The 57671-nt window shown below is 36.7% G+C and carries 45 protein-coding genes and 1 other RNA gene (2 of these 46 only partly in view); 27 read left to right on the forward strand and 19 right to left on the reverse strand.

Annotation, left to right across the window (positions count from 1 at the left end; genetic code table 11):
• The 3 genes from mtaB to ACULEU_RS11230 form a co-directional block, all read right to left on the reverse strand.
• Positions 1-1136, reverse strand: partial view of a tRNA (N(6)-L-threonylcarbamoyladenosine(37)-C(2))-methylthiotransferase MtaB gene (gene mtaB / locus ACULEU_RS11220; protein ID WP_445452680.1) — the 5' portion only. 193 nt of this gene lie to the left of the window's left edge; the window shows 1136 of its 1329 coding nt (coding positions 1-1136); it begins with the start codon at positions 1134-1136; the stop codon falls past the left edge of the window.
• A gap of 145 nt (positions 1137-1281) precedes the next feature.
• Positions 1282-2457, reverse strand: coding sequence for a GlmU family protein (locus tag ACULEU_RS11225; protein ID WP_445452681.1), 1176 nt, complete (start codon positions 2455-2457; stop codon positions 1282-1284).
• 139 nt (positions 2458-2596) lie between these two features.
• Positions 2597-2848, reverse strand: coding sequence for a type B 50S ribosomal protein L31 (locus ACULEU_RS11230; RefSeq protein WP_236464965.1), 252 nt, complete (start codon positions 2846-2848; stop codon positions 2597-2599).
• Between the two features lie 229 nt (positions 2849-3077).
• On the opposite strand from ACULEU_RS11230, the gene ACULEU_RS11235 reads away from it, so the two are divergent.
• The 7 genes from ACULEU_RS11235 to ACULEU_RS11265 all read left to right on the forward strand — a co-directional run bounded on the left by ACULEU_RS11235 (position 3078) and on the right by ACULEU_RS11265 (position 10887).
• Positions 3078-3614 carry a DUF4199 domain-containing protein gene (locus tag ACULEU_RS11235; RefSeq protein ID WP_445452682.1) on the forward strand — a complete coding sequence of 179 codons (537 nt, stop codon included), beginning with the start codon at positions 3078-3080 and terminating at the stop codon, positions 3612-3614.
• Positions 3615-4574 carry a glycosyltransferase family 2 protein gene (locus ACULEU_RS11240; protein WP_445452683.1) on the forward strand — a complete coding sequence of 320 codons (960 nt, stop codon included), beginning with the start codon at positions 3615-3617 and terminating at the stop codon, positions 4572-4574.
• Positions 4575-4605: 31 nt separating this feature from the next.
• Positions 4606-6333, forward strand: coding sequence for a phospho-sugar mutase (locus ACULEU_RS11245; RefSeq protein ID WP_445452684.1), 1728 nt, complete (start codon positions 4606-4608; stop codon positions 6331-6333).
• On the forward strand, positions 6333-8162 hold the full coding sequence (locus tag ACULEU_RS11250; protein ID WP_445452685.1) for an ABC transporter ATP-binding protein: 1830 nt from the start codon (positions 6333-6335) through the stop codon (positions 8160-8162). The genes ACULEU_RS11245 and ACULEU_RS11250 overlap by 1 nt, the downstream gene beginning before the upstream one ends.
• 38 nt (positions 8163-8200) lie before the next feature.
• A complete protein-coding gene (locus ACULEU_RS11255) occupies positions 8201-9034 on the forward strand; it encodes a helix-turn-helix domain-containing protein (protein ID WP_445452686.1) in 834 nt (277 codons plus the stop codon).
• A 260-nt stretch (positions 9035-9294) separates the two neighbouring features.
• The gene (locus ACULEU_RS11260; protein ID WP_445452687.1) at positions 9295-10098 is read left to right on the forward strand and encodes a DUF5694 domain-containing protein; all 804 of its coding nucleotides are present in this window, start codon (positions 9295-9297) and stop codon (positions 10096-10098) included.
• Between the two features lie 3 nt (positions 10099-10101).
• A complete protein-coding gene (locus tag ACULEU_RS11265; RefSeq protein WP_445452688.1) occupies positions 10102-10887 on the forward strand; it encodes a DUF3667 domain-containing protein in 786 nt (261 codons plus the stop codon).
• On the opposite strand, the gene ACULEU_RS11270 is transcribed toward ACULEU_RS11265, so the two are convergent.
• From ACULEU_RS11270 to ACULEU_RS11280, 3 genes are read right to left on the reverse strand one after another with little or no spacing between them, the layout of a single operon-like run.
• Positions 10888-11598, reverse strand: a complete 711-nt coding sequence (locus ACULEU_RS11270; protein ID WP_445452689.1) for a hypothetical protein — start codon at positions 11596-11598, stop codon at positions 10888-10890.
• 36 nt (positions 11599-11634) lie between these two features.
• A complete protein-coding gene (locus ACULEU_RS11275) occupies positions 11635-14106 on the reverse strand; it encodes a TonB-dependent receptor (RefSeq protein WP_445452690.1) in 2472 nt (823 codons plus the stop codon).
• A 9-nt stretch (positions 14107-14115) separates the two neighbouring features.
• Positions 14116-15813, reverse strand: a complete 1698-nt coding sequence (locus ACULEU_RS11280) for a M23 family metallopeptidase (protein ID WP_445452691.1) — start codon at positions 15811-15813, stop codon at positions 14116-14118.
• Positions 15814-15999: 186 nt separating this feature from the next.
• Here ACULEU_RS11280 and ACULEU_RS11285 point away from each other — a divergent pair, with 186 nt between their 5' ends.
• The 4 genes from ACULEU_RS11285 (at position 16000) to rny (ending at position 18361) form a co-directional block, all read left to right on the forward strand.
• A complete protein-coding gene (locus ACULEU_RS11285; RefSeq protein WP_445452692.1) occupies positions 16000-16290 on the forward strand; it encodes a hypothetical protein in 291 nt (96 codons plus the stop codon).
• A gap of 4 nt (positions 16291-16294) precedes the next feature.
• Positions 16295-16588, forward strand: coding sequence for a cell division protein ZapA (locus ACULEU_RS11290; protein ID WP_445452693.1), 294 nt, complete (start codon positions 16295-16297; stop codon positions 16586-16588).
• Positions 16589-16641: 53 nt separating this feature from the next.
• Positions 16642-16749: non-coding RNA, 6S RNA (gene ssrS / locus ACULEU_RS11295), on the forward strand.
• 49 nt (positions 16750-16798) lie between these two features.
• Positions 16799-18361, forward strand: a complete 1563-nt coding sequence (rny, locus tag ACULEU_RS11300; RefSeq protein ID WP_445452694.1) for a ribonuclease Y — start codon at positions 16799-16801, stop codon at positions 18359-18361.
• A gap of 52 nt (positions 18362-18413) precedes the next feature.
• Here the strand turns inward: rny and ACULEU_RS11305 are convergent, their stop codons facing one another.
• The 4 genes from ACULEU_RS11305 to ACULEU_RS11320 all read right to left on the reverse strand — a co-directional run bounded on the left by ACULEU_RS11305 (position 18414) and on the right by ACULEU_RS11320 (position 21104).
• Positions 18414-18809, reverse strand: coding sequence for a response regulator (locus ACULEU_RS11305; protein ID WP_445452695.1), 396 nt, complete (start codon positions 18807-18809; stop codon positions 18414-18416).
• Between the two features lie 71 nt (positions 18810-18880).
• On the reverse strand, positions 18881-19780 hold the full coding sequence (xerD, locus tag ACULEU_RS11310) for a site-specific tyrosine recombinase XerD (RefSeq protein ID WP_445452696.1): 900 nt from the start codon (positions 19778-19780) through the stop codon (positions 18881-18883).
• 75 nt (positions 19781-19855) lie between these two features.
• Positions 19856-20443, reverse strand: coding sequence for a porin family protein (locus tag ACULEU_RS11315; protein WP_445452697.1), 588 nt, complete (start codon positions 20441-20443; stop codon positions 19856-19858).
• Positions 20444-20570: 127 nt separating this feature from the next.
• Positions 20571-21104 (reverse strand): hypothetical protein, encoded by a 534-nt coding sequence (locus tag ACULEU_RS11320; protein WP_445452698.1) that lies wholly within the window; start codon positions 21102-21104, stop codon positions 20571-20573.
• A 317-nt stretch (positions 21105-21421) separates the two neighbouring features.
• On the opposite strand from ACULEU_RS11320, the gene aroQ reads away from it, so the two are divergent.
• The 4 genes from aroQ (at position 21422) to ACULEU_RS11340 (ending at position 25565) form a co-directional block, all read left to right on the forward strand.
• Positions 21422-21835: a type II 3-dehydroquinate dehydratase gene (gene aroQ, locus ACULEU_RS11325; protein ID WP_445454850.1), complete on the forward strand. Its 414-nt coding sequence runs from the start codon at positions 21422-21424 to the stop codon at positions 21833-21835.
• 17 nt (positions 21836-21852) lie between these two features.
• Positions 21853-24339, forward strand: a complete 2487-nt coding sequence (locus ACULEU_RS11330; RefSeq protein ID WP_445452699.1) for a DUF5686 and carboxypeptidase regulatory-like domain-containing protein — start codon at positions 21853-21855, stop codon at positions 24337-24339.
• A gap of 35 nt (positions 24340-24374) precedes the next feature.
• On the forward strand, positions 24375-25097 hold the full coding sequence (locus ACULEU_RS11335) for a YoaK family protein (protein ID WP_445452700.1): 723 nt from the start codon (positions 24375-24377) through the stop codon (positions 25095-25097).
• 111 nt (positions 25098-25208) lie between these two features.
• Positions 25209-25565 carry a hypothetical protein gene (locus ACULEU_RS11340; protein WP_445452701.1) on the forward strand — a complete coding sequence of 119 codons (357 nt, stop codon included), beginning with the start codon at positions 25209-25211 and terminating at the stop codon, positions 25563-25565.
• A 31-nt stretch (positions 25566-25596) separates the two neighbouring features.
• Here the strand turns inward: ACULEU_RS11340 and ACULEU_RS11345 are convergent, their stop codons facing one another.
• From ACULEU_RS11345 to glmM, 5 genes are all read right to left on the reverse strand, one after another.
• The gene (locus ACULEU_RS11345; RefSeq protein ID WP_445452702.1) at positions 25597-26364 is read right to left on the reverse strand and encodes a sulfite exporter TauE/SafE family protein; all 768 of its coding nucleotides are present in this window, start codon (positions 26362-26364) and stop codon (positions 25597-25599) included.
• A gap of 65 nt (positions 26365-26429) precedes the next feature.
• On the reverse strand, positions 26430-27740 hold the full coding sequence (gene murA, locus ACULEU_RS11350; protein ID WP_445452703.1) for a UDP-N-acetylglucosamine 1-carboxyvinyltransferase: 1311 nt from the start codon (positions 27738-27740) through the stop codon (positions 26430-26432).
• Between the two features lie 81 nt (positions 27741-27821).
• Positions 27822-28532 (reverse strand): DUF4290 domain-containing protein, encoded by a 711-nt coding sequence (locus ACULEU_RS11355; protein ID WP_445452704.1) that lies wholly within the window; start codon positions 28530-28532, stop codon positions 27822-27824.
• Complete coding sequence (locus tag ACULEU_RS11360) at positions 28532-28816, reverse strand: DUF493 family protein (RefSeq protein WP_445452705.1); 285 nt, start codon at positions 28814-28816, stop codon at positions 28532-28534. Before ACULEU_RS11360 ends, ACULEU_RS11355 begins: the two co-directional genes overlap by 1 nt.
• A gap of 42 nt (positions 28817-28858) precedes the next feature.
• Positions 28859-30259: a phosphoglucosamine mutase gene (gene glmM / locus ACULEU_RS11365; protein ID WP_445452706.1), complete on the reverse strand. Its 1401-nt coding sequence runs from the start codon at positions 30257-30259 to the stop codon at positions 28859-28861.
• A 119-nt stretch (positions 30260-30378) separates the two neighbouring features.
• On the opposite strand from glmM, the gene ACULEU_RS11370 reads away from it, so the two are divergent.
• From ACULEU_RS11370 to ACULEU_RS11425, 12 genes are all read left to right on the forward strand, one after another.
• Positions 30379-30969: an acyl carrier protein phosphodiesterase gene (locus ACULEU_RS11370; protein ID WP_445452707.1), complete on the forward strand. Its 591-nt coding sequence runs from the start codon at positions 30379-30381 to the stop codon at positions 30967-30969.
• A gap of 33 nt (positions 30970-31002) precedes the next feature.
• The gene (ggt, locus tag ACULEU_RS11375; protein ID WP_445452708.1) at positions 31003-32670 is read left to right on the forward strand and encodes a gamma-glutamyltransferase; all 1668 of its coding nucleotides are present in this window, start codon (positions 31003-31005) and stop codon (positions 32668-32670) included.
• Positions 32671-32739: 69 nt separating this feature from the next.
• Positions 32740-34557, forward strand: a complete 1818-nt coding sequence (locus tag ACULEU_RS11380) for a chloride channel protein (RefSeq protein ID WP_445452709.1) — start codon at positions 32740-32742, stop codon at positions 34555-34557.
• A gap of 79 nt (positions 34558-34636) precedes the next feature.
• Entirely contained in the window at positions 34637-37468 is a 2832-nt protein-coding gene (gene uvrA, locus ACULEU_RS11385) for an excinuclease ABC subunit UvrA (protein WP_445452710.1), read from the forward strand.
• A gap of 89 nt (positions 37469-37557) precedes the next feature.
• Entirely contained in the window at positions 37558-38109 is a 552-nt protein-coding gene (locus tag ACULEU_RS11390; protein WP_445452711.1) for a GNAT family N-acetyltransferase, read from the forward strand.
• A 95-nt stretch (positions 38110-38204) separates the two neighbouring features.
• Positions 38205-38930, forward strand: a complete 726-nt coding sequence (locus tag ACULEU_RS11395; RefSeq protein ID WP_445452712.1) for an LOG family protein — start codon at positions 38205-38207, stop codon at positions 38928-38930.
• A 96-nt stretch (positions 38931-39026) separates the two neighbouring features.
• A complete protein-coding gene (locus ACULEU_RS11400; protein WP_445452713.1) occupies positions 39027-40460 on the forward strand; it encodes an MBOAT family O-acyltransferase in 1434 nt (477 codons plus the stop codon).
• Positions 40461-40492: 32 nt separating this feature from the next.
• Positions 40493-41350 carry a hypothetical protein gene (locus tag ACULEU_RS11405; protein ID WP_445452714.1) on the forward strand — a complete coding sequence of 286 codons (858 nt, stop codon included), beginning with the start codon at positions 40493-40495 and terminating at the stop codon, positions 41348-41350.
• A complete protein-coding gene (locus tag ACULEU_RS11410; RefSeq protein ID WP_445452715.1) occupies positions 41347-44154 on the forward strand; it encodes an aminopeptidase in 2808 nt (935 codons plus the stop codon). Before ACULEU_RS11405 ends, ACULEU_RS11410 begins: the two co-directional genes overlap by 4 nt.
• Before the next feature lie 187 nt (positions 44155-44341).
• The gene (locus ACULEU_RS11415) at positions 44342-46777 is read left to right on the forward strand and encodes an alpha-ketoacid dehydrogenase subunit alpha/beta (RefSeq protein ID WP_445452716.1); all 2436 of its coding nucleotides are present in this window, start codon (positions 44342-44344) and stop codon (positions 46775-46777) included.
• 12 nt (positions 46778-46789) lie between these two features.
• Positions 46790-47995 (forward strand): diaminopimelate decarboxylase, encoded by a 1206-nt coding sequence (gene lysA / locus ACULEU_RS11420; RefSeq protein ID WP_445452717.1) that lies wholly within the window; start codon positions 46790-46792, stop codon positions 47993-47995.
• Between the two features lie 96 nt (positions 47996-48091).
• The gene (locus tag ACULEU_RS11425; RefSeq protein ID WP_445452718.1) at positions 48092-49180 is read left to right on the forward strand and encodes an acyltransferase family protein; all 1089 of its coding nucleotides are present in this window, start codon (positions 48092-48094) and stop codon (positions 49178-49180) included.
• Positions 49181-49197: 17 nt separating this feature from the next.
• On the opposite strand, the gene pafA is transcribed toward ACULEU_RS11425, so the two are convergent.
• The 4 genes from pafA to ACULEU_RS11445 all read right to left on the reverse strand — a co-directional run.
• On the reverse strand, positions 49198-50808 hold the full coding sequence (gene pafA / locus ACULEU_RS11430; RefSeq protein ID WP_445452719.1) for an alkaline phosphatase PafA: 1611 nt from the start codon (positions 50806-50808) through the stop codon (positions 49198-49200).
• A gap of 128 nt (positions 50809-50936) precedes the next feature.
• A complete protein-coding gene (locus ACULEU_RS11435) occupies positions 50937-52817 on the reverse strand; it encodes an OmpA family protein (protein WP_445452720.1) in 1881 nt (626 codons plus the stop codon).
• Positions 52818-52827: 10 nt separating this feature from the next.
• Entirely contained in the window at positions 52828-53787 is a 960-nt protein-coding gene (locus tag ACULEU_RS11440; RefSeq protein WP_445452721.1) for a PorP/SprF family type IX secretion system membrane protein, read from the reverse strand.
• Between the two features lie 14 nt (positions 53788-53801).
• A protein-coding gene (locus tag ACULEU_RS11445) for a T9SS type B sorting domain-containing protein (RefSeq protein WP_445452722.1) crosses the window boundary here: on the reverse strand, positions 53802-57671 show its 3' portion. The gene runs 6705 nt beyond the window's last position; only the last 3870 of its 10575 coding nucleotides appear in the window; the start codon falls outside the window, past its right edge; the stop codon is at positions 53802-53804.

A 57671-nucleotide genomic window follows, 5' to 3' on the forward strand; every position in this document is an offset into this window, starting at 1 on the left:
TGACTTTCATAAAAGGCTCGACGCTTTTTTACCGATAAACCACGGAGCATTTTGCTTCTCTTGTTACGAACGTTCATCGGAACAACATCGGTCATTGTGGCTGCTTCAGTATTATCTCTTTCAGAATAGGTAAAAACGTGTAAATACGAAATATCCATCTCGTTTAGGAAATTATAAGTCTCCAGAAAATTTTCATCGGTTTCACCAGGAAAACCTACAATTACATCAACACCAATACAGGCATGTGGCATGACTTGGCGGATATTGTTCACTCTATCGGAATACACTTCGCGCAAATAACGACGCTTCATTTTCTTCAGAATTTCATTGCTACCACTTTGCAACGGAATATGAAAATGCGGCACAAAGGTTCTGCTTTTAGAGACAAACTCAATCGTTTCGTTTTTCAAAAGATTGGGTTCAATTGATGATATTCGTAGTCTTTCAATGCCATCGACTTTATCCAAGGCCTGCACTAAATCTAAAAAAGTATGCTCGTGTTTTTTGTTTCCGAATTCGCCTTTCCCATAATCCCCAATATTTACTCCGGTTAATACAATTTCTTTGATTCCTTGTTTCGAAATATCCGAAGCATTTTTCAATACATTTTCTAAAGCATCACTTCTTGATATTCCACGTGCCAACGGTATTGTACAGTAGGTACATTTATAATCACAGCCATCCTGCACTTTGAGAAAAGCTCGAGTTCTGTCACCTATAGAATAACTTCCGACATAAAAATCGGCTTCTTCAATTTCACAGGAATGTACTTCACCCATATCATTTTTGGACAAATCATTGATATAATCGGTGATTTTGAATTTTTCGGTAGCACCTAAAACCAAATCGACACCATCCACAGCAGCTAAATCTTCAGGCTTTAATTGCGCATAACAACCCACAGCAGCAACGAAAGCTTTGTCGTTAAGCTTCATGGCTTTTTTTACAATCTGTTTGAATTGTTTATCGGCGTTTTCGGTAACCGAACACGTATTAATTACATAGATATCGGCTACTTCTTCAAAATCGACACGATCAAAACCTTCGTCCTGAAAATTTCTCGCAATGGTTGAGGTTTCTGAGAAATTGAGTTTGCACCCTAAAGTATAAAAGGCGACTTTTTTCTTGTTTTCCATAAGCTACTTCAATTGATGAAATCGTTGTCAAAAATTGAGAGCGCAAAGATAATCTAATTTGAAGAGTAAACAATTTGAAGATTTGAAAATTAATAGTTTAAAGAACATTTTCAAATTGACACATCTTCAAATTTTCAAATTAAATCTATTCTTTTCTATATTTTTTTGTTTCTTCAAAAACGTGTTCTAAGATTTTTGCATCTTCTTCTGTAAAATCTACTTGACGACGTGCCATTACTATTTTGGCTGTCTGAAAAGCTTTTGAAGTTAAATAGGTGGTGAATCCAGAAGCGCCACCCCAAGAGAAACTCGGCACAAAATTACGTGGAAAACCCGAACCGAAAATATTCGTTGAAACTCCCACTACAGTTCCTGTATTGAACATCGTATTAATTCCACACTTACTATGATCTCCCATCATTAATCCACAAAACTGCAGCCCTGTTTTGGCAAATCCTTCGGTTTCATAACTCCACAAACGCACTTCTTCATAATTATTTTTCAAATTAGAATTGTTACTATCGGCACCAATGTTGCACCATTCCCCTAAAACAGCATTCCCTAAAAATCCGTCATGTCCTTTATTGGAGTAGCCCATTAAAACCGAGTTGCTAACCTCACCACCAATAACCGAATGTGGTCCAACAGTCGTTGCGCCATAGACTTTTGAAGCCAATTTTACTCTTCCTGATTCGCATAACGCAAAGGGTCCACGAATAACAGAACCTTCCATGATTTCGGAATTTTTTCCAATGTAGATAGGTCCGGTTGAAGCATTCAAAGTCACAAATTCGAGCTTAGCACCTTCTTCTATAAATATGCTTTCGGGTGAAAGCACATTAACACTTTTCGGAATCGGTTGCGAATGTCTTCCTTCGGTGATTAAGTCAAAATCTTCGCGTAAAGCTGCATCATTTTTTGCAAATATGTCCCATGTATGTTCAACTTTAAGGCAGTCTTCACTGAATTCAATGATTTCATAACTATCAAAATCAACTTCTTCTTGTGTATCATTAGTATAGAAAGCGATTACCTCATCTCCTTGAAAAATAGCTTGATTTTTCTCTAAACTTTTTACCATTTCCGAAAGGATATCATTGGGTAAAAAAGAAGCGTTTATCATGATGTTATCTTCCATTTCGACCATTGGAAACTTTTCAGAAAGGTATTCCTCAGTAAGTGTTGTGGTAGTATAGCCTAAATATTTTTCCCATTTTTCGCGAATGGTTAAAATTCCGATACGGATGTCGGCAACTGGTCTGGTAAAGGTAAATGGCAAAAGGGCATTTCGAACAGTTCCGTCAAAAAGTATATAGTTCATTTGAGAAGTTTATGAAGTTTATGAAGTTTAAAAGTTTATAAAAAAACCGTAAACACAAGTCAAAAGTACAAAGATTTAGCCAATAAAAAAACCACTCACGTTTGTGAATGGTTTTAATAAAATTGAAACACTATAAGTATTACTTAGCGTGTTTAGCGTATTTAGTTTTGAATTTATCAATACGTCCTGCAGTATCGATAAGTTTAGATTTACCTGTGTAAAAAGGGTGAGACGTTCTAGAAATCTCCATTTTGTACACTGGATATTCAACACCTTCGTGAGTGATAGTTTCTTTTGTTTCTACTGTTGACTTAGTAATAAAAACATCGTCATTTGACATGTCTTTAAAAGCAACTAATCTGTAATTTTCCGGGTGAAGTCCTTTTTTCATGATAAATCTTTTTTATGTTTTGAAGTAGTTTCGTTTTGAAGCTTTCCTATTGAAAGGTATAAACTTGCTACAACTTTTATTATTCTTTATTTTATTTTGAGAGTGCAAAAATACACCTTTTTTATAATAAACAAAGTCTTCTGTAACTTTTTTTAAATAAACCGAACATACATATAGTAATAATGGAATTACTATATTTGTTTTCTAATTAAAAACCAACACTCAGATTATGGAAAAAACTATCTCTCCTTCAAAATCAGCTTTACAATTCGGCGTACTTTATGGAATCATCATGATACTTGAACTTGTAATCTCCTTTTCATTTAGTATTGACCCTACAAGTAACCAAAGTTATGGAATAATAATCAATCTTTTAAACTTTGTGATTCTACCTATAACCTTTATACTGTTGGCTTGTAATAATTACAAAAACAAATTAAATGCTGGTTTTATAACACTAAGTGAATCTCTTAAAATTGGAGTAACGGTATGCATTATTGCAGCGTTGCTTTATGCTATATTCTCCTCTATTTTTAACATGCTTTTCCCTGAATTTGTGGAACAAATTTTGAGCAGCACCAAAAAAGCGATGTTAGAGCAAAACCCTGATATGCCAAAAGAACAAATGGATATGGCATTATCATGGACAGAAAAAATAATGAGCCCAGTTTTTGCTATTCCAATTACACTAGTGATGTATGCCTTTATCGGGCTTATTTATTCCTTGATAATAGGCGCAATCATAAAAAAAGAAAGAACATTCTAAATGAATTTATCCATAGTTATTCCGCTTCTAAACGAGCAGGAATCCTTACCCGAATTACATCAGTGGATTGTCAGAATAATGACAGCCAACAATTATTCCTATGAAGTTATTTTTATAGATGATGGAAGTACTGATGGTTCGTGGAAAATTATTGAACAATTATCTAATGAGAATCCAAATGTAAAAGGAATCCGTTTTCTTAGAAACTTTGGAAAATCACAAGCATTACACGCGGGTTTTGCAAAAGCCAATGGCGATGTTATCATAACTATGGATGCCGATTTACAAGACAGCCCGGAAGAAATTCCAGGTTTGTATAACATGATATTAAATCAAGATTACGATTTGGTTTCGGGTTGGAAAAAAAAGCGATACGACTCGGTAGTCGGAAAAAATCTACCTTCAAAATTATTCAATTGGGCAGCGCGAAAAACATCAGGCGTACAATTGAATGATTTTAACTGCGGATTAAAAGCCTATAAAAATATTGTCATCAAAAATATCGAAGTTTCTGGAGAAATGCATCGCTATATTCCGGTGTTGGCTAAGAATGCTGGTTTCTTCAACATTGGAGAAAAAGTCGTTATTCATCAGGCGCGAAAATACGGCGAATCAAAATTTGGTATGAACCGCTTTATCAATGGTTTTCTTGATTTGATCACTATTTGGTTTTTATCCAAATACGGAAAAAGACCGATGCATCTTTTTGGTGCACTTGGCGTGGTGATGTTTATTATTGGATTTTTATCCACTTTTTTAATCATTGGCATCAAACTTCTGAAACTATTCGTATTTGACGAACCTACCATTTTGGTCACTTCAAATCCGCTTTTTTACATAGCCTTGACAGCTATGGTTATTGGCTCCCAGCTATTCTTAGCAGGATTTTTGGGTGAGATTATTTTAAGAACAAAGAACAACGAAGAACGTTATAAAATTGCTAAAGAAGTGAATCTGTAAATTCCTTCTACACAAGAATAAAATTAAGATCATGCACATCGAACAAACTATATTAGACAAGGTAAACGAATGGCTTACTCCAACGTTTGACCAAAAAACACAGGACGAAATCACCGAAATGATGACTTCATCTCCAAAAAATCTAGAAGAAAGTTTTTACAAAAACTTAGAGTTTGGAACTGGAGGAATGCGCGGAGTAATGGGTGTTGGCACCAATCGCATCAACAAATATACACTAGGAAAAAACACTCAAGGTTTATCCGATTATTTAAAAAAATCATTCGCAGGCGAACAACTAAAAGTAGCAATTGCCTATGATTGTCGTCATAACAGCGACACTTTGGCCAAAGTTGTGGCAGATGTTTTTTCAGCTAATGGAATTCAGGTTTATTTGTTTTCAGACATGCGTCCAACTCCAGAACTGTCTTTTGCTGTACGTTATTTGAATTGCCATGCTGGAATCGTTTTGACCGCATCTCACAATCCACCGGAATATAACGGATACAAAGTGTATTGGCAAGATGGGGGACAGTTAGTACCACCCAATGATGCCGAAATTGTTCAGGTCATTGAAAACCTGAAGTATGACGAAATAAAGTTTACGGCAAATGAAAGCCTCATACAATACATTGACGTCGATGTTGATAATGCTTTCATCGCATCAACAGTTGAAAATGCCAGCTTTAACACATCGGCACAAGCTCGACAACATTTAAAAATCGCATACACTTCTTTACACGGAACCTCTATAAAAATGGTGCCGAAAGTATTGGAAAAAGCCGGGTATACCGATGTCAATATCGTTCCGGAACAAGCAGAACCGAATGGTGATTTTCCAACCGTAATTTCGCCAAACCCGGAAGAACCGGAAGCACTGACCATGGCTATCGCTATGGCTAATAAAATTAATGCCGATATTGTATTTGGAACCGACCCCGACAGCGACCGCTTGGGTGTTGCCGTTAGAAATAACAAAGGAGAAATGCAGTTACTGAACGGAAACCAAACTATGGTTGTCATGACGCAGTATCTTTTGGAACAATGGAAAAAAGCAGGAAAAATAGATGGTAAACAATTTATCGGTTCCACTATAGTTTCTACTCCAATGATGCTCGAATTAGCATCGGCTTATGATGTAGAATGCAAAGTGGGATTAACTGGATTTAAATGGATTGCCAAATTCATTCGTGATTTTCCAGAGCTGAAATTTATTGGTGGTGGTGAAGAAAGTTTCGGATTTATGGTAGGCGACGCCGTGCGTGATAAAGATGCCGTTGGAGCCATTTTGCTTATGTGTGAAATTGCAGCTCAAGCTAAAGAAAAAGGAAGTTCAGTCTACAAAGAATTACAGCAAATGTACGTTGACTTTGGTTTCTATAAAGAACACCTGATTTCCATTACCAAGAAAGGCATCGAAGGCGCTAACGAAATCAAGCAGATGATGGTGGATATGCGCGAAAATCCTGTTGCTGAAATCAATGGGCAACGCGTCATTATGGTAGAAGATTATCAAAATTCAACTGCTAAAAATTTGTTGACCGATGAAGTAGAAACGTTACACATCCCAAAATCAGATGTGTTGATTTACTATCTGGAAGATGGTTCAAAAATTTGTGCCCGACCAAGCGGAACTGAACCTAAAATAAAATTCTATTTTAGCGTAAACACTGCTATTGATGGTTTAGAGGAGCTTCAAACCGCGGAATCTTTTTTAGATACTAAAATCAAAAACATAATATCGGAAATGCAGTTACACTAATGGATGCCAATTTAAAAAAGCTTTTTCCGTTTGCTCTGAAATACAAGAAACATATTTATCTGAATATTTTCTTCAACATTTTTTATGCCCTGTTTTCAACCTTGCTGATGGTGTCTATGATACCAACGCTTAAAGTTCTTTTTGGTGACACTGAAAAGGTCTATACGAAACCAAAATACGGGGGAATTGCAAAAAGTAAAGCTTATGCTGAAGATTTTCTAAATTACAAAATAACAACATTAACGGATGAAAATGGGCTTAAATGGACACTCCTTTTTGTAATTTCAATCATCATCATAACGGCGCTTTTAAAAAATATTACTAATTATTTTGCCTCCTTTCACGTTACCCGATTAAGAACTGGAGTGCTTAGAGATATTCGTGAAAAATTATACAACAAAATCATCCATCTTCCGGTTTCCTATTATTCTGAAAGAAGAAAAGGTGATGTTATGGCAAGAATGCTGGGCGATATCAATGAGGTTCAAAATTCATTTTTTCAGATTTTAGAACTTGTAGTGCGGGAACCGCTAACCATTCTTTTTTCTATCATTACGATGTTTATCATTAGTCCGAAACTAACGCTTTTTGTCTTTGCTTTTATTCCTATTTCCGGATTTATAATCTCTCGTGTTGGTAAGAATCTGAAAGCAAAATCGGTTAGTGCTCAACATGAAAATGGTGTCTTTATATCTATTTTAGATGAAACTTTAGGGGGACTTAAAGTCGTTAAAGGGTATAACGCTGAAAATTCTTTTATTTCCAAATTCAATGACTCCATTAATCGATTGTTGCGTTTGAGTAATAGCATCGGAAACAAAAACAATCTGGCTTCGCCTTTAAGCGAATTTTTGGGAATTGTTACTATTGCAACATTATTATGGTTTGGTGCACAGATGGTTGTAGAAGAACAATCGATTACCTCAGCAACATTCATTACTTATATAGCACTCGCCTACACTATTCTGACACCGGCAAAAGCTATATCAAAAGCATCCTATCAGGTTAAAACAGGTTTGGCTGCAGCGGATAGAGTTTTTACATTGATGGAACAGGAAAACACCATTACAGATCAAGTAAATGCTATCGATAAACAAACATTTGAAGATAAAATCACGCTAGAAAATATCAACTTCCGATATGAAAACGAAAATGTCTTAAAAGAGTTTTCGCTCGAAATTCCGAAAGGCAAAACAGTGGCTTTAGTAGGTCAATCCGGCTCCGGAAAAAGTACAATTGCCAATTTACTCACCCGATTTTATGATGTCAACGAAGGAGTAGTGCGCATCGATGGTACTGATATAAAAGACATCAAATTAGAATCACTTCGCAATTTAATGGGATTGGTAACACAAGATTCTATTTTGTTTAATGATACCATTAAAGGCAATATTGCTTTGGGCAAAGCGGATGCAACCGATGAAGAAATCATTGAAGCTTTGAAAATTGCCAATGCATACGAATTCGTAAAAGATTTACCCGAAGGCATTTATACTAATGTAGGCGACAGTGGTAACAAACTTTCAGGCGGACAAAAACAACGGCTGTCCATCGCAAGAGCTGTATTGAAAAATCCACCAATCATGATTTTGGATGAAGCTACCTCTGCCTTAGATACTGAAAGTGAACGATTGGTGCAAGTAGCATTAGAAAATATGATGCAAAACCGAACTTCTATAGTAATTGCGCACCGTCTTTCGACCATTCAAAAAGCAGACACTATAGTAGTAATGCACAAAGGTAAAATTGTGGAGCAGGGAAATCACGAAGAACTATTAGCCAAAAACGGAACCTATTCCAAGCTGGTTTCTATGCAGTCGTTTGAGTAATTTATTAGGTGTAAATCTTTACATAATCTCTACTAAAATTGGAATTAAAATTCTTGAAACCTAAGTCTAAAATTCTTCAAAAACATATTGAAGGGTATTATTTCCTTGTCCAGAGAAGTGATGAACCTGCCATAGAATATCTTACTTTTCCAAACAATTACAGCATTCTTTCCGTTTATGAAAAAACAAAATGTGAATTCTCAGAAAACAAGGCAGTTCTTTCAGAAGATATCAGCAGTCCATTTTGTTCCGATTTAATTTGCCATTATAAAAAACCCATCCATCTCTCCTACTCCGGATATATTAATGAACTTACCTTTTATTTCAAACCTTTGGGTTTAAACGCATTCATAGACGATAATTTGAGTAATTATACCTCTTCTTTTTTTTCAAAATTTATTCCTTTTGATGATTATCAAGAAGTAATGCTACGTATTTTGAGAGAAGAAAATATGGAAGTAAAGATTGGTTTAATTGAGAACTATTGGTTATCAAAACTTAACGGATTTCAACATCCGTTCTTAAATGAAATCATTATGGATCTATTGCATACACAAAATGATTATACTGTAGCCGAGCTTGCAAAAAAATATAAAATTTCGAGGCAAAACCTTTGCAAACATTTTGAAATGCATTTATGTAAATCACCCTCAGATTTTAAAAAAATTCAACGCTTTCGTGATGCTTTGAAATCAAAAACAAGTACAAAAACCTCCACAAATCTGACTTCTTTGAGTTATGATATGTTTTTTTATGATCAATCTCATTTGATTAAAGATTTTAAGTCGCTGACAGGATTATCCCCAAAAAAATTCTTCAAAAATCTGTCTTCTCATGAAGATGGAGAAATAAATTGGTTATTCTTACAATAGGATTCCATTTTTACAATTTTATGAAGTAAAACGCTCCTACTTTTATAAGGATTTATAATTAAAAACATTAGAGTATGATTAGCGTTACTGTAAAATTTATTTTGAGTGCACTATTGTATATTCTTTAAAAAAAATTCAAAAGGATATTTACAAATAGTGTATAATCATCAATCAAAGTATGAACAATCCTATTTTGCTAATTTGAGTTAGTTACAAAAATGCAAAATTGAAGTTGATATCCTTTTGAATTATCTTAATATATGAAAAAAATATTACTATTATTACTCGTAACAAGTGTTGCCTTTTCTCAAACGCAAAACAAAAAAGTAAAAGTGATTCTATTGGGAACTTTTCATTTTGGGGCAACTTCTGATAGAAATTCGACAAAATTTGAGGACCTATTTTCTGAAAAACGGCAAAATGAATTAGCATTAATTGCGCAAAAGCTAAAGGATTTTGGTACCGATAAAATTTTTGTAGAAAATGAAACCAATAATCAAAAAGAGCTGGATCAACAATTAGCTTTATACCAATCGAAGCAGATTAAGGATGAAAAAATCTTAAAAGACGAGATCGTTCAAATTGCATTTAGAACATCGGTTTTAAATAATGCTAAAGTAGTTTCCGTTGATTATAAACAAGAACTACCCTACGACCGGATCAATGAGTATGAAAAAATCCATGAAAAAGACGTTAATCCCTATTCGTTTTTTGATGTAGAATATCCCTTTAAGGAAAAAAGAAAAAAACTGGCAGAAACACCATTAGCAGAATACTACGTCCAGCTTAATAATCTATACAGTCGTCAGGCTTTGTTGTATGATTACTTGCATTATGCCTTAGCCTACGGAATTGGTGACGATTATACCGGAGAGAATTTTACAACTGTGTATTATGACAGAAACTTAAAGATATTTACTAACATTCTTCGTAATATTGATTTGAAAACGGACAAAACTGTAGTGGTTTTATTTGGAGCGAGTCACACCGCTTTTTTAAGACAGTTTTTTGAAAATCATCCGTATTTCGAGATTGTAGAATTAGAAACTGTTTTTTTTAATTAATCCATGAACCAACATCTTTGTAAAAACTGTGAACATAGTTTTGCAGGTAACTTCTGTTCCAATTGCGGGCAAAAAACCAATACGGTTCGACTCAATTGGACTTATTTAAAAGACGAAGCCAATTACACCATTTTACATTTCAATAAAGGATTCCTATATACCATAAGAGAATTGTTTACAAGACCCGGCGATACCATTCGAGAATTTCTAGAAGGTAAAAGAGTAAAACATTACAAACCCATTTTATTGGTATTTGTGCTTGCTGGGATTAATGGTTATTTAGCATCTCAACTCGATATTAAAGAGACTTTTAAAGAGTTCGATTATAGCAATAACATGAATAAAAGGGAACAAGCAGCTTTCATGACCGAATATATGAAATGTGTAAAATGGGCTTTTGGTCATTGGTCATTAATGGAAATTTTTGCACTTCCAATTGTGTCATTAGTTTCTTGGATTTCCTTCAGAAAATGGGGCTATAACTTTATAGAAAATGTTATAATCAATTCTTTTGCATCGGGGCAACGATTAATTTTCAGCATTTTTACTTCGATTACTTATCTTATTCTGCCCTCAGGTTATATGGGCAAATTTTCAGTATTCGCGACTATTATAACTTTTGGATTAACCATTTGGACATATGCCAGTTTATATAAACAAAAAGAAGGAAGTGCTTTGATGTTCCGAATTGCACTTTTTATTTTATTACTATTTGTGATGGCAATTATTCTGATTATTATTTTTTCAATACTATTTGTTATTTATTTGAAAAATAGCGGTAAGATTTAATTATTGTAACGGGAAAAACTCTACGGGTTTCCATTCTTTGTCGGAAAGCGAAACATAGAAATAATGAACGATATCATTACGTCCGAAGGCACCATTTTTACTGGCATCCTGAACCGTTCTGAAATACAAAAGATTTTTAGACTCGATGATTTTCCAATCGATTAATTCTTGTAAATCTGGTGAAAGCTTCGTAAACTTATTTCCGGCAATGGTGCTGATGTACAAAGACTTTATGTCGCTGTTATCCAACTTTCCGTCTTTGTTAGTATCCATATCCGCTAGAGAATATACTAGTAACTGTTGATTGGTTTTATCGGCAACACTCTTTAGATACGTAGCCGTTTCAATTAAAACTTGTTTATCGGTTAAGGCATAAATAGTATCCTTGCCTATTTCTTGAAACTTGAGGTTTTTGAGATAACCTGTAATTTGAAATTCTCCATAATTCGAAACGGTAAAACTCGGCTCAGAATCCGATTTGATGCTTTTTGCATTTCCGGACATTACACCAATGGGATAAATCATAAAATTAGTGCCCTCCATAGTAATAGGTAAATCAGCTACTTCAATTTGAGTCGTGTCGGCTACCATTACCGTTTTTGATTTAGCATTATTTTCGTAAATCACTTTAGGTTTGGTTGCTTCTTCTTTTTTACAACTAGACAAAACCAAAACAACAAATAGCGCAATGTAGGAAGGATACTTTTTCATTGGAATAAATTTGACTCTAAAATTAGTAAATTATTGCTACAATTTTGCTGTTAGTTTGATATTGAAAACACGCGTAGTCATATAATTCGGAATTCCGTATTGGTTTTTAGTGTAAACATCGCGTACCCAGGTATTCGTAATGGCATTTTGATTGTTGAATAAATTGAATATTTCAAAACCAAAAGATAAATCTTGGAATTTCTTTAACCAATGACCCACTGGTCTTTCGTTGTTTCTTTCGGTCAATACATAAGAAAACCCAACATCAGCACGACGGTAATCACGCAAACGACTTTGATACGTATAAACATCGGCGTACGAAGGCGAACCACCTGGCAATCCCGTATTGTACACTAAATTCAAGTATAACTTCATATTCGGAATATTCGGCATATAATCTTGGAAAAGGATTCCGAATTTCAATCTTTGGTCTGTTGGACGGGCAATAAAACCTCTACCGTCTTGATTTTCTTCGGTTTTCATATAACCAAAACTCAACCAGGATTCCGTTCCCGGAACAAATTCACCATTCAAACGGGTTTCAAAACCATAAGCATAGGCTTCAGCATCATTATTAGCTCGATAACGAATTCTGACATTCTCTAAAGTGTAGGTATTAACATCGCTCATCGATTTATAATAGGCTTCGGTAACCAATTTGAACTTCCGATTATACATCAGGAAATTATAGTCATTGCTCAACACAAAATGAATGGATTGCTGTGCTTTTACATTAGGATTAACAACACCATTATTATCTCTTAACTCTCTGTAAAACGGTGGCTGATGATAATAGCCTAAAGCAAATTTAAAAATCATGTCTCTGTCCCAATCCGGTTTTAATGAAAATTGAGCACGTGGACTAAAAACTGTTTGGCTTTTCGCATTAGATATTGCATCTCCCGAGACCATCCAATTGTGCGCTCTAACTCCGGCCGTCATCCAAAGTTGGCTATTTCCTAGCGTCGTTTTTGTATTCCACTGTGCATACCCTGAAAACCGATTGATATCAATAAAATTAGTCGCTCTAATGTTTTGGTACGGTACTAAAGGTCCGGTGTAAGGATTATAAGGTTGATCATTTGGAAGGTCAAAATCGGGTGGATTAATATGGAACCCAGCAGAATCAATTACTTCCCATTCGACAATTCTATCGCGAAAGTTTTCTCGAGTATATTTAAAACCCCAATCAATTTGATGTTTTTTGTTATTGATTAAATGCGTTCCTTTAACTTCTGCATTGAAAATTAGAGCATCCAAATCGTTTCGGGCGTGATTCAATTGTGTTCCGATACCACGATCTAAAGCCACTTCTACAGCTCCTTCGGTATTTGTTGAAACTTCACCTAAAAAATAGGCCGCATAAATATCGAAATACTCTTGTTCCTGAGTGTGGTAAAGCGATGTGATTAGCTTATATGTATTATGGTCATTGGCCGCATAAGTAGTCTTGAAAGCACCAAAAAGCGTTTGGTATTTATCTTTCTCTTGTCCTTCATAAAACACCAATAATGCAATGGGTTCGTCGATTGTTCCAAAATTAGTCTGTCTGGTCAACGGCTGATAGCTGTATTTATTTTGGGAAGCATTTCCTAAGAAACTAAACTGCCATTTTTCATTGGGATTGAAATTTACATTGGTCTGAACGTCCATGTAAGTTGGTCTGTAGTTGGTTTGGGTTTCCTGACTGTTTACTAGAAGTGAGTTATCTCGGTAACGAATTCCGGTAATGGCTGACCATTTTTTGTTTTTCGAAATGCCTTCTCCGGTCAAACTTCCACCGAGGAAACTGGCTTCTGCTGCTAAACCAAATTTGGTTGGTTTTCTGTAGGTAATATCTAAAACGGAAGATAATTTATCTCCATATTTTGCTTGAAATCCACCTGCGGAAAAATCTACATTCTGCACCATATCCGTATTGGTAAAACTCAATCCTTCCTGTTGCCCTGAACGAATTAAGAACGGACGATAGACTTCAATCTCATTAACATATACTAAATTTTCATCATAATTTCCGCCACGTACATTGTATCCTGAACTTAATTCACTATTGCCACTCGCACTTGGTAAAGATTTCAAAACACTTTCCACGCCAGGCATTGCACTCGGATTTGTTCGGATGGTTTCCGGGTCAATAGAAGTTATGCCTTGGACTCTTCTCTTACTACTAGTAATGACTACATCGCTCAATTGCTCCGCTTTTTCATTCATCATTACGTGATACTCAAATTCTTCTCCAGGTTTTAATTGAATGGGCACCGTAATACTTTTCAGAGAAGTATGTGTAAACACTAAAATGATTTTTTGATTGGCGGGAACCGTGATGGTGTAGAATCCATTGGCGTCAGTATTGACTGTTTTGGTTTGGTAGCTTATGTTTACACCTTCGACGGGTTTGTTATTGTCATCGAGTACAACTCCGGCTACTTTAGCGGTTTGATTTTGCGCAAAAGCAATGATACTGATGGTGAAAAATAGGAGCGTAAAAAGGAATTTATTTGTTTTCAAATTGTATCGTTATGGTTTTTGACTTCTAAAAAAATGTGTTTCAAAGATAGTAGAATTTCCAACATTATCAGTCACTACTACTTTTAAATCGTTTTTACCTTCGGCTACAATTCCGTCCGTAAAACGATGGGTTAACTTTTTGGTTTTGGGTTCATATTCTAATAAAATCCATTTCCCATTCAAATACCCATCATAACTTTTGATGCCGGATAAATTATCTGAAATACTGAATTTCAATTCATTAAGATTACTAATCCATTTACCTCCTACTGATTTGTCTGCTTTTATTTTGGGCGGCGTTCCATCTGTAAACAGTCTATAATCTCCAAAATATTTTGTGTAAATGGTAAACGAATTTTTATAACGTTTAGTATTGTAGTAGCTTATTTTTTTTCCGTGAACCAAACCTATAAACATTATTTCTCTGTCTTTTTGTGAGCTAATACTATCTTCAAAGGTGATGGAGAAATTGGTGTGTGCCGGAACACTGTCTTCATGAAGTTTAAGTATTCCGTTATCTACATTAAAATTCATATAAAAATCATCGTAAAAGGTATTTGGCGGAAAAGTAACGGTTACATTATCTAATGAAAAAATATTTTCCTTTTTTGACTTTACAAAATACTTTGTAGTAATAGGAACCTCTGAAACCTTTGCTGGTGTATCAGAATATTGAATGGGTAGGTACACTTTGGTCGTGTTTTCACTAAAATCAGCCACTTCAATTCGGTAAGCCTGAGTAATGTTGTTTGCAATCGTAATAATCCCATTGTTATCGCTCGATTTTATGATACTTAAAGGAAACGGATTTTTCATAAACAACCTTTGTACTCTTTGACCTAATTTTTTGTAGCGTTCATAATCAATCAAAGCATTGACATATCGGGACTCGTCAAAAGCAAAAGTATCAAACTGATAGCCAAAATCCGGTTTACCATTCAAGTAAGTCTGAACTTTAAACGGCCCATTAGTATTCCAGGAAACATCATCAAAATCAATAGCTGTCAGTCCAAAGCCTATTTTTCCAGTCGCCAACACTTTTTCTGCCAAATAACTGCCATCTTCCTGCAACGATAAGTTGACAGAAATTGGTCTTCTGGATTGATTTACAATGGAATTTTCATCTATGGGATAGACCCACAAACTATTAATCACGGGGCGTTTTGTATCGGGTATCACGTCACTAAACCCGAAGTACATCGGATTGATAATTTTTTCTGATGCTGTATCCCGTATTTCAAAATGCAAATGTGGTCCATCAGAACCACCCGTATTTCCGGAAATGGCAATGACTTGATCTTTTTTAACTTGTAAATCATTTGGAAATAATGCAACATCAATCTCATACGATTGGGCTTTATATTGTTCTTTTTTGATGTATTCTTCCACTGCCCCAAAACCAGATTGCAAATGACCATAAACTGTGGTAAAACCGTTGGGATGTGTTATATAAATTGCTTTCCCGTAACCAATCTCAGAAATTTTAATACGAGAAACATAACCCTCAGCTGAAGCATAGACATTGAAACCTTCTTTCTTTTGTGTTTTAAAATCAAAACCCGAATGGAAATGATTGGGTCTTAATTCCCCAAAATTTCCCGATAACTGTAACGGAATATCTAAGGGAGAACGAAAATAATCTCTCGGATAGTGATTTTGTCCAAAACCGGCAATAGAAAACAGCAAAAATAACCCAAGGATTTTCATGAAAACTCGTTTTAGCTAAAGTAATAAAAAGGGTGTGTAAAAAATTACAATAAAAGTGTATTTTATAACTCGTTAAAAAACAAAATATTATAATTTAAGTTTCTAATGGACAGAAATAATTGTCAAAACTATTGTACAACCGAAATAGAATCCTAACTTTGTGAAGTAAGTAATGAATAAAAATTCATGAGTGAAATTGCAGAAATAATCGATGCTCTCGAGGCTAGAATTGGCAAACTTTTTACGAAAATAGAAAGTTTAGAACGCAATGCTGGTGCTGTAAAAGGAGAATTAGATACTTCTGCTGCTTTGATAAAAAAACAATCTGATGAAATTGAACAATTAAAATCAGAATGCGAATCACTCCGAATGGCGAATTCATTATTAGGCGGTGAAGAAAACAAACGAGATACAAAGCTTAAAATAAATTCATTAATCCGAGAGATAGATTACTGTATAGCGCAGTTATCAGACTAATAGCATGAATGAAAAGCTTAAAATAAAAATATCAATTGCTGACCGGGTTTATCCGCTAACGGTGGACTTGTCACAAGAGGAAGGATTGCGAAGTGCTTCCAAAAAAATTGATGCTATGATTAAGCAATTCGAAGAAAACTATGCTGTTCGCGACAAGCAAGATGTATTGGCGATGTGCGCCCTGCAATTTGCCTCACAAGTAGAACAAAAGCAGGTTGATAGTTCTATAGACAGTAAGGATTTGGAAAGATTGAAAAAGATTAATGATTTAGTATTAGATTATCTCGAAAAAAAATAACGTTCTTATCACATAGAATTACAATACCGCCTACATTAGATTTTAATTGGTAAACTCAACACTAACAATTTAGAATGAGCAAATCATCGTTACTAAAGCATGCCACTTTTATCGTGGATCCTTGACCAACGAGTTAGCTCAAAACTTGTCCTTACGAGTTTATGCATTCACCTAATGTAGGCTTTTTTTATATATAAACACAAACAAACCATGGGAACAACATTTATTATAATTGCACTTATTGCGGGAATTGCCGGAGGTTTTGGAATTGCAAAATTCCTTGAAAAAAGCAACATCTCCAATATGGTTAAAAATGCTAAGAAAGAAGCTGCTTCTATTCTAAAAGACGCGAATCTAGAAGCGGAAAACATCAAGAAAGACAAATTATTACAGGCAAAAGAAAAATTTTTAGAACTAAAATCAGAGCACGAACAAGAGATTTTAGGTAAGGATAAAAGAATCGCAGAAATAGAAAAAAGAACGCGTGACAAAGAATCTCAAGTATCTAGCGAATTGGCAAAAGCCAAAAAAATAAACGATGATTTTGAAGCCAAAACAACAGAATACACTTCAAAAATTGAAATTCTAGACAAGAAACAACAGGAACTTGAACGATTACATAAAAGTCAAGTAGAGCAATTAGAAGTTATCTCAGGATTATCTGCTGAAGACGCCAGAGAACAATTAGTAGAGAGCTTAAAGGCGGAAGCCAAAACTAAAGCAATGTCGCACATTCAGGACACTATTGAAGAAGCGAAACTAACTGCACAACAAGAAGCTAAAAAAGTCATCATCAATACCATCCAACGTGTTGGAACAGAAGAAGCCGTTGAGAATTGCGTTTCTGTTTTCAATATTGAATCAGATGACGTCAAAGGTAGAATTATTGGTCGTGAAGGAAGAAATATACGAGCGCTTGAAGCGGCAACGGGAGTTGAAATTATTGTTGATGATACGCCAGAAGCAATCATTCTTTCGTGCTTTGACCCAGTAAGAAGAGAGATTGCTCGTCTTTCGTTACACAAATTAGTAACCGACGGAAGAATTCACCCAGCTCGAATTGAGGAAGTAGTGGCTAAAACGACGAAACAAATTGATGATGAAATCATCGAAGTGGGAAAACGTACTGTAATCGATTTGGGAATTCACGGTTTGCATCCTGAACTAATTAAGGTTGTGGGTAGAATGAAATACCGTTCGTCTTACGGACAAAATTTATTACAACACTCGCGTGAAGTTTCTAAGCTTTGCGGAATCATGGCAGCCGAATTAGGACTGAATGTTAAATTAGCCAAACGTGCCGGTTTACTTCACGATATCGGTAAAGTGCCTGATGCAGAAAGTGATTTACCACACGCTTTATTAGGAATGCAATGGGCTGAGAAATTTGGCGAAAAAGAAGAAGTTTGTAATGCCATCGGAGCACACCACGACGAGATTGAAATGAAATATTTGATTTCTCCAATTATTCAGGTTTGTGATGCTATTTCGGGCGCAAGACCAGGCGCAAGACGTCAAGTATTGGATTCTTACATCCAAAGATTAAAAGATCTTGAAAACATTGCTTTCGGATTTAATGGTGTTAAAAATGCCTATGCCATCCAAGCAGGACGTGAGCTTCGTGTTATTGTAGAAAGTGAGAAAGTAAGCGATGAAAACGCTGCCAACCTATCTTTTGAGATTTCGCAAAAAATCCAAACCGAAATGACCTATCCTGGTCAAGTAAAAATAACGGTGATTCGAGAAACCCGAGCTGTTAATATTGCTAAATAATACACCTATTTATAAAGTAAAAGGCGATGTCATTTAAATGACATCGCCTTTTTTATGCAGAAAAGATAGATTTTAAACCATCAAGAGTGATAGGCTTTAAATAGTAATCTTTAATTTCATCCTTAAAATCATTAGCTCTGTTGCGGTCAACAGTATTGTCGGAAGAACTAATAATATAAATAGCTATCTCTTTCTGAATTCTTTCTTTCAGGGTTTTAAATTCTTCTAAAAACTGCCATCCATCTAAAATAGGCATGTTGATATCCAATAAAATTAAATCGGGTGGCGATTCCTGTTTGTCAAGTTTACTTTTGATTCCTTCAATAGCCAGAAGACCATTTTCAAAAAATTCGGGTTCAACATTGATGTTATTGCTAACTAATAATTTCTTGATGATAAAATGAAAAATCTTATCATCGTCTACAACAAAAACGTCGTTAAATTTCATTCGTTTAAAAACAAGGGGTTGTGGTATTTGCTTTGTTTAATCTGTGCTAAAATAACTAAAAAATCAACACTTTACCTTTTTCTAGGATGAAATGTATTGATGACTTGCGTTAAATGTTTGCGATCCAAATGCACATAGATTTCGGTGGTCGTAATCGACTCATGTCCAAGCATCATTTGAATGGAACGCAAATCGGCTCCATTCTCTAAAAGATGGGTCGCAAACGAGTGACGCAGCGTGTGTGGACTGATATTTTTCTGCAAATTAATCTTTACCGCTAGTGTCTTTATTATGGTAAAAATCATCGCACGAGTCAGCTGCTTTCCTCTTCTGTTTAAAAATAAGGTATCTTCAAAACCTTTCAAGATTTCCATATGGTTTCGGATGGTATTTTTGTAAAGCTCAATAAATTTTTGTGTCGATGAAGCTATTGGTACAAAACGCTGCTTATTCCCTTTTCCGGTAATCTTTATAAAACCCTCCTCAAAAAACAAATCCGATATTTTTAAGGTTGTGATTTCTGAAACTCTTAGTCCACAACCGTAAAGCGTTTCCAATATCGCCCTATTTCTTTCACCTTCAGGAGTAGATAAATCAATAGCAGCTATAAGATTATCAACCTCTTCAAGTGAAAGCGTATCGGGAAGTTTACGGCCGATTCTGGGTGCTTCAATCAATTCCATCGGATTGTCTGTGCGGTAATCTTCAAAGATAAGATAAGAAAAGAAGCTTTTGAGGCCAGAAATAATCCGCGCCTGAGAACGCACGTTTACTTCTTTTGAAACGGCATAGATAAACTGCTGAATGGTTTCCTCACTTATTTTTTCGGGTGAAACTGTAATATTATTTTCAAGCATGAAACTGCATAACCGTTCTAAATCGAATGTATAATTAGCTACTGTGTTCTTGGACAAGCCACGCTCAATTTTAAGATACGATTGAAAACTTTTAATATAATTTTTCCAGTTCATAAGACAAAGTAACGAAATGTATCGACATAAAAAAACCTCCCGAAAGAGAGGTTTCTATATAAATTAGAAGTTGGTTTATATTTTAAAAACGCCGCCAACATTAAAGGAACCAAAATTGTTACTAGTTGAAAACTCAGAATCTTTAATAATATCAGTAAGCCCTGAAACACCCTGATAATCGATTAAAACACTAAAGTTTTTAGCAACTTCAATTTTATACCCAATTCCAACATTTAACCCAATTTGAGTGGTCTTAAAAAAATCTTTTATATTATCACCGTTTTCATTTTTTGCTGAAGTTAAAATGCTAAGACTTGGTCCAAAATTTAAATACCATTTTCTGGTGCTTCCAAAATGCCAATTAGCGTTTACTGGAATAGTAACATAACTTAAATTATCTTCAAAACCAGCAACTTCAGTACCCATTTTCTGCAGCAATAGTCCTGATCTAATACTCCAACGGTTATTAAAAAAATAATCTCCTGTTATTCCAAAAGCAACCCCAGCAACTGGGTTATTTAAAGAGCCCGCATCGCCCCCAAAATAATTAGAACTAGAATAACCGATTTGCGGAGCTAATTCTATTGCTCCTTTCACTCTTAATTGGGCATTTGCAATTGTTGCCGTCAATACAACAGCAATAACTAAAATAACTTTTTTCATGTTTTGTTTTTATTGATTTGAGGGCAAATATATTCAAATTAATTTCAAAACAAATCTTACAACCCAAATTATTAGAATAAAAAAAACCGCGCCAATGGCGCGGTTTTCTTAAATATTTTTTCAAATATTAGAAGTGTAAAGCAAATCCAACACATAATTGGATAGCGTTGTCTTCAGTGTATTTGTCATTCATTGTTAAGTTGTAACGTAAACCTGGCTCGATAGAAACATTTTCTCCCAAGAATACTGCATAACCAGCTTGTAATCCTAAGTAAGATGGAGTCTCATCAGCTACTTTGTATGCATCCCCAGAAGCTCCAGAGTAATCAACTTGTACTGGAATGTTACCCATGATGTAATACTTAGCACCTACTTTATAAGCAAATCCTCCAACATTACCTGTTCCATCATCTTCAGAATTATAACCAATTCCAAGTTTGATAGCTAAGTTATCCATTACGAAATAACCTCCTTCAGCACCTAAAGACATTCTTTTAACATCTCCTTGAGAGTAGTAACCAAAACTTGTATCAGCACCAGTTACAGCACCAAAACCAGTATTAGCTTCGATTAACCATTTTCCTTTAGAAGTTTGAGAACCACTTGCTTTTTCTTTCTTGTCTTGTGCATTTGCAAAAGTCACAGCAAATACAGCAGCCATTGTTAAAATAATTTTTTTCATGTTTGTTAATTTTAAAATTAATATGAACAAATTTAGAAGTAATCCTTTTCTATCATCCAAAAACACCATTTCACTTATTAACAATGTTATTAACAAAATGTTGATAACAACAAACTACATATCAGACAATTAAAAGAGATATCAACGAAAAACCGTTTATTCTAAATAATCAAAAAGTCAGACAACTAGCTGCAAATAGCGCAATTAACACCTAAAAGACCACGAAAAACACTATTAAATTAGACTTTCAAATATTACAAAGTTTGTCTACATTTACTGAAAACATAACGTATTCCATGAAAATCATCATCATCAATGGTCCCAATCTAAACCTATTAGGAAAAAGGGAACCCGAAGTTTACGGCAACAAAACATTCTCCGACTACTTTCAGGAACTGAAAGATAAATATCCAAACATAGCTTTAGACTATTTTCAAAGCAATATAGAAGGGGAAATTATCGACAAAATTCAGGAAACCGGATTTAGTTATGACGGCATCATTTTGAATGCTGCAGCGTACACGCACACTTCCGTTGGTATAGGCGACGCTGTTAAAGCAATCACAACGCCGGTTATTGAAGTCCATATTTCGAATACATTTGCTCGAGAAACGTTCCGTCATCAATCCTTTATATCAGCGAATGCTAAAGGAATTATCATTGGTTTCGGATTAAAAAGCTACGAACTAGCACTGCAGTCCTTTTTGTAACCTTTATAAACAATTATATGCCTCTGAAAAAATTACTATCGTTTGCATTGTTTTTAGTAACACTAACTTCCTTTGGGCAAATAAAAGGAACCATCGTTGACGATAAAGGAAATCCGTTGCCGTTCGTAAACATCTTCGAAGAAAACACCTATATCGGAACAACTTCAAACGAACAAGGCAAGTATGAACTCAATGTGAGAATTCCGGGAAATCATACCATTCTGTTTCAATACTTAGGATTCAAAACCAATAAGCAAATAGTAATGCTTCAAAACAATGCTCCAACAGCAATTGTAGATGTCATCATGATTGAGGAGAATTTCACGCTAAAAGAAGTAGTCATCAATACTGCCGAAAATCCGGCTAATGAAATCATCCGAAACGCCATAAAAAATAAGAGAGACAACGCCGAAAAAACCGCTCGTTTCAAAGCTGAATTTTATTCTCGTGGTATCATTCGGCTAAAAGATGCTCCTAAAACCATCATGGGACAAAAGTTTGATTTTTTTGATGAAATACTCGACTCCACAAGAAGCGGAATCATTTATCTGTCGGAAACGGTTTCGAAAATCACATTCCAAAAGCCTGACAAAATGAAGGAAGTTATTGTAGCTTCTAAAGTAAGTGGTAAGGACAATGGTTTTAGCTTTAACAACGCAGCATCGGTAAATTTTGATTTTTATGAAAATTATTTGCCATTCGAAATCAATGTGGTCTCTCCTATTGCTGACAATGCATTCAATTATTACAAATACAAATTTGAAGGCTCGTTTTTTAACGAAAACAAGCAGCAAATCAATAAAATTAAAGTAATTCCCCGTCGTGATAACGAACCTGTCATGGAAGGATACATTTATATAGTAGATGATTCTTATGCCATTTATGCCACCGATTTATCTATTAAAGGAAATCAAATGCAATCGCCGGCCATTGATAAGTTGACCTTAAAACAGAGCTACAGCTATAATTCGAATAATAAAATCTGGATACAAAACACACAAACCATCGACTTTGTCGCCGGAATGCTGAGCATCAAGCTCAACGGTAGGTTTACTTATGTTTATTCTAACTTCGAGTTTGAGAAGAGATTCGACAAAAAGACTTTTACCAACGAAATTCTGTCCTTTGAAGAAAATGCCAATAAAAAAGAAGATTCGTTTTGGAATACTATTCGACCTGTTCCTTTGACTGAAGAAGAAGCTACTGATTATGTCAAAAAAGACATTTTACAAACTAAAAAGAAATCTAAAGTCTATCTGGATTCCATCGATAAAAAACGAAATAAATTTAAAATTACCGACATCCTCTATGGTTACAGCTACAATAATTCGTATAAAAAATGGTCACTCAATTATGACGGGCCACTCTTTTCGACTTCGTTTAATACCGTTCAAGGTTGGCGAACTAGTGTTGGCCTTTCTTACACCAAACGCGATGAAGAAAAGAGAACCTTTACCCGAATTGGCTCTAAATTTGACTACGGCTTTTCAGAAGAAAAACTTAGAGCAACTGCCAGTTATGTTCAAAAATTCAACAATACGAACAACAGCACATTATACCTCAACGGTGGAAGTTCGGTGAATCAGTTTAATCAAAGTAATCCGATTTCAAATGTGGTTAACACCGTGAGCACTTTATTTTTCAAAAATAATTTTATGAAAGTGTATGAAAAGAATTTTGTGGCCGCCACTTTTGCTCGAGAAATAGTGAATGGTATTTATCTGAATGCCGGAGTGGAATATGCAGAAAGAAAACCGCTCTTCAATACTACGGATTATACGGTTATTAAAAATGACGATTTATATACTTCTAATAATCCGTTAGCTCCAACCGACGAGACTACTGCTGCTATAACGAAACATAATTTGGTCAAAACTAATGTGGCTATGCGATTCAATTTTGGTCAAAAATACCTCACGCGTCCTGACGGAAAATTCAATATCCCAAATGATGATTATCCAGCACTAACATTGGGTTATGAAAAAGCAATGGCGGCCACTGATAAAAATTATGAATACGATTTTTTGGCCGCAAAAGTGAATTATGATGTTACGCTGGGAAATAAAGGAATTATGCAAATGGTATTCAAAGGTGGGAAATTCTTTAATGCCGACAATATTTCTTTTGTAGATTACAGACATTTCAACGGAAACCAAACGCATATCGGTCAAGCAGAAAACTACACAAACGTATTTAATTTATTGCCTTATTATAGCGCCAGCACTAACGACAGTTATTTTGAAACCCATCTAGAACACAACGACAAAGGGTATTTTATGAATAAAATTCCGTTGCTGAAATACCTGAAATCGCAATTGGTTTTAGGCTTCCACAACTTAGCCATACCGGAAAGAAAACCCTATCAGGAATTCTCAGTTGGTTTGGACAATCTTGGCTTCGGGAAATTGAAATTCCTAAGAGTCGATTATGTGCGTTCTTATCAAAATGGTTATCAGGGCGACGGTGTGATTTTTGGCTTGAAATTTTTAAATGTATTGGAATAAACCACAAATAATGCAACTCTAAGAACAAAACGCAAATGTTTACTCATCAAGGAAAATCCAGAACCTTAAGTCATAATTTGCGCATTGCATCGTTGCTGTCTTTTGTGGCCGGAATTGTAAATGTGGCCGGATTTCTTGCTGTTGCTAAACTCACTACCAATGTCACCGGACATTTTGCTTTTTTTGTAGACGAAGTCTTTAAATTGAATTTTTGGGAAGGCTTTGTGTATTTCCTCTATATCTTTTTCTTTTTTATGGGCTCTTTTGTTTCGAGTTATTTGGTGGAATTAATCTCGCAAAAAACCGAAAGAAACATTTATGTATTTCCGACTTCAATAGAAATCCTAATCCTTTTGTTACTAGGGATTTTTGGTGGAAGTCTGCTTACTAAAAATCCAAATGTTATTGCTTGCAGCCTATTGTTTGCGATGGGATTGCAAAACTCTTTGGTGACTAAAATATCAAACGCGACGGTGAGAACAACGCATTTGACCGGACTTTTCACCGATCTCGGCATAGAATTATCACAGCTTTTTTTCTTCAAAGAACTTCAAATGAAACAAAAACTGTATGCTTCCATTAAATTGAGATTAATCATCATCAGCTTCTTTTTTATCGGTGGCATTATAGGTGGGATATTTTATGTGAAAATAAAATTGAAAGTACTCATCATCGCTGCTGTGGCTTTGGCAATCGGATTAATTTACGATAATATCAAGCTCAAAATTCTGTTGCTCAACCGAAAGTATAATCATTAATATCAAATCCAATCTTGGTATTTTTAACACTGTATTCTGAATCGTCAATGGCATTTAAAGCAATAAAAGATGGTTTTATTCGTTTCCTTTTGAAACCTTCAAACTAAAATCATGAAGAAAGTAATTTACATTATAGTCGTGCTCTTTGTAGCCTTTTTGTTTTTTGCCCTTATACCCATTAATAACTCCAAGGAAAATAGTATTGAAGTAACTGGAACTATAAAATCTGTACAGGAAGGTGGCGTTAAAGATGTCGTTTTTGAGTTGGAAAACAATCCGATAAAGTATTACATCAATCGTGGGTTTGAAAACGGATTTGAACTAACGAAAACCAAAAAAGATCTTGAAGGAAAGAAAATCAAATTGTTTTATGCTGATAGCTGGACTCCTTTGGCACCATTTGGACTCCAATACAAACATATCTCACATTTAGTTGTTCATGATTCTGTGGTTTATAACGAATGGTAAGTGCCATTCTAAAATACTTTAAGACGAAAATTCACGTAAGAAAAACATCATACGCAAATCGAATCAGCGTTCCGATGACGACGATAAGAAAGAAAACACGAATAAATCCGTTTCCTTTTTTGAGGGCAATTTTGGCGCCAACCCAGCCACCAAAAGCATTACAGATAGCCATCGGAATAGCAATGGCCCATATAATTTTTCCCTTAAAAACAAAAAGACAAATCGAACCAAAATTGGTCGCAAGGTTCACCATTTTAGCATTGGTAGAAGCCTGAAGAAAATCAAAGCCTAAAATGGCCACAAAAGCCAACACCAAAAAGCTTCCCGTTCCCGGACCAATAAATCCATCATAAAACCCAATGATAAAACTGATAAAGACTGCATATAAAAGCTGTTTCCTAGAGGAATGCTCTTTTATCTGATGACTCCCAAAATCTTTTTTGACAAACGTATAAATTGCAATTAGTGTTAAAACCACCAATAACAAAGGCTTCATAAAATCGTTAGACACTTTCGTTAGCAAAATCGACCCTAAAAATGCCGAAACAAAAGCTACAACAGCCATTATCGAAAGTAATTTCCAATTCATTTCCACTTTTTTCAGGTATTGTCGTGCCGCCAAAGCTGTACCGCTAAACGATGGAATTTTCAACGAACCAATAACCGAAGAAACCGCAAGATCAGGCAACAATATCAAGGCAACCGGAGTTTGGATTAATCCACCACCGCCTACAACAGCATCTACAAATCCGGCCAAGAAAGCTGCAAGACAGAGAAGAGGAATAAGGTAGGTTTCCATAAATTTAAAATGAAAAGAGGCACAATTTGCGCCTCTATCTTGTATCTATTTGTCTATTATCTATATTAAACGCGAACAATGTTGGCGCCAAGTGCACGAAGTCTCTCATCAATACGTTCGTAACCTCTATCAATTTGCTCGATATTTTGAATGGTAGAAGTTCCTTTAGCAGATAAGGCTGCAATCAATAAAGAAATTCCCGCACGAATATCTGGCGAAGACATGGTAGTCGCTTTCAACTGTGATTGAAAATTGTGCCCCATAACTACTGCTCTGTGTGGATCACAAAGCATAATTTTAGCGCCCATATCGATCAGTTTATCTACGAAGAATAATCGGCTTTCAAACATTTTCTGATGAATCAATACATCGCCATTTGCCTGAGTAGCTACAACCAAAACAATACTTAATAAATCTGGTGTAAATCCTGGCCATGGTGCATCGGCAATGGTTAATATAGAACCATCGATATCCGTCTTAACAGTATAACCTTTGGTGTGAGATGGAATATAAATATCATCTCCCTTTTTCTCTAAAGTGATTCCCAATTTTCGGAATACACTTGGAATAACACCTAGGTTTTCCCAGGAAACATTTTTTATAGTGATTTCGCTTCTAGTCATTGCTGCAAGACCAATCCAAGAACCTATTTCAATCATGTCCGGAAGGATTCTGTGTTCACAACCTCCAAGATTTTCAACGCCTTCAATAGTCAGTAAATTAGAACCAACTCCGGTAATTTTGGCTCCCATCGAGTTAAGCATTTTACAAAGCTGTTGCAAATAAGGCTCACAAGCGGCATTGTAAACGGTCGTAGTACCTTCAGCTAAAACTGCCGCCATCACGATATTGGCAGTACCGGTTACTGAAGCTTCATCAAGCAACATGTGAGCTCCTTTCAAACGCGTTTTGGTTTCTACTCCATAAAAATGATCTTCTCTTTCGTATCTGAATTTAGCTCCTAAATTGATAAATCCTTCAAAATGCGTATCCAAACGACGTCGACCAATTTTATCTCCACCCGGTTTTGGAATATACCCTTTTCCGAAACGAGCTAATAAAGGACCAACAATCATAATAGAACCTCTCAAACTGCCGCCTTCTTTTTTAAAAGCCTCGGTTTCAAGATAACCCACGTTCACTTCATCTGCCTGAAAGGTGATGGAACCCGGACCGTTTTTTTGAATTTTAACGCCTAAGTTGCCTAAAAGGGTGATTAATTTATTAACATCGATGATGTCAGGAATATTGCTGATTGTTACTTTTTCCGGAGTCAATAGCACAGCACATAAGATTTGCAATGCTTCATTTTTAGCTCCTTGTGGGGTTACATCTCCCTTAAGTTGAATTCCTCCTTCTATTTTAAAAGTTCCCATTTTTTATAATTATGAATTACAAGTCATAATTTATGAGTTACATGAGAAAACAACTCATAACTCATAATTCATAACTCTTAACTATTTTGGATTATTGTTATTTTTCTTTACAAATGGCTTTTTGCCGTTTTTATTGATTTTTATCTTATTGTTCAGCGGCATGCTTTTGTTGGACATTTTTTTATTGGTACGCATCAAATCGTTGGTAGTCAACAATTCTTCGGTGCTTTGCAATAAATTTAATTTTCCGGCTGACAATTCATAAAGATGCTCAAAGATAACGGTATCGGTAACCGTGTCTTTATTCCAACTCAAATACGATTTTTTCATGTGGTTGGCAATCACTTTTACCAAGGCACTTTTCATTTCTCCTTCTTCCCAACTGTTGGCAACATCAATCATGTATTTGATATTGTTACCATAAAAACGGTATTTCGGATTTTTTTGTGGATACGCCAATCGTTCCGGTTTCAGATGAATTACATCTCGGGTCGGAATCGGATACGGTGAATCAACATCCAATTTAAAATCGGACATAATAAAAATCTGATCCCACAATTTATGCTGAAAATCGAGCACATCACGTAAATGCGGATTCAGACTACCCATCACCTGAATGATGTATTTGGCAGCTTTATTACGCGTTTCTCTGTCTTCAATAATCGTTGCCTGATCGATCAGTTTTTGCAAATGGCGACCGTACTCCGGAATGATTAAATGCGGACGTTCGGCATTGTATTCTAAATGATATACAACATCGTTGGCATTTTCTTTTATATATTTTTCAGGCATTATAATGATATTATTCCTTCTATTGTAGAAACTTCAATGTACTTTTCAATAACGCTTTCCGGACTTTCCATCATAACATTTATTGATATACTGGTATATTTTGCGGTTTTTGACTGGGTGGTTTGAATCACGGCGCCTAAATTATCAAAAGCATTTTCTACGGCTTCTATTTTCTTAGCATCAGTAGGCACTATGAATTTGTATAAATACTCACTCGGCCAAGTTGAAGTGCTGTCCAATTCTTCGCGCAATCTAATATAAAACTCTTCTGTTTTCTTATCCATTCTTTAAAAAATAAAAGCAAATATACAGTATTGATTTTAGATTTAGATTCCAGCCACAGTTTTTATCTCATCAATGATTTTCAAAGCCAAATCATCAGCCAACTGTTGTGTCTGGGCTTCGGTATAAATTCGGATAATTGGTTCCGTATTGGATTTTCTTAAATGCACCCAATTTTCGGCAAAGTCGATTTTCACTCCGTCAATGGTAGTGATGTCTTCATTTTTATACTTTTCGGTCATCGCAACCAAAATTGCATCCACATCAATTTGCGGTGTCAGTTCAATTTTGTTTTTGCTCATATAATACTGAGGATAAGACGCTCTTAACTCGGCAACTGTCATATCAAGGCTTGCCAAATGGGTTAAAAACAACGCTACCCCAACCAAGCTATCGCGACCATAATGCGATTCCGGATAAATGATTCCACCATTCCCTTCTCCTCCAATAATAGCATTGGTTTGCTTCATCATCTCAACCACATTTACTTCTCCGACGGCACTTGCCTGATAGGTTCCGTTATGTTTGTTGGTAATGTCCCGCAAAGCACGTGAGGAACTCATATTGGAAACTGTATTTCCCGGAGTTTTGCTCAATACATAATCGGCACAAGCCACCAAAGTATATTCTTCACCAAACATTTCACCATCATTCGAAATGAAAGCCAAGCGATCCACATCGGGATCTACAACAATTCCGAAATCCGCTTTTTCTTCGACTACTAGTTTACAAATATCTCCTAAATGCTCTTTTAACGGTTCCGGATTATGCGGAAAATGTCCGTTAGGTTCGCAGTATAATTTGACGCACTCTACGCCCATTTGCTCCAATAATTTCGGAATGATAATGCCTCCAGAAGAATTTACTCCGTCCACGACAACCTTGAATTTTCTTTTAGCAACTGCTTCTGCATCTACTAAAGGTAAATCCAAAACCTCATCAATATGAATATCCATATAAGCATCATTGACGGTAATTTCGCCCAACGAATCGACATCTGAAAAATCAAATCGTTCCGCTTCGGCTATTTCCAAAATCATTTCGCCTTCTTTTCCGCTTAAAAACTCGCCTTTAGCATTTAATAACTTTAATGCATTCCATTGTTTCGGGTTGTGTGACGCTGTCAGAATGATACCACCATCAGCTTTTTCTAAAGGCACAGCAATTTCGACAGTTGGCGTCGTGGACAATCCCAAATCAATTACATCAATGCCCAAACCGATTAAGGTATTCACGACCAAATTATGAATCATTGGTCCCGAAATACGCGCATCTCTTCCAATAACTACTTTTAGCTTTCTTCCCGCTTCCAACGTTCCGCTTCCAGTTTTTAGAAACGTTCCGTATGCCGAAGCAAACTTTACGGCATCAACCGGAGTTAAATTATCGCCTACTTTCCCGCCAATAGTACCACGTATTCCTGATATCGATTTGATTAAAGTCATCTTTATTATTTTGAATTTTGAAATGTTAAATTTTAAATGTTTACAAATATAAAGAATGGCATTTTTCAATTCTAATTTAAAATTCAAAATTTATAATTTAAAATTCCTAAATTAGGCACATGAACTTCCTAGCCCACATTTATCTTTCCGGCAACAACGATTTGTTAAAAATCGGAAATTTTATGGCGGATAGTATTCGAGGGCATAGTTATGATGTGTATCCGATGGAAATCCAAAAGGGAATTCTACTTCATCGTTTTATTGACAGTTTCACTGATATGCATCCGGTTTATAGACAAAGTAAGCATCGGTTACACGAAAAATACGGACATTATTCAGGAGTGATTATGGATATTTTTTATGATCATTTTTTGGCCAAAAACTGGAAAACCTATTCCGATGTTACGTTAGAAGAATACGCTCAAACCTTCTACAAATTGCTACAAGATAATTATGATATCTTAACGGAAAAAGCGCAGGGAATGTTGCCCTATATGATGGGAAGAAACTGGCTGGTCAGCTATGCCTCCATTGCGGGTTTGGAAATGATTATGTTTCAAATGGATCACCGAACCAAAAACCGGGTTGCCATGCACGAATCTATAGTCGAGCTTCATCAATATTACACCGAATTTGAAAACGAATTCACTATTTTTTTCGAGGAACTACAACAGCAATGCGCTGAAAAAATGAGAGAATTAAATGGGTAAAACCACAAATGCACAATTGATTTTTTAAGATTTATGAAAAAGATTGCACTATTGTTTTTATTCATTGCTTCATCGCTTTATGGCCAAAAAGGACTCGTTGCCGATAAAGCTATGGTGGTTTCTGCTCGTGAAGAAGCTTCTAAAATTGGTTTTGAAATGATCAAAAAAGGCGGCAATGCCTTCGATGCGATGATTGCAACTCAATTAGCACTTGCTGTCGCCTATCCTTATGCCGGAAATATTAGCGGCGGTGGATTTATGGTATACCGAAAAGCAAATGGCGACATTGGCTCTCTAGATTTTCGCGAAAAAGCGCCCTACAAAGCGACGAAAAACATGTATCAAGACAAAAAAGGGAATGTGATTCCAAACCTAAGCACCGATGGCGCTTTATCTGTAGGCGTTCCGGGAAGCGTGGCCGGGATTTTCGAAGTGCATCAAAAGTTCGGAAAACTACCTTTGAAAGATTTGTTCGAACCAGCAATCGATTTGGCAGAAAAAGGCATTGTCGTAACTGAAAAAGAAAAAGCCAAGCTTGATGAATATCGAGAGATCATTGTAAAAATAAGCGGAGACAAAACCTTATATAACAAGACTTATAATGTAGGTGACACCATTAAATATTCGGCTTTAGCCAATACCTTGAAGCAAATCCTAAAAAACGGAAAAGACGAATTCTACAAAGGAAAAACAGCAAAAAAACTGGTAAAATTTCTCCAACAAAAAGGAGGCCTTATTTCGATGAAAGATTTAGCCGATTATAAAGCCATTTGGCGTCAGCCGATAACGTTCCAATACAAAGAACTAAACCTTATTTCAATGGCTCCTCCTTCGAGCGGTGGCATCACCTTGGCGCAAATCATGAAGATGATTGCCTCGCATGATGTCAAAAAATTGGGACATAATTCTACTGAATACATTCAGCTTTTAACTGAGGCCGAACGCAGGGCTTATGCCGACAGAAATTACTTTTTGGGCGATCCCGATTTTGTAAAGATTCCGCAAAAAAAATTGTTAGACGATGCCTATCTCAAAAACCGAATGGCAAGTTTTTCATTTGAAAAAGCAACACCATCAACCGAAGTCAGCCACGGAAATATCAGTGTATACGAAAGCGATGAAACCACCCATTATTCGATTGTAGATTCCGAAGGTACTGCCGTTTCAGTAACTACAACCCTCAATGGCGCTTATGGTTCTAAACTCTATTGCGACGCATTGGGTTTCTTTTTAAACAATGAAATGGATGACTTTTCCTCAAAACCCGGAGTTCCCAATTACTACGGATTAGTGGGTGCCGAAGCCAATAGTATAGCGCCACAAAAAAGAATGCTTAGCTCGATGACACCCACGATAGTTGAGAAAAATGGTAAACTCCTAATGCTTTTAGGTTCACCTGGCGGTTCCATGATTATTACTTCGGTTTTACAGACCATTTTGAATGTATATGAATTCGATATGGGGATGCAACAAGCGGTAAACGCCCCAAGATTTCACCACCAATGGCTTCCGGAAGATGTGATGGTAGAGCCCGGGAAATTTGATGCAATCACCCTAGAAAAACTTTCGACTAAAGGCTATAAAATCAATGAAAAAACAGCGCCCATTCTCGGTAAAGTAGATGCTATCCTAGTGCTTCCCGATGGAAAACTCGAAGGCGGTGCAGATTTTCGAGGCGATGATAAGGCAGTTGGATTTTAGATTACCGAATTTAGTTTTCAAAATTCATAATTTAAAATAGTATTTTAGCAGATTCAAAGATTTGAAAAAATGCCAAGCAGTAAAGCCTCTAATTTTAAAATTGTTTTCAGAAGTATTTTCAGAAGAATCGAAAACCTGATTTTCCTTTTGAAAGACCGAGTAAGTGAAAGGAATTTTATTTACATAGCAGCTGTTTTGGTGGCCATCACTTGCTCCTTTGCCGTAATTATTCTGAAAAGTTTTGCCCACAATATCTTTCTTTGGGCTAATGACATCAACAGCTTCTTAAAATTACCATACATCAACAGTTTACTGCCTATTGCAGGTATTTTATTGACCGTATTCGTAATTCGAAATTTTCTAGGCAATAACCTTGAAAAAGGTAGTTCTAAAATACTTTACGCCGTGGCCCGAAAAGGAGGTATCGTTCCTAAAAAGCAAATGTATGCCCAAATCGTAACAAGCTCTCTTACAGTAGGCTTAGGAGGTTCAGCCGGATTAGAAAGCCCCATTGTGATTACCGGAGCGGCATTTGGCTCCAACTTTGCTCAAAAATACCATCTATCTCAAAAAGATCGAATTCTGCTCTTGGCCTGTGGTGTTTCGGCTGGAATCGGAGCGGCGTTTAATGCACCTATTGCCGGAGTTTTGTTTGCTATCGAAGTGGTTCTGACGGATGTTTCTATTTCTGCATTTATTCCGATTATGATATCGGCAGCAACCGGAACGTTAGTGTCTAAAATCTCCCTAAGCAACGATGTTATCCTGAATTTTGAGCAAACGCTTAAATTTGATTATCACAACACCCCTTTTTATATTTTACTCGGATTACTCGCGGGTTTTGCTTCGCTATATCATGCGCGTAATTTTCAAAAAACAGAAAAATTTTTCGGCACTTTTAAGAATAAAGGCTATCGCAGAGCCTTATTTGGTTCGGTCATTCTGGCAATTCTGATTTTCTTTTTCCCAACGCTGTTTGGTGAAGGGTATGAAAGCATTAAAATATTAGCCTCGAAAAATCCGGGCATTTTATTAGACAATACCATGCTCGAGCAATTCAAAAGCGAATGGGTTTTGTTGGCTTTTGTTGGCGTAACCATGATGTTAAAAGCCTTTGCTACGGGATTAACCTTAGGAAGTGGTGGTAACGGAGGTAACTTTGCTCCATCGCTTTTTGTAGGTTCGTATCTTGGTTTTTTTGTAGCCAAAACAGTAAATCTATTAAACTTCACAAATCCGCTTCCAATAGCCAATTTTACCATTGTAGGTATGGCTGGAATTTTGAGTGGCTTATTTCACGCACCTTTAACCGCGATATTTCTGATTGGGGAAATTACCGGAGGCTATGATTTAATGGTGCCGTTGATGATTGTATCGTCCATAAGCTACGCTGTTTCCAAACAGTTCGAAAAACATTCCATGGATGTCAAAGCCCTAGCCGATAAGGGCGATGTTTATACCAGTGACAAAGACAAGAACATTCTGCAAAGCATCGATGTTTCTAAACTCGTTCAGCAGCATTACAAAACGGTTACTCTTGAAAATACTGTTGAAGACGTTGTAGCCATTTTTGCTACTTCGGAACAAAAAAATATTCCTGTGATTGATGCTGAAAAAAAACTCGTTGGCATTATCGATTTTGAAGTGGTAAAGGCTACCATTTTTAATCCGTATCGGGTAAAATTTATGCTGATTACCGAAATCATGAATCAGCCCGATGCCCTAGTCCTACTCGAAGACAAAGTAGAAAAAGTGATGAAGCAGTTTGAGGCTTCCAACAGTACAATTCTTCCGGTAATTCAAAAAGGAAAATACTTCGGTTTTTTATCTAAAATTGATATTCTAGAAAACTACCGCCAGCGACTAAAAGAGATGGTAATAGATTAATTTCTTTTAACAATAACTTCTTAACTGTCTCTCCAAAATTTCTTTGTAAAACAGTATCTTTGCGTTTTGCAAAAATGCTATGATAGATACCGAAAATACAATTGAAGTTCTTGGTGCCCGAGTCCACAATCTTAAAAATATTGACATTACCATTCCCAGAGAAAAACTGGTCGTTATCACCGGACTTTCAGGCTCGGGAAAATCATCCTTAGCTTTTGATACCATTTATGCCGAAGGACAGCGTCGCTACATCGAAACTTTTTCGGCGTATGCACGACAATTCCTTGGCGGATTGGAACGTCCCGATGTGGATAAAATAGACGGATTGTCTCCCGTAATCGCCATCGAACAGAAAACTACGAGCAAAAGTCCGCGTTCCACCGTTGGAACCATTACCGAAATCTACGATTTCCTTCGTCTACTGTATGCCCGTGGTGGAGAAGCTTATAGCTATGTCACCAACGAAAAAATGGTTTCCTACTCCGACGACCAAATAAAAGAATTGATTGTCCAAAATTTTACCGGAAAACGCATCAATATCTTAGCGCCTATCATCAGAGCCCGAAAAGGACATTACGCCGAGTTATTCCAGCAAATTACCAAACAAGGCTTTCTGAAAGTACGCGTTAATGGCGAAGTGCAGGATTTGCTTCCCGGAATGAAATTAGACCGCTATAAAACCCACGATATCGAAATTGTTATTGACCGAATAGTCATTGAGAATACGGAAGACAACGAAAAACGACTGACTGAAAGCATCAAAACAGCGATGTATCACGGCGAAGACGTACTGATGATTTTGGATCAGGACACTAACGAAGTACGCTATTTCAGTAGAAATCTGATGTGCCCCACGTCTGGAATATCCTATCAAAATCCGGAACCAAATTTGTTTTCATTCAACTCTCCTAAAGGCGCCTGTGAAACCTGTAAAGGCTTGGGAACGGTTCACGAAATCAATTTAAAAAAAATCATTCCCAACCCAAAGCAATCCATCAAAAATGGCGGTTTTGCACCGTTGGGCGAGTATAAAAGTTCTTGGATTTTCAAACAATTGGAAATCATCGGAGAGAAGTTTGGCTTTGCCTTGATCGATCCTATCGAAAAAATTTCTGAAGAAGCCATGCAGGTCATTTTGTTTGGTGGAAAAGAGAAATTCTCCATCGAATCCAAAACCTTAGGCATCACCAAAGAATACAAAATCGAATTTGAAGGCATTTCGCATTTCATCAAAAACCAATTCGATGAAAGTCCGTCCACTTCTATAAAACGCTGGGCAAAAGAATTTATGGACGAAGTAAACTGTCCTGAATGTCATGGTTCCCGTTTGAAAAAAGAGGCCATGTATTTCCGAATTTATGAGAAAAACATCTTCGAATTATCGACCATGGATATCTCAGAATTATCAGCTTGGTTTGACGATTTAGACCAACATCTTAATGAAAAACAACGAATAATTGCTACTGAAATCGTCAAAGAAATCAAAGACCGACTGCGCTTTTTAGTCAATGTGGGCTTAAATTATTTATCGATAAACCGCAGTTCCAAATCGCTTTCGGGCGGCGAAGCGCAGCGTATTCGTTTAGCAACGCAGATTGGTTCGCAATTGGTAGGGGTTTTGTATATTTTGGATGAACCCAGCATCGGTTTACACCAAAGAGACAATGAAAAATTAATCCATTCACTCGAACAACTTCGCGATATTGGGAATTCAGTTTTGGTCGTAGAACACGACAAAGACATGATTGAACGTGCCGATTATGTAATCGACATTGGACCAAAAGCCGGAAAATTTGGCGGAGAAATCATCAGTAAAGGAACTCCGAAGGAATTGCTCAACGAAAACACCATTACGGCGCAATATCTGAATGGAAAAATGAAAATTGAAGTTCCGAAAAAACGTCGGGAAGGCAATGGGAAATTTCTAAAGCTGACCGGAGCAAGCGGTAACAATCTGAAAAATGTTTCCATCGAATTGCCTTTAGGAAAACTTATATGCGTCACCGGAGTTTCAGGAAGCGGCAAATCAACACTGATTAATGAAACGCTCTACCCTATTTTGAATGCCTATTATTTCAACGGCGTCAAAAAACCGCAGCCTTATAAAAAAATGGAAGGCTTGGAACATATTGATAAAGTAATTGATATTGATCAGAGTCCGATTGGAAGAACCCCACGTTCGAATCCGGCCACGTATACCGATGTCTTTTCGGAAATCAGAAGCTTGTATACGCAAACGCCGGAAGCTATGATTCGAGGGTACAAAGCCGGAAGATTTAGCTTTAACGTTTCGGGCGGAAGATGCGAAACCTGCGAAGGTTCGGGCGTACGAACGATTGAAATGAGCTTTCTTCCTGATGTTTATGTAGAATGTGAAACCTGTCAGGGCAAACGATTTAATAGAGAAACTTTGGAAATTCGGTACAAAGGAAAATCCATTTCAGATGTCTTGAACATGACGGTGGATGAAGCCGTTCCCTTCTTTGAGAACATTCCGAAAATCTATCGTAAAGTCAAAACCATCCAGGATGTTGGATTGGGTTATATCACTTTGGGACAACAGAGCACCACGCTTTCGGGCGGCGAAGCGCAACGGATTAAATTGGCTACCGAACTGTCTAAAAAAGATACCGGAAACACCTTCTACATCATGGACGAACCCACAACAGGACTGCATTTTGAAGATATTCGCGTGTTGATGGATGTCATCAACAAACTGGTTGACAAAGGCAATTCGGTTTTGATCATCGAACACAATATGGATGTTATCAAACTAGCGGATTATATCATCGATATTGGACCTGAAGGCGGTAAAGGCGGTGGAGAAATCGTAGCAAAAGGCACTCCAGAAGACATCATCAAAAGCAAAAAAAGCTATACGGCTCCGTTTTTGAAAAAAGAACTGGAATAAATTATTTTAAATTTTAAATTTTGAATGAAATCATAGCTGTGAATCAAATAATTTAAAATTTATAATTCAAAATTCAAAATAGTAAAAAAATGACTAACCAAATTGAAATCACTACACCACGATTGATTCTAAAAAGCATCACGCCTGCTATCATTCATGAGCTATTCAATACCAAATCAGAAGAGGAAATTAAGTCTTATTTTGGTTATGCCGAAGCTTATGATTATTATAAAATCATGCACGAAAAAGGTATGGAAACACATCGAATTTCTATGTTTTACTTTTTGTTAATTGATAAAGAAAGTGGCTCACCTATTGGCGAATGTGGTTTTCATTCCTGGAATACAACCCATAATCGTTCGGAAGTATTTTACTATATGAAAGATGAAAATAGCAAGCAAAAAGGCTATATGACAGAAGCTTTGAAAGCTGTTTTGAAATTTGGATTTACAACCTTAGGCTTACACCGAATTGAAGCTTTAATTGCCGCAGAAAATGAAGCTTCCTTACGATTATTACTCCGATACGGATTTTCAAAAGAGGGAACCATGCGCGAAGATTATGTGGTCAACGGAAAAAATGAAGACTCCGACTGTTATTCCTTACTAAAATGGGAATGGGAAAGAAACTATTCTGAATGAAACCGCACAGAAAACCAAATAATTCAAAATTTAAAATAAAAAAAAGTATTTTCGCAGGCTCGAAATAGCATAAATAACAGCATAAAACAAATACCATGAGGAATGAAGAGTTTCTAGATGAAGATGATAAAATTCAGGATAAATTAAAGCAAAAACCTTGGAACGAAATACGAACCAACGATTCTTGGGCGATTTTTAAAATCATGTCGGAATTCGTCAACGGTTACGAATCGATGGCGCGTATCGGACCTTGCGTTTCTATATTTGGATCTGCCCGAACCAAACCCGATACCAAATACTATTTGTTGGCGGAGAAAATTGCTTATAAAATCAGCAAAGCCGGATACGGAGTCATCACAGGTGGTGGTCCCGGAATCATGGAAGCCGGAAACAAAGGAGCACACAATGGCGGTGGAACTTCGGTAGGTTTGAATATCGAACTGCCTTTTGAACAGCACTATAACCCGTATATTGACAAAGATAAGAACCTTAATTTTGACTACTTCTTTGTTCGAAAAGTAATGTTTGTCAAATATTCCCAAGGATTTGTGGTGATGCCGGGCGGATTTGGAACTTTAGACGAATTTTTTGAAGCCGTTACCTTAATCCAAACCAAGAAAATTGGAAAATTCCCTATTATTTTAGTCGGAACCGAATTTTGGTCTGGCTTATTAGAATGGATTAAAACGGTAATGATCGAAAAGGAACACAATGCCAATCCGATGGATATGGACTTAATCAAAGTGGTGGATACAGAAGATGAAGTAGTAGAAGTTTTGGATAATTTCTACAAAAAATACAATCTGAGTCCGAACTTTTAATAAAGCAGTTAACCACAAAGAATTCTGAGAAATAACGTGCTGCCCATCGTGAAAATCTTGGTGTTCCTGGTGGTTAATTTTATACTATTTTAGAGGATGTTTTTCAACTCGCCACATTTTGCCATTTTCTTACCAATAGTATTTCTGTTGTATTGGTTTGTGGGCAACAAATCTAAAATCAATCAGAATTACATTTTGATTCTGGCGAGTTATTACTTCTATTCTTGTTGGGATTATCGGTTTTTATTTCTGCTGATTTTTTCCACCTTACTCGATTACTTTTCTGCCATCCAAATTGAAAAAAGCACAACTCAGAACAGCCGAAAGTTTTGGCTCTGGCTCTGCATTTCCATCAACATCGGCTTTCTAGGAATCTTTAAATACTATAACTTTTTCGTAGCCTCGTTCACCGATTTGCTCAATTCCGTCGGATTCCAAGCCAATCCGTTATTGCTGAAAGTGATTCTTCCTGTTGGGATTTCGTTTTACACGTTTCATGGTTTGTCGTACATCATCGATATTTATTATGGCCGAATCAAATCGGAGAAAAACTTCGTCGATTATTCGCTGTTCGTCAGCTACTTTCCCCTTTTAGTAGCCGGACCAATAGAAAGAGCCACGCATCTTTTACCACAATTAAAAGTCAGAAGAAAATTCGACTTCGAAAAAGCTAAAGAAGGCATCTATCAAATCGTTTGGGGTTTGGTCAAAAAGGTCGTTATTGCCGATACGTGCGCTAATTATGCTAACGAGATTTTTAATCACTCCAACTCGATGAATTCGCTTTCTCTGATGTTAGGCGCCGTGTATTTTGCGTTCCAGATTTACGGCGACTTTTCCGGTTATTCCGATATTGCTTTGGGAACATCCAAACTGTTCGGAATCGATTTGCTGAAAAACTTTAATTATCCTTATTTTTCAAGAGATATTGCTGAATTCTGGCGACGCTGGCACATCTCGTTAACGACATGGTTTCGGGATTATTTATACATTCCTCTTGGCGGAAGCAAAGGGTCTAAAGGACTCAAAATCAGAAATACATTCATTATTTTTTTGGTAAGCGGATTTTGGCATGGCGCCAATTGGACGTTCATTGCTTGGGGCTTTATCAATGCTTTATATTTCCTTCCGCTATTGCTCTTAAACCGAAACCGGAATAATATGGAGGATTTCAAAATAGGTTTCAATATTTCTTCTTTACAGATTCTTTTCAATATTGTTATCACCTTCGCTCTTACCTGTTTTGCCTGGATCTTTTTCAGAGCCAAAACCATACAGGATGCTGTTGATTATATCAAACGTATGTTTACCAATCTTAATTTTTCAGAACAATATTTTACCATAGAACGCTATAATTATGAAATCGTTTTGATGCTACTTTTGTTTGTCATCATCGAGTGGAACAACCGAACCAAAATAGAACCAGTTTCGGGGAAAAACAGTTGGCTGAAATTGAGTTTATGTCTTGCTGCCATCGTCGCTTTGGGCGTATTTTCGGATTATAAAGAGTTTATTTATTTTCAATTTTGATGCAAAAGTTTTTTCAATTTATACTAAAAAGTATGGCCTTGCTCATCCTCGTGATGATACTGCTCGACATAGCCTATACTTTGGTATATCAACAAACCGATGACCGCAATAAAATCAGCTATTTATATCATTCGAAAGACCAAAACTACGATGTGGTTTTCTTAGGTTCCTCCCGAGTAAACAATCATTTTGTTCCCGAAATTTTCAACAAAAAAGGCTATAAGACGTTCAATTTTGGCGTCACACGTTCCCGATTAGAAGAATCGGCTTTAATGTTAAAATTGATGATCGAACGCAACTACAAGATCAAAAATCTCATCCTTCAGGTAGATTTGAATATTAACACCAATGATCATTCCGAAGCCATTCGCTCCTTGTTTATGCCTTATCTGCATCAATCGGAAATTATCAGAGACCATTACAGAGTGATTCCCGAATATAATAAACTACTTTATATCCCGTTTTACAGATATTTGCACTATGATGCTCGAGTTGGATTTAGGGAAATGTACTTCTCACTTGTTCATAAGAAAACAAATGCGCTCGAAAATGACGGATTTAATCCGTTGAAATCAAATTCAGGTAAAATGGTTCCGGCCGATTTATCTAAATATTACCCGAAACGAAATGTAGGTTATGAAGAAATTAAGGCCATTTGTAAAAAGAATAACATTAATTTAATTGCCATTACGACGCCTATGTGCATGAGTACCATCAACAGAGATTATTTTAATCATATACAATCGGTTTACCCGGAAATCCATCGAATGGAAAATGCCGTAACTGAAGATAAATACTTCTCCACTTGTGGTCACATGAACAAAGCCGGAGCCGTTGCTTTTACCAAGGTAGTTTTTGACGCCTTTTTTAAACCCAAAACCAATCCTTGAAAAAACTAAACTACATACTGTTGCTTTTTTGTTGTATCGCCTCAGCGCAGCATCATTCTAAAATGACAGCTATCATTGACACAGACCAAAAAACAATCAATGTTACCCAAGAATTAACGTATTTCAACCAAAGCAACGACACCTTGAGTAGTATCGTTTTAAACGATTGGATGCATGGTTATAGTTCGAAAAACACGCCGTTGGCGGCACGTTTCTCGGACGAATTTGAAAGAGCGTTCCATTTGGCCAAAGAAAAAGAACGCGGTAGCACCAGCTCAATTACTATTTCAGATGAAAAGCAAGCGTTGTCTTGGCAAAGAGATGAAAAGGTTCCTGACGTCATCACTATTTCACTCAACGAAAAGGTACTTCCGAACCAAAAAGTAACATTCACATTAACCTATTCCGTAAAAATTCCGAGTGACCGCTTTACAAAATATGGCTATAATGAAACCGGAAAAATGTACCTTAAAAATTGGTTTTTGGTTCCGGCACGCTATGAAAATAACGCTTTTGTAAAATACAACAACCTAAATCTGGACGACAGTGCCAATGCGCTTTCAGATTATCAGGTGACGGTTCAGGTGCCGCAAAATTTCGACATTCATTGTGACCTAAATGAAACTGGAAAAGAGGTCATTAATGGTTTCCATCAGTACCAACTTAGTGGAAAAAACCGTTTGGATTTTAATCTTTTTCTAGACAACAAAAAAGATTTTGAAATATATAAAAGCGGCAATTTTGAAGTCGTTTCCAATCTGAAAGACAATAGACTAAACGACATTCAAAGAGCGCTGATTGTGGATCGCATTGTAACGTATGTTAGTGAACATTTGGGCAAAAGTCCCCATCAAAAAATTACAGTTTCGCAAACAGATTATGATAAAAATCCGTTTTACGGTTTGAACCAATTGCCACTATTTATTAGTCCGTTTCCCGATGAATTCTTATATGAAATCAAGTTTCTGAAAACCTATTTGCACAATTATCTGCATAGCACTTTACAACTCAATCAGCGAGAAGAAGCTTGGATTTATGACGGAATTCAGGTGTACATTATGATGAATTATATTAACGAATTTCATCCCGATGCCAAAATGATGGGTAATGTAGCCCGATTTAAATTAGTAAAAGGTTACAATCTGGTTTCGCAGGATTTTAACGGTCAATACAGCTATTTGTATATGCTGATGGCCCGAAAAAACTTGGATCAACCGCTGTCCAATTCGAAAAACACCTTGATTCGTTTTAATGAAAAAATTGCCTCGAAATACAAGGCTGGACTTTGTTTCAAATACTTAGACAGTTATCTCGAAAATAATGTAGTGCCAAACAGCATCAAAGAATTCTATACGCTGAATACAAACCAACAAACCGACAGCTCGGATTTTGAAAAGATACTGACGGCCAATGCACCTAAAAATATTGATTGGTTTTTCAAAACGATGATTGGTTCGCGAGACATCATCGATTATAAATTTGAAAACGTCAGTAAGACCAAAGAAAGCATCAGCTTTTCTATAAAAAACAAAACCGAAACGAAGGTTCCGATTTCTGTATACGGTATAAAAAACAAAGCTATAGTCTTCAAAAAATGGTTCGATGTTCTCGATAAAGACAGTATTTATTCGCTTCCGAGAAATAATGCTGACAAAATCGTTATCAATTATGAGAATGAAGTTCCGGAGTTTAACCGAAGAAACAATTGGTACTCGTTGCGCAGTTTCCATTTCAATCGTCCTATAAAGTTCAATTTCTTCAAGGATTTGGAAGATCCGTATTACAATCAGATTATTTACATTCCAACGCTGGAATACAATTTATACGATGGCTTTTTACCCGGAATCCGTTTTCACAACAAAACAATTTTGGACAAACCGTTCATCTTCGATTTAAATCCGACCATTTCCACCAAAACCCAAAGCCTTTCCGGAAAAGGATATTTGTATGTGAACCAGTTTAACAGAGATAGCAATCTGTACTACATTCGTTATATGATTAGCGGAAATTATCTGCATTATGCTCCGGATGCTTCGTATACCAAATTGGCGCCGACTGTTTTTCTGAACTTTAGACCCAAAAATTTAAGAGACAATAGAAAGCAGGCCATCATTATAAAAGAAATCATTGTCAGCAGAGAGAAATCGGCTTTTACGGTAGATGAAAACACGGAAAATTATGCTGTTTTTAATGCTAAATACTATAATACCAAAACCGAAGTCACGAATCATATTTCATTTTTAGGCGATTTCCAATATGAGAAAAGCTTCGGGAAATTAGCGGCTGAAATCCAATACAGAAAACTTTTTGATAACAATCGTACTTTGAATCTGAGAGTATTTGCCGGGACTTTTTTACACAACAAAACGACGTCCAACTATTTTGATTTTGGATTGGATAGACCGTCGGATTATCTTTTTGAAAGTGACTATTTAGGACGTTCAGAAACGTCGGGAATCTTTAGTCAACAGTCTATTATTTCGGATGGTTTTTTTAAATCCATTTTGGAAACGCGAACCGCGAACAGATGGATGGCAACCACCAATGCCTGTTATACTATTTGGAACTGGATTGATGTTTATGGCGATATTGGTATGTTCAAAAATAAAGACATCGCACCCAAATTTGTATACGATAGTGGTATCCGATTAAATTTAGTTACCGATTATTTTGAATTGTTTCTACCGGTTTATTCGAATAATGGCTGGGAAATTGGACAACAAAATTATGGCGAAAGAATCCGATTTATCGCCACTTTTAGACCGGAAACACTTATCAATCTTTTCACAAGAAAATGGTTTTAAAACAGGACTAAAACTATTTTATTTTAGATATACTGTTACGTATTCTGCTTTTTGTTGAGTATTTTTCAATACAACTTCTTTTTAAAGCTAATAAATTACAGATAATTAAAAATATATTTTCGTCGGAGAATATACTTTGTTACTACTTTTTATTTAAATTTGTTACTTCACGAAATACTGTACCACTATGTCAGAGACTACCTCTAAAACCGAAATCACTTTTGAAGACTTCAAACAAGAAGTTTTACAGGATTATAAAATTGCCACCATCAGTAGAGAATGTAGTCTGTTAGGACGCAAAGAAGTACTTACGGGAAAGGCAAAATTCGGCATCTTTGGCGACGGAAAAGAAGTACCGCAATTGGCTATGGCAAAAGCTTTTCAAAACGGAGACTTCCGTTCGGGTTACTATCGTGATCAAACGTTCATGATGGCTATTGGTCATTTGTCTATCCAACAATTTTTCGCCGGATTATACGGTCATTCCGATTTGGAACATGACCCCATGAGTGCCGGACGTCAAATGGGCGGTCATTTTGCAACACATTCCATTGACGAAAACGGCCATTGGAACAACCTTACACAACAAAAAAATTCTAGTGCCGATATCTCTCCTACAGCCGGACAAATGCCGAGATTACTAGGATTAGCTCAAGCATCCAAAATCTACAGAAATGTTTCTGGTTTAGAAGGCTTTTCGAATTTTTCATCGAACGGAAATGAAATCGCTTGGGGAACCATCGGGAATGCATCAACTTCTGAAGGATTATTTTTTGAAACCATTAATGCTGCCGGAGTTTTACAGGTTCCGATGGTCATCAGTGTTTGGGATGACGAATACGGAATTTCGGTGCACGCGCGCCATCAGACCACAAAAGAAAACATCTCTGAAATCCTTAAAGGATTCCAAAGAGACGACCCGAGCCAGAATGGCGAACTGGCGAAGCAAAATTGTAAAGGCTACGAAATTCTCACCGTTCAAGGTTGGGATTATCCGGCTTTAGTCGCCACTTATGAAAAAGCCGCCGAAATTGCCCGTGAAGAACATGTTCCAGTTTTAATTCATGTACAGCAATTAACACAACCGCAAGGACATTCTACTTCAGGTTCACACGAACGTTACAAAAATGCCGAGCGATTAGGCTGGGAAGCTGAATTTGATTGTTTGGCTCAAATGAGAACGTGGTTGCTTCAAAATGATTTGGCAACTACCGAAGAATTAGAAGCCATAGAAAGCGCTTCTAAAAAAGAAGTTTTGGAAGGCAAAAAGGCCGCTTGGTCAGCATTTGTCGCTCCAACCAAAGAAGAGCAACTGGAATTAGTTTCGTTACTGAATACTTTAGCTTCATCAAGTGACAAGAAAGCGTTTATTGAGAAAGAAGCTTCTGATTTAGCTTCGATAAAAGAGCCTATTCGTAAAGAAATACTATCCACAGCGCGTAAAGTTTTACGTATGATTGTTGCTGAAAACGGCAGACAGGAATTGGCAAGTTGGATAACCTCCTACACTAATAAAATTCAGCCAAAATTCAGTTCCCATTTGTTTTCTGAATCCGATAAAAATGTCTTAAATAGTACCGAAATTGCAGCAACTTATGATGCATCCGCAGAAGATGTAGATGCACGATTAGTATTGCGCGACAACTTTGATGCGATCTTTTCAAAATATCCTGAAGCGTTGATTTTTGGTGAAGATGCCGGAAATATTGGCGATGTGAATCAGGGATTAGAAGGTATGCAAGAGAAATACGGAGCACTTCGTGTTGCCGATGTCGGAATTCGGGAAGCTACCATTCTCGGACAAGGAATTGGAATGGCAATGCGTGGCTTACGTCCCATTGCTGAGATTCAGTATTTAGATTATTTATTGTATGCTATTCAGATCATGAGCGATGATTTAGCTACCCTTCAATACCGAACCAAAGGCCGTCAAAAAGCACCGTTAATCATTAGAACACGTGGTCACAGATTAGAAGGAATTTGGCATTCGGGTTCCCCAATGGGAATGATTATTAATGCGATTCGCGGTATTCACGTTTTGGTTCCGAGAAACATGACCAAAGCCGCCGGTTTTTACAATTCATTGCTAGAGACTGACGAACCTGCATTGGTTATAGAATGTTTGAATGGGTATCGCTTAAAAGAAAAAATGCCTACCAATTTGGGCGAATTCAAAACACCTATTGGCGTAGTGGAAACTATTAAAGAAGGTACCGACATCACTATTGTTTCTTATGGTTCGACATTACGAATTATTGAACAGGCTGCAAAAGAATTATTAGAAGTTGGTATTGATGTGGAAATCATCGATGCCCAATCGTTGTTGCCCTTTGATATAAAACATGACTGTGTGAAAAGCATTCAGAAAACCAATCGATTGTTGGTCGTAGATGAAGATGTTCCTGGTGGCGCCAGTGCGTTTATTTTGCAACAAATCATAGACGAACAAAACGGCTATAATCATTTGGACAGCCAACCACAAACTTTAACAGCAAAAGCACATCGTCCGGCTTACGGCACTGATGGCGACTATTTCTCGAAACCTTCAGCAGAAGATGTTTTTGAAAAAGTATACGCTATTATGCACGAAGCAAAACCGAATCAATATCCCAGTTTATATTAAGCCAAAAAAACTATGCAACCCAAAGAATTACTCGACTTAGCCAACGAATTTGGAAATCCGTTATATGTTTATGATGCGGATAAAATTGCTTCACAGTATAATCGTCTGTCCAAAGCATTCTCCAAAGTGGAAAAGTTGCGTATCAATTATGCAATGAAAGCGTTGTCCAATATTTCGATTCTGAAGCTCCTGAAAAGTTTAGGTTCGGGATTGGATACGGTTTCCATTCAGGAAGTACAATTGGGTTTGCATGCCGGGTTTACTCCGGATAAAATCATTTTTACGCCAAACGGTGTATCGTTTGAAGAAATTGAAGAAGTAGCGTCTTTGGGAGTTCAAATCAATATTGATAATCTTTCGGTATTAGAACATTTTGGTGCCAAACATCCAAAAACTCCGGTTTGCATTCGGATTAATCCGCATGTAATGGCTGGTGGCAATGAGAATATTTCTGTGGGACACATCGACAGCAAATTTGGCATTTCTATTTATCAGATTCCACATGTATTGCGCATTGTGGAGAATACCAAGATGAATATCAACGGAATCCACATGCATACAGGTTCTGACATTTTGGACATCGAAGTGTTTTTATACGCCTCGGAAATTTTGTTTGACACCGCAAAACAGTTCAAAAACTTAGAATTTCTGGATTTTGGTTCCGGATTTAAGGTTCCGTACAAAAAAGACGATATCGAAACCAACATAGAAGAATTAGGTAAAAAGCTAACCAAACGCTTTTTGGCCTTTGAAAAAGAATACGGTCGAGAGCTCACTTTAGCGTTCGAGCCTGGAAAATTTTTAGTCAGTGAAGCGGGTTATTTTTTAGCAAAAGTAAATGTAGTCAAACAAACTACGTCCACCGTTTTTGCAGGCATTGACAGTGGATTCAATCACTTGATTCGTCCGATGTTTTACGGTTCGCAGCACAGTATTGAAAACATTTCGAACCCAAAAGGAAAAGAGCGTTTTTATACCGTGGTAGGCTATATCTGTGAAACGGATACTTTTGCCAACAACCGCCGGATTTCAGAAATTCACGAAGGTGATATTCTTTGTTTCAAAAATGCCGGAGCTTATTGCTTCTCGATGGCATCAAACTATAATTCGCGCTACAAACCAGCAGAAGTTTTGTGGAAAGATGGCAAAGGACATTTGATTCGGGAACGCGAAACTTTGGGTGATTTACTTCAGAATCAAATTCTGCTTGACTTGTAATTCCGCATCGTATTCCATTTTTTTACAAAATAAATTACCAAGTGTTTTATAGAATTGTATATTAGTGCCGTAGCAAAACATTACTATAAAACATCTATGGGTTTATTACGATTTCTTTTAGCATTATCCGTTGTATTAGGTCATTCAAGCTCTCTTTTTGGGTTTGAATTTGTTGGCGGTGTGATAGCCGTTCAGTCCTTTTATGTGATTTCAGGTTTTTATATGACGTTAATTCTTAACGAAAAATACGTTGGTAAAAATGATTCCTATAAACTATTCATCTCCAATAGACTTTTGCGGCTTTATCCCATATATTGGGTCGTGCTACTCTTAACGGTATTGTATTCTGTGGTACTATCCGTTTCATCCAATGGGAATGATTTGGGGAGTTTTAGTTATTTCTATGAATACTGGGATTCCATGGGAATTGTTAGTATTATCTTTCTAATATTTACCAATTTATTTCTGTTCCTGCAAGATGCCGTTATGTTTTTCTCTCTAAACACAGACACTGGAAATTTATTTTTTACCTTGAATTTCCATAGAAATCCACCGGAACTTTATAACTTTTTGATGATTCCGCAAGCGTGGACTATTGGTGTGGAAATAGCGTTCTATCTTATTGCACCTTTTATTGTTCGGAGAAAACTTAAAGTGATTATTCCGTTAATTATTGCATCACTTCTTTTGAGGATAGTGCTATACTATCATTTCAATTTGAAAAACGATCCTTGGACATATCGCTTTTTTCCAACAGAATTGGTTTTCTTCCTTTCCGGCATTGTTTCGTACCACATCTATAAAAAGTTACAAACTATGGTGATAAAGGACGTATATCTCAAACTTGTTTGGCTTGGGGTTTTAGGAGCTACGATATTCTATAATTTTTTGCCCATACCTGGTAAAAAGTTTTTATATCTAAGTGGATTCTTCCTAGTATTGCCCTTTATATTTATGCTGACAAAAAACTGGAAAAGGGATGCTTACATTGGCGAATTATCCTATCCGATTTACATCTCACACATACTTGTCTTTGTAGTGCTGAAAGCGCTCAACATCCCAACTCTTGGTGGAATGGGACTAACACTAGCAGTAGTTACCATAGCTTTTTCAATACTTTTAAATAATTTGGTTGCTAAAAGAATTGAAAAAATCAGACAAAAAAGAGTGGTTGCCAGTCGTTAATCAGCGTCGAAATAGCATCACTCCAAAATTTCAGTTAAAACTTCTGATTCTGTGGCGTTTGGTTGTGTTATTTTTAATTTTTGAGCCAAGGTTGGTGCAATTTGAGTGATCACTTTTTTATCATGGGTTGCTCCTTTTGGAATTTTCCAACCATAAAACAAAAGTGGTACATGCGTATCATAACTGTAAGTTGATCCGTGAGACGTTCCGGTAGCACCATATTCGATATAACCGGGTTTAAACAACACGATCAAATCACCATTTTGAGTGGCATCATAGCCTTTGGCGATACAATCTAAGTGATGTTCTGCTCCTGAATTAGCCAATACTTCTTCTTCTGTATACACTCTTTTTACATAGTCTTGCGTCATCAGGTACTCTTTGAAAGCTTGTTTTACTTTGACTAAATCTAGGCCTTTCGCTTTAATCTTTTCTTTATCAAAATACAAATTAAAACTACCATACTCTGTTACTAAATCTTCTCCAAAGGTATCTGTTGAGAATTTTTTCACGTCTTTTGTAAGCGCTTTACCATCCAGATTATTGATAGCATATTTGTTGTCTTTAAGATATTTTACATTCTCCGCTCCGGCATGATCTGCTGTCAAAAAGACTAAATAATTTCCTTTCCCTACAGTCTTATCCAGATAATTTAAAAAGTCAGCAATAGTCAAGTCCAAGCGCAAATACGTATCTTGTAATTCTACGGAACGGGGTCCAAGAATATGTCCAACATAATCTGTAGAAGAGAAACTCACTGCAAGAAAATCGGTAACACTATCTTTCCCTAAGGCTTCTTTTTCGATAGCCAGTTTTGCAAAATCGGCAACATAATCATTCCCAAAAGGAGTCACACGTAATACACCAGCATCGTTTTTATCATACATCGCTTTTAAATCATACGGAAAAATAGGTTTGTCTACTTTATACAATCGGCCTTCATACGGATTATCATCTGCCAAACTTTCGTCATAGGTTGCAACAGGTTTTAACAAATTCCATCCCTGATTGATGTACTTCATATACCCTTTTTGGGCGTTGAATTCGGTTACCCAATCCGGAAGTTTTTCTCCGTAAAACGTACTAGAAATAAAGTTTCCGGTTTTGCTGTACCAAAAAGCCCAATTAGCAAAATGTCCTGCAGGAAGAATGGCACCTCTGTCTTTGATACTGATTCCGATTACTTTTCCTTTAAAATTGGTCGACAAACGAAGCTCGTCTGTGATGGTTGTTGCCTGAAGATTTTTAGGAGACATTTCGCCTTCGCCTTTACCACTTTCGCCTAATCCTTTAACCGAAGCATCATCGGTACAATACAATTCCTTACCCAAGGTTCTGCTGAACCATTCGTTGCTAACAATTCCGTGCATAGAAGGTGTTGTTCCTGTATAAATAGAAGCATGTCCCGGCGCAGTGTAGGTTGGCATATAATTATAGTGCATGTTATAAAATGTATAACCGTCTTTCATCAATCGTTTAAAACCATTTTCTGAAAAATCACTTTGGAAGCGATACAAGTATTCGGTTTTCATTTGATCCACTACAATTCCGACCACAAGCTTTGGACGTTCTTGTGCAGTACTACTAAAAATCAGGGTAAAAAAAACGAAGGTGAGCAGCTTTTTCATAAGGTATACTGTTTCAACAAAAGTACAGATTCGCCTTGAATTGTACTCAAAAAAAATGCACACTCGTAGAGTGTGCATTCCTTCAAAATTCAAATTTAAACTATAACAACAATCAATACAACTAACTCTTACTTCAAGATCATGAAGGTACATCTACGATTGACAGCATGTTCTGCCTCAGTACAATCATTTTTCGGACAAATAATCAAAGGCTTACTTTCGCCATATCCCATTGATTTTAATCGTTTTCTGTCGATACCATTTTGCACCAGATACTCTAATGCAGATGCAGCTCTTTTATTGGACAATCGTAAGTTATACATTTCGGAAGCACGACTGTCCGTATGCGAACCAATCAAAATTTCCATGTAAGGATACTTTTTAAGGATGCCCAGCAAGACATTCAATACTTCAGCAGCTTGTGGCTTGATATTCCATTTGTCCAAATCAAAATAGATGTTTTCCAATTCAATTAAAACAGTTCCATCCTCCTTCATGTTGATGATGTCTTCTGCGTCATAATAGGACTCCACTTTCATCTGTAAATCGATATAAACTTTACCTTTTTGACTCGTATCAAACGTAGCTTCTGCCGGGATATAGAAATCCTTGAAAGCCATAATTTTATACTTTTTATTGGGTTCCGTATTAAAGGTAAACGATCCATCTTTGCCAACCAAAACCTCTTCTAAAAGATTTCCGGCTTCATCAAATAATTTCACAGTAGAGCCCGGCAAAAGCTGCATCGATTTCATATCACGTACTTCACCTTCTACCAAATACTGTTGTTTGTTTTCTTCCCGAACGAAAGTGTATAGATTATCATCACCTGTTCTGTTTGAAGCAAAATAACCTACATCATTTTTTTCGTCAAGGATAAAATTGAAGTCATCCATTTCGCTATTGATGGTTGAACCAAGATTTAAAGGTTTATCAAACTCGGTATCACTTAATTTCAAGCTCATAAAGACGTCTAAATTTCCGTTGCCCTGATGGCCATCCGAAGCAAAATACAAAGTGCCGTCTTCGGTAAGAAATGGGAATTGTTCCCTTTGAATGGTATTGATGTTTTCGCCTAAATTTCGGGGCTGACTGTAAGTTCCATCTTCGTTTACATCAACAACATAAATATCAAACGAACCCAACGAACCAGGCATATCACTAGAAAAATAAAGTTTCTTTCCATCTTTGGTCAAAAAGGGATGCTGCACGCAATAGGTATCACTTGAGAAAGGAAGCAGGGTTACGTTGTCCCACTTTCCGTTTACAAATTCTGCTTTATATATTTTAACCATGGCCACTTTTTCTTCGCCAATCTTAACCTGCTTTTCTCCACTTCGGTTGAAATACATGGTTTTTAAATCGGAGCTGAATGTCGCATTACTCTCGTGTTTTTTGGTATTGATGACCTCCGAAAACGGTGCTATATTTGATAATTGTCCTTTGTCATTTACCGAAGCGGAAAACAAATCCAAATAGGGTCTGTCATTCCAACCATAGGCCTTTTCATCAGCATTTCTAACGGAGGCAAACGTAACTTTATCGCCAAAAAAAGAAATTCCGAAATCACCATTGGTTTTATTTTTGGACATCATTTGCAGTTTATAACTATCGGGAACATTACGAGTAATGTTTTTCATGAACTTAGGTGTGTTTTGCTCAAAACCTAAATATTCTCCCATGATGCCATCGCCTTTATCAAAGTCTTTTGTTCCTTTTAAAGCATTGGCATACCTAAAGAAAACCTCTTTTTTTACACTGTCTTTAAACGTAAAGAACAACTGTCCGTAGGCACGAACCGCATTGGTCATCTGAAAATTATAATAGTAGCAATCACCCAGATTTTGTAAAACCTCTCTGCTCTGCGGTAGCTGTTCATAAGCTTCCGCAGCCTTCACGTAGGATTTACTGGCAAACAAGGTATTAGCTTGTTTTACACTGACTTTTTTTTGGGCAAAAAGAGTGGTGATACTGCAAAAAACAAAAAGTATGTAGTATATTTTTTTCATCATTTTCATTTTAAAAGAATCTCGGTGATTTATCATATCCTTTACCCGAAGAAGAAAGTTTATTTAAATCTAAATCGTACAACAGAAAAAACTCGTGAGAACCCGAATTGAAGGCACTTAAATTGGTAAGCGTGTAATCATAAGAATATCCTATTCTGAGTTGTGGTGTTATATAAAAACTTGCCAAACCACTTACAGAATCTCCCATTCGATAACCCGCACCTAATTCGAATTTATTATTAATCAGAATATTTGTGGTAACATCTAAAGATAACGGCGCTCCTTCTACTCCCTTGGCCATAAATGCAGGTTTTAGCTTGATGTTATCATTGCCATTAAAGGTAAAAACATAACCACCCGTTAGGAAAAAGTGCACCGATTCTACACCACTTCCGGGTTTACCGTTGATGGTTTCAATATGTCTAGAAGTCATTAAATTTGGTGCTGAAAGGCCGGCGTAGTAATTATCCCCAAACAAATACATTCCGGTTCCAATATTAGGGAACACTTGACTAATATTATTTTGAAATGCAGGATCTGGAAGTGGATCGGTTAAAACAAATCCGTTAAAATTCGTATCAAATAAAGTAACTCCCGCTTTGATTCCGAATGACAGTTTAGTGGACTGACCTATTGGTAAGACATACGCAAAGTCGGCAAAAATATTGTTTTCCTTTACTACGTCACCAATTTCATCATGGACAAACGAAATCCCTACTTCTACTCTTTTGGACAAAGGTTTATGTGCAAAAAAGGTTTGCGTCGTTGGTGCTCCTTTTATTCCAACCCATTGAGCACGATACAAACCGCCCAGGTTAATAACATCAGGATTATCGGTTGCATAAGCCGGATTCATCACACTCATATTGTACATATAATGCGTAAACTGTGGGTCTTGTTGTGCTTGTAATTTTGAAGTCAAAAATATAACAAGCAGTACTAAGAGGTATTTTATAATTTTATGTTTCATAGTTGCACTCATCCTTATCTGTTTAGATATACTCTACCTTGTACTGGCTTTCTTGTTCCGTCATTGAATTCTAGAATATAGAAATACACGCCTGTAGGCAGTAATTTGTCGCCAAGATTTAAGCCACTTACTGTGGTTGTTCCGTCCCAATTAGGAATATTTCTATCCCCTTTATAAATTAGATTTCCATAACGATTATAGATTTCCATTTTGAAATTAGGATATTGTATAGCCAAGTTTGGTATTTCAAAGGTATCATTGATGAAATCATTGTTCGGTGAGAATCCATCTGGGATTACGATATCACAGATTGTTAAATCAATTGTAACTGGAAGACGTTCACTTTCGCAACCATTAGCAGAGACAACCGCTCCATAATAGATGGTTCCGTTAACCAATAAATCAGTGTCACTATAAGCCGTTCCGCCAGTTGGCGCATTGTACCAAATCATTGTAGGTGTTCCGATGATGTTCGCAGATAAATCGGCAATTGTCGGTGCCGGAATATCCAATCCACAAAATAGATTGCCTCGCTCTATTAGAACTGGTATTGGTAATGCAGCTACGGTAAAAGTAACTGTTGGGAAAGCGGTGCCGGAAACCCCACATGATGTTACAGTAGAGGTTAAATCATTTATTGCGATAGTAGTCTCGCCATTGTTTACTATGTCGGAACCCGGAATTGTAAAGGTTGAAGTACCACTCGTAAAAGTTACCGGAATGTTAGCTGTGGCCGAATTGGCTCCGCTTAATTGATACGTTATAGTATAGTTTCCGTCCGGTAAATTAGTAGCTCCTGATATAGTCACATCAGTTCCGAAATTAATACACGTATCTAAAGCAGAAACCGAAGCACCTGTAGTATTTGGAACTGGAGTAATCGTGAAATTAGCGGTGGCATTTTCATTGGTATTGCTACAACCAGTCGTCGATGTTATGGCTGTTATTGTTAATGTATAATTTCCCGCAGCCGTAAATGAAGCGGACGGAATGGTGAACTGCCCTGCACCGGAAGTAACAGTAACATCACCAGAGCTTCCAGTAACTGGAGTAGCACCTGGAATGGAATAAGTAAACTGATAGACTCCGTCAGGAAGTGTGGATGCACCAGCTATATTTACCACTACATTATTTCCAAGACATATCGTTGGAATCGTCAAATTTACCGTATCAATATCCGCCAAAGGATTAATGATTAACTGAGCAGTGACATTACTTAGTGAGTTGGTACAAGTTGATGTGTTGTTAACAATACTAGTAAAGGTTATTACAGTAGTGCCACTATTAGGAATCGAAGCTGTTGGAATAGTAAAACTTCCTATTCCAGATGTAATGGTAGCTACTACAGTTTGACCTACAAGTGTATTGCTTCCACTTAAATCGTAATTCAAAGTATAGGTTCCATCGACCATTCCGGACAATGAAACAACCGAATCGCTTCCGATACAACTTGGTGTGGTTGCGATATTTACTGTTGTTAGTTGTGGGTTGGCTAAAATGGTAAACTGAACCACTTCAGAATCCGTTCCACAAGCATTCGTTACTGTATAAGTATAAGAATAACTTCCCGCTGGAAAAGTAATTATTGTCAAAGGAGATGTAACAACGACTGATGCACTATCTGTCCAAACACCTCCAGCATCCTGACCGGTTAGTAAAGTATTCAAATCTATAATTCCAACCGATGGACAAACTGATACTGATGGCGTCACGGCTGTTCCTGCAGTTAAAGGTGCCACGACAGCAAAAGTAATGTTGGCATCTTCACTGGTGTTGGAACATCCAGAAATTGTTGTTATTCCGTCTATAGTGATGGTATAACTTCCAACGGTTGCAAAAACCGAAGCAGGAATACTAAACTGCCCAACTCCAGCTGTTATTGTAACATCACCTGAATTTCCGGTGGTTGGATTTCCTGTAGGAATGGTATAATCAAACTGATAAACGCCATCCGGAAGATTCACAGCATTGGTAATATCAACAATAGCGTTTGAACCAAGACAAATAGAGGAAACTGCTAAATTCGCGTTATCAATTTGAACAATTGGATTGATAGTAATCGTTCCGGTTACGTTTGTCAATGTAGATTGACAAGTAGAACTGCTATCCTGAATAGTTGTAAATGTAATGGTTGTTGTTCCTGAGTTTGGAATATTAGCTGCTGGAATTGTGAAACTACCTGTTCCTCCAGAAATTACAATCGTTGCAGATTGATTTGCCAATACGTTGCTTCCACTTAAATCGTAATTGACAGTATACGTTCCGTCGACCATTCCGTTTAAAGTAACTACAGCGTCTAACCCGATACAAGCGGTTGCATTAGCTATGTTTGATGTAACTAAAATCGGATTGGGTAAAATAATAAATTGAACATCTTCTGTATCGGTTCCGCAGGCATTGGTTACCGTGTAAGTATAGGTGTATGTTCCGGGTGCAAAGTTGGTAATGTCTACCGGATTAATATCGGACCAAGTTCCTCCTAAATCCTGACCTGTTAACAAAGTATTTAAATCAACAGTACCTACGGAAGCACAAAGTGATGGAGCTGGAATCGCTGTCCCAGCTGATAATGGTGTAACCACTGCGAACGTAATGTTTGCATCTTGACTAGTATTAGAACACCCTGTAGTTATGGTGACACCACTAATGGTAAGCGTGTAATTTCCAGCCGTAGTAAAGACGGAAGCCGGAACGTTAAACTGACCAGAGCCACCTGCAATAGTAACATTGCCTGAATTTCCTGTAGGAGGTGTTCCTGCTGAAACAGAATAATCAAATTGATAGACACCATCAGGAAGATTTACTGCATTGGTTATCGTTACAAGGGCATCAGAACCAAGACAAATTGATGATACAGCTATATTGGTATTATCTATCTGTACCAATGGATTAACCGTTATTGTTGCAATAATATTGGTTAAGGTTACTTGACAAGAGGTATCCGTATTTTGAATAGTAGTAAATGTTATTGTAGTTGTTCCTACATTAGGAATACTCGCAGCAGGCACTGTAAAACTTCCTGCTCCTCCTGATATTACTATAGTAACGGTTTGATTGGCTACTGTATTACTGCCACTTAAACTGTACACTAAACTATAATTTCCATCAACCATTCCGGATAAATTTACCACTGCATCTAACCCAATACAAACTGCTGTGTTGGCAATATTAGTAGCAACCAATACCGGATTTGGTAAAATAATAAATTGAACATCTTCGGTATCAGTTCCGCAGACATTGGTCACCGTGTAAGTATAGGTATAAGTTCCGGGTGCAAAGTTGGTAATGTCTACCGGAGTAACATCGGACCAAGTCCCTCCTAAATCCTGACCTGTTAGCAATGTATTTAAATCTACAGTACCAGCGGAAGCACAAAGTGATGGAGCTGGAATCGCTGTCCCTGCTGATAATGGCGTAACCACTGCGAACGTAATGTTTGCATCTTGACTAGTATTAGAACACCCCGATGTTATAGTAATGCCACTAATGGTAATCGTGTAATTTCCAGCTGTAGTAAAGACTGAAGCCGGAACGTTAAACTGACCAGAGCCACCTGCAATAGTAACGTTGCCAGAATTTCCTGTAGGAGGTGTTCCTGCTGAAACAGAATAATCAAATTGATACACACCATCAGGAAGATTCACTGCATTGGCAATAGTTACAACGGCATCAGAACCAAGACAAATTGAGGAAACGGCTATATTGGTATTATCTATTTGTACCAATGGATTAACAGTTATGGTTGCAATGATATTCGTTAAGTTTACTTGGCAAGAAGTATCTGTATTTTGAATAGTATTAAATGTTATTGTTGTTGTTCCTACATTTGGAATACTAGCAGCTGGTACTGTAAAACTTCCTATTCCTCCAGATATTACTATAGT

The organism is Flavobacterium sp. 25HG05S-40 (assembly GCF_052654735.1).

Coding starts and splice junctions, on each gene's coding strand:
- ACULEU_RS11225 (WP_445452681.1), bottom strand. CDS start 2,457: ATGAACTATATACTTTTTGACGGAACTGTTCGAAATGCCCTTTTGCCA.
- ACULEU_RS11230 (WP_236464965.1), bottom strand. CDS start 2,848: ATGAAAAAAGGACTTCACCCGGAAAATTACAGATTAGTTGCTTTTAAA.
- ACULEU_RS11235 (WP_445452682.1), top strand. CDS start 3,078: ATGGAAAAAACTATCTCTCCTTCAAAATCAGCTTTACAATTCGGCGTA.
- ACULEU_RS11240 (WP_445452683.1), top strand. CDS start 3,615: ATGAATTTATCCATAGTTATTCCGCTTCTAAACGAGCAGGAATCCTTA.
- ACULEU_RS11245 (WP_445452684.1), top strand. CDS start 4,606: ATGCACATCGAACAAACTATATTAGACAAGGTAAACGAATGGCTTACT.
- ACULEU_RS11250 (WP_445452685.1), top strand. CDS start 6,333: ATGGATGCCAATTTAAAAAAGCTTTTTCCGTTTGCTCTGAAATACAAG.
- ACULEU_RS11260 (WP_445452687.1), top strand. CDS start 9,295: ATGAAAAAAATATTACTATTATTACTCGTAACAAGTGTTGCCTTTTCT.
- ACULEU_RS11265 (WP_445452688.1), top strand. CDS start 10,102: ATGAACCAACATCTTTGTAAAAACTGTGAACATAGTTTTGCAGGTAAC.
- ACULEU_RS11270 (WP_445452689.1), bottom strand. CDS start 11,598: ATGAAAAAGTATCCTTCCTACATTGCGCTATTTGTTGTTTTGGTTTTG.
- ACULEU_RS11280 (WP_445452691.1), bottom strand. CDS start 15,813: ATGAAAATCCTTGGGTTATTTTTGCTGTTTTCTATTGCCGGTTTTGGA.
- ACULEU_RS11285 (WP_445452692.1), top strand. CDS start 16,000: ATGAGTGAAATTGCAGAAATAATCGATGCTCTCGAGGCTAGAATTGGC.
- ACULEU_RS11290 (WP_445452693.1), top strand. CDS start 16,295: ATGAATGAAAAGCTTAAAATAAAAATATCAATTGCTGACCGGGTTTAT.
- rny (WP_445452694.1), top strand. CDS start 16,799: ATGGGAACAACATTTATTATAATTGCACTTATTGCGGGAATTGCCGGA.
- ACULEU_RS11305 (WP_445452695.1), bottom strand. CDS start 18,809: ATGAAATTTAACGACGTTTTTGTTGTAGACGATGATAAGATTTTTCAT.
- xerD (WP_445452696.1), bottom strand. CDS start 19,780: ATGAACTGGAAAAATTATATTAAAAGTTTTCAATCGTATCTTAAAATT.
- ACULEU_RS11315 (WP_445452697.1), bottom strand. CDS start 20,443: ATGAAAAAAGTTATTTTAGTTATTGCTGTTGTATTGACGGCAACAATT.
- ACULEU_RS11320 (WP_445452698.1), bottom strand. CDS start 21,104: ATGGCTGCTGTATTTGCTGTGACTTTTGCAAATGCACAAGACAAGAAA.
- aroQ (WP_445454850.1), top strand. CDS start 21,422: ATGAAAATCATCATCATCAATGGTCCCAATCTAAACCTATTAGGAAAA.
- ACULEU_RS11330 (WP_445452699.1), top strand. CDS start 21,853: ATGCCTCTGAAAAAATTACTATCGTTTGCATTGTTTTTAGTAACACTA.
- ACULEU_RS11335 (WP_445452700.1), top strand. CDS start 24,375: ATGTTTACTCATCAAGGAAAATCCAGAACCTTAAGTCATAATTTGCGC.
- ACULEU_RS11340 (WP_445452701.1), top strand. CDS start 25,209: ATGAAGAAAGTAATTTACATTATAGTCGTGCTCTTTGTAGCCTTTTTG.
- ACULEU_RS11345 (WP_445452702.1), bottom strand. CDS start 26,364: ATGGAAACCTACCTTATTCCTCTTCTCTGTCTTGCAGCTTTCTTGGCC.
- murA (WP_445452703.1), bottom strand. CDS start 27,740: ATGGGAACTTTTAAAATAGAAGGAGGAATTCAACTTAAGGGAGATGTA.
- ACULEU_RS11355 (WP_445452704.1), bottom strand. CDS start 28,532: ATGCCTGAAAAATATATAAAAGAAAATGCCAACGATGTTGTATATCAT.
- ACULEU_RS11360 (WP_445452705.1), bottom strand. CDS start 28,816: ATGGATAAGAAAACAGAAGAGTTTTATATTAGATTGCGCGAAGAATTG.
- glmM (WP_445452706.1), bottom strand. CDS start 30,259: ATGACTTTAATCAAATCGATATCAGGAATACGTGGTACTATTGGCGGG.
- ACULEU_RS11370 (WP_445452707.1), top strand. CDS start 30,379: ATGAACTTCCTAGCCCACATTTATCTTTCCGGCAACAACGATTTGTTA.
- ggt (WP_445452708.1), top strand. CDS start 31,003: ATGAAAAAGATTGCACTATTGTTTTTATTCATTGCTTCATCGCTTTAT.
- ACULEU_RS11380 (WP_445452709.1), top strand. CDS start 32,740: ATGCCAAGCAGTAAAGCCTCTAATTTTAAAATTGTTTTCAGAAGTATT.
- uvrA (WP_445452710.1), top strand. CDS start 34,637: ATGATAGATACCGAAAATACAATTGAAGTTCTTGGTGCCCGAGTCCAC.
- ACULEU_RS11390 (WP_445452711.1), top strand. CDS start 37,558: ATGACTAACCAAATTGAAATCACTACACCACGATTGATTCTAAAAAGC.
- ACULEU_RS11395 (WP_445452712.1), top strand. CDS start 38,205: ATGAGGAATGAAGAGTTTCTAGATGAAGATGATAAAATTCAGGATAAA.
- ACULEU_RS11400 (WP_445452713.1), top strand. CDS start 39,027: ATGTTTTTCAACTCGCCACATTTTGCCATTTTCTTACCAATAGTATTT.
- ACULEU_RS11405 (WP_445452714.1), top strand. CDS start 40,493: ATGGCCTTGCTCATCCTCGTGATGATACTGCTCGACATAGCCTATACT.
- ACULEU_RS11415 (WP_445452716.1), top strand. CDS start 44,342: ATGTCAGAGACTACCTCTAAAACCGAAATCACTTTTGAAGACTTCAAA.
- lysA (WP_445452717.1), top strand. CDS start 46,790: ATGCAACCCAAAGAATTACTCGACTTAGCCAACGAATTTGGAAATCCG.
- ACULEU_RS11425 (WP_445452718.1), top strand. CDS start 48,092: ATGGGTTTATTACGATTTCTTTTAGCATTATCCGTTGTATTAGGTCAT.
- pafA (WP_445452719.1), bottom strand. CDS start 50,808: ATGAAAAAGCTGCTCACCTTCGTTTTTTTTACCCTGATTTTTAGTAGT.
- ACULEU_RS11435 (WP_445452720.1), bottom strand. CDS start 52,817: ATGAAAAAAATATACTACATACTTTTTGTTTTTTGCAGTATCACCACT.
- ACULEU_RS11440 (WP_445452721.1), bottom strand. CDS start 53,787: ATGAAACATAAAATTATAAAATACCTCTTAGTACTGCTTGTTATATTT.